Raw genomic sequence first — 55,732 nt, 5'->3', positions numbered from 1 at the left:
CGATCGCGTTCTCGTCCACGCCGAACGGCGGCAAGCCCTCGAGGGCGGCGTAGAGCGTGGCGCCGAGGGAGAACACGTCCGAGCGGGTGTCCGCGTCCTGGCCGAGAGCGACCTCCGGAGCGAGGTAGGCGGGCGTGCCGGCCATGAAGCCGGTCGCGGTCACCGTCGCGTCGCCGGCCGCGCGGGACACGCCGAAGTCGGTGATCTTCGCGGTCCCGGTCGCGGTGATGAGCACGTTGTCCGGCTTGACGTCCCGGTGCACGATGCCCGCCGCGTGTGCCTCGGCCAGCGCGCCGGCCACCTGCACGCCGATCGCCGCCACCTCGTCCGGCGGCAGGTGCCCGCGAGCGGTGATGAGCGCGCCGAGACTCTCCGACTTCAGGTACTCCATGACGAGGCACGGGCGCCCGTCGTGCTCGACGACGTCGTGCACCGCGATCGCGTTCGGGTGCTTGACCCGCCCGGCGATGCGCCCCTCGCGCATGGCGCGCGCGGTCGCCTCCTCGGCCTTCGCGTCGTCGGCGGAGGCCTCGAGGAGCAGCTCCTTGACCGCCACCACGCGGTCGAGCCGCTCGTCGCGGGCCCGCCACACGATCCCCATCGCGCCACGGCCGACGAGCGAGAGGAGGCGGTAGCGTCCGGCGAGCAGGTCACCCGGTTCCATCGGTGCCAACGCTAGCGCGCGGGCGGCGCGCTCAGGCGACGATCTTCGCCACGCGCGCCGTCAAACGGACGGGCTTCGATCGCGCCCGTCCGCCAAAGCCCCGGTCAGCGCGTGGACTGGAACAGCTCGACCGGGTTGCCGGACGGGTCCTCCAGCAGGATCTGCTTGCCGCCGACGCCCGTCACTATCTCGTTGCGGAACGGGACGCCCGCGGCGCGCAGGCGGTCGACCTCGGACTCGATGTCCGACACGTCCAGCGAGATCCGGTTCCACCCGCCCGGCTCGGGCACCCGGCCGTCCGGCATCGACTGGCCGCCGCCGCCCTGCTGGCTCGGCGCGGAGAGCGCGAGGCGCAGGGCGCCGCGGGCCAGCATGGCGAACGTCGGTGCCGGGTGCATGACCTCGGAGAAGCCCAGGTTGCCCGTGTAGAACTCCAGCGCCGCATCGACGTCGTGGACGATGTAGCGCACGAGCACCGTGTCCGTCACGGCTTGCGCCCCACCGCACCCACGATGCACTGCGCCGCCTTGCTCAGCGGCGTCAGCCGGGGACCGTCCGGCCACCAGTCGTCGCACGGGGCCAGGTCCGGCTCGGCCGTGGCGTTGGGCTTGATCAGCTCCAGCCCGTCGAGCATCTCCATGATCTCCGGGCGTGTGCGGAACCGGCCGGCGCCCATCGGGCCGTTCACGAGGATGCTCTCGATCCGCCGGGCGATCTCGCTCAGCTCCGGCACCTGCGGGTCGAAGAAGTGCGAGAACACGACGTAGCTGCCGGGCGCGAGCGCGTCGATGTACTGCTTCATCACCGCCGGGCCGCCCTCGCCCTCAAGGTGGTGCAGGGTGCCGACCTGCAGCAGTACGACCGGGCGGGAGAAGTCGATGCTGCGCCGCACCATCTCGTTCTCCAGCACCTCGGTCGGCCGGAAGATGTCCGCCGACACCATGTGCACGTTGTCGTTGCTCTCGAGCAGCGCGCGGCCGTGCGCGAGGACCACCGGGTCGTTGTCGATGTAGACCACGCGCGCCTCTTCGTTGTTGCGCTGCACGATCTCGTGTGTGTTCTCGGCGGCCGGCAGCCCCGAGCCGCAGTCGAGGTACTGGTCGATCCCGGCCTGGACGGTGAGGAAACGGCACGCGCGGTTGAGGAACCCGCGGTTGCCGCGTGCGATGTCCACCGCCTCCGGTACCGCGGCGTTGATCTTCTTCATCACCTGCCGGTCGACCTCGTACACGGTCTTCCCGCCGAGAAACCCGCCGTAAACGCGGGCGATGCTCGGCCGGTTCGGGTCGACTCCGACCGGGACCTGGCTCGGCGAAACCGTCGGGGAGTTCATGCCCTCACCGTATCCCTCCGGGCGCGCTGCGGAGCTACTCCCATACCGAACGCACCCGATCGATGACGGACGCCGACTGCGCGAGCCCGGCCCGTGCGGCGTCCGCGCGCCGGGCCGGGTCGAGAACGTTGTGGCCGATCGCTTTGAGCGCCGCCGTGTCCGGGCTCACGAGCTCGACGGTCGACCGCTCGCTCAGCAGTTTGACCTGGCTCACCGCGCCGGCGCCCATGCCGCGGGGGAGCGGGGCGAGCACGACGATCCGCTCGTACCCGGCGGCGAGGTCGGCGTTCGCGCCGGAGCGGACGCCGCCGTCCATGTACCGCCGTCCCTCGATCGTGACCGGCGGCCACACGCCCGGAACCGCGCAGCTCGCCGCGACGGCCAGGACCAGCGACACGCCGGCCGCGCGGTCGAACACGCGGAACTCGCCGGTCTCGACGTCGACCGCGGTGAGCCGCAGCGGCGTGTCCGGCCACTCCCGCACCGGCAGCCGCGACTCGATCACCCCGACCCGCTCGGCCTCGGGGACCGTGTGCGCGTTCATGGCGATCTTGCCGATCCGTTCGCGGATCTTGCGTGGCACGCGCGGTGGGGTGACCATCGCCAGCCCGTAGCGCAGCAGCAGCCCCGCGCCGAGGCTGGCGGTGACCTCGTCGGCCGGCGGCTTCAGCTGGACCTGGTAGCACGCCTCGATGTCCATCCCGGCCGCGACCTGCGTGCCGACGACCGAGCCGGCGGACGTGCCGACGACGAGATCCGTCCCGCCGAGGTCGACGCCGGCCGCCTTGAGCCCGGCGAGGATGCCCCACTCCCAGGCGATCCCCGTGATCCCGCCGCCGCCGAGGACGAGTGCGCGTTGCGTCATGCGCACATCATGGCGTCTTCAGTCCCGGGTGAGCAGATCGAGCGCGGCCCGGCCCGGCTGGCCGGTCAGGTCCCAGTCGACGGCACCGAGCAGGAACGCGATGATCGCGTCGGCGAGGACGCTCGCGCCCTGCCAGCGGTACGCGCCGCCCTCGTCCGGGTGGGTGCGGTGGCGCAGGACGAAGCCGTCCAGCATGGCCTGCAGCACCGACGACATCCGCTGATGAGTCCACTCCGGACGCATCACCAGGTCGAGCCCGTGCGCGAGGCGGCGGTAGATGCCGAGCCACACGCCGGTCGCCGCGCGCGAGGCCGGCACCAGCGCGCCGGCCAGCTGCGGGTGCCGGGGCAGCAGCGGCGCGAGGTGGAGAACGAGAAAACTCCGCGGATGCCGGACCAGGCCGGCGAGCAGCTCGTCGGCGGCATTGATGACCGCGCGGGAAAGCGGCGCGGCGGGTTCCAGTGCCGGAGTTTCGGAATCCCGCAGCAACGCGTAGACGACCGCGTCGGGCAGGAATTCCGCGCGCGTCGGCCAGCGGCTGAAGAATGCGCGCCGGCTCGAACCGGGGCCGCGCGAGGGCGCCAGCCGGATCACGTCCTCGACCTGCAGCCAGTCGAGCGCGGCGGGAAACCTGATGTGCGCCAGGCGATCCGGCGCGACCGGTTCCTCCTGCAGGTAGGCGTCGATGAGGTCGGCGGCGACGGACAGGAACCGCGTCGCGGTGCCGTCGTGACGCGACTGAGATGTGCGCCGTGTTGTTCGCGGAGCCACCGGCGGATTCCTCCAAGCGGACTCGGACCCCGGACAAGTGTGGCGGTAGTAGAGATCAATCACAGCCCCGCATCCGAGTGACGCCGTAATTTCCGTCTCACTCTGTGTAAGCGCCTTCAAATGGACCGGAATCTCACGAAATGCGGTGCCCGCGCGTCTACCAGGTATGTCGACGAACAGGCACACGTACAGGCACACGGTCACCGGGTCGCTGATCGGCGAGCTCACGCTCGTCGCCGACGGCGAGGAGCTCGTCGGGCTCTACTTCGCACACCACTGGTACCGGCCGGACCCGGCCACGTTCGGGCCGCGGGACGACCGGGGCTTCGCAGCGGCGACCAGCCGGCTCGGCGAGTACTTCGCCGGGGAGCGCACCGCGTTCGACCTCCCGGTGCGCGCCGACGGGGACGAGTTCCAGAGCGCGGTGTGGCAGCGGATCGCCGCGATCCCGTACGGGGAGACGACCACCTACGGCGACATCGCCCGCGACCTGGGCGACCCGGCGCTCGCGCGCGACGTCGGCGCCGCGGTCGGGCGCAACCCGCTGTGCGTCGTGGTGCCGTGCCACCGCGTGCTCGGCAAGGGCGGCGCGCTCACCGGGTACGCGGGCGGGTTGCGGCGCAAGCGGTTCCTGCTCGACCTCGAGGCCGGCCGGCCCTGGTTGTCCTCAGTAGACACAGCAGTAGACACAGCAGTAGCCACGGCGGCCGGCGCGACCGGGTGATCAACGGGACGGCGAACGCGAACGGGTCGAGGCGCGGGCCGGTGTTGTGCGAACAAGTGGACGTTTCTCCACCACTTGTGGCAACGTGGCTGCGGTACGCCGACCGAGGAGACCTTCGTGGCCGTGACCCGGGTTGCCGACGGCGTCCACCTGTTCCGCGACACCTGCAACGTCTACGCGCTGGTCCGCGACCGGGAGGCCGTCCTCATCGACTTCGGTGACGGCGCGGTGCTCGACCACCTCGACGACCTCGGCGCCGACCGGGTCACCGACGTCCTGCTCACCCACCACCACCGCGACCAGGCGCAGGGCCTGTCGCGGGCGGTGGCGCACGGCGCGCGGATCTGGGTGCCGCCCTCGGAGCGCGACCTGTTCGACCGGGTCGACGTGCACTGGCAGCACCGGGCCCTCACCAACTACTACGACCTGCGCCAGGACCGGTTCTCCCTGCTCGAGCCCGTGCCGGTCACCGGGACCGTGCCGGAGTACCGGACCCGGCGGTTCGGCGGGTTCGACGTGCTGACCCTGCCGACGCCGGGGCACACGCTCGGCTCGGAGACCTACCTGGTCGACGTCGGCGGCCGGCGGCTCGCGTTCACCGGCGACCTGATCTTCGGGCCGGGCAAGGTCTGGTCGGCGGCCGCGCTGCAGTGGTCCTACAACGCGATCGAGGGCCTGTACGCGACCGTGCTGTCCCTCTACGAGCTGCAGGCCCGCGGGCCGGACCTCGTACTCCCCGCGCACGGCGAACCCATCGCCGAGCCGCGGCCGGCGTTCGACCTGCTGGAGCTGCGGCTGCGCGCCTTCGCCGACTCGCGGCGCGACGAGCCGTGGGACCCGCGCGACCAGTACGACCGCCCGTTCGAGGTGCTGAGCTCGCACCTGCTGCGCAACCGGACGAGCTTCGCCACGAGCTACGTGCTGCTGTCCGACACCGGCAATGCGCTGCTGATCGACTACGGGCTCGACATGATCGCCGGGCTGCCCGTGGGCGACGACCGCTCCTCGCGCCGGCCCTGGCTGCCGTCGCTGGGCCGGCTGCGCCGCGACTTCGGCGTCGACCGCGTCGAGGTCGCGATGCCCACCCACTACCACGACGACCACGTGGCCGGGTTCAACCTGCTCCGCGAGGTCGAGGGCACGCAGATCTGGAGTGAGCGCGCGGTCGCCGACGTGCTGGTCGCGCCGAACCGCTACGACCTGCCCTGCCTGTGGTACGACCCGATCCCGGTGGACCGGGTGCTCGACGCCGGCCTCGCGGTGCGCTGGCACGAGTACGAGCTGACCGCCTACCCGTTGCCCGGCCACACGCTCTACGCCGTGGCCATCGCCTTCGAGGTGGACGGCCGGCGCGTGGTGGCGACCGGCGACCAGCAGTCCACGACCTGGCAGGCCGGCGAGCCGGAGATCCTGAACCTGCAGTACAAGAACCGCTTCCGCATCGACGACTTCGTGGCGAGCGCCGAGCTGTACCGCAAGCTCGCGCCGCAGCTGATGATCAGCGGGCACTGGCTGCCCCGCGAGGTCGACGACGCCTACCTCGACCACCTCGCGGTCAAGGGCGCCGAGCTCGCCCGGCTGCACCGCGACCTGCTCCCGCTGTCCGATGTGGACTTCGACGCGGAGGGGACGGGCGTGTGGATCCGGCCCTACCAGGCCACGGTCGCCGCCGGCGAGCCGCTCACGCTCGAGGTCGAGGCGCGCAACCCGTTCACCGAGGCGGACACGGTCGCCGTGCGGCTGGTCGTGCCGAAGGGCTGGCGGTGCGCGCCGGCCGAGGCGAGCGCCACGGTGGCCGGCCGCGCGCACACGACGTTCGAGTTCGCCGTCCGCCCGCCGGCGGGCGAGCACGTCCGCCGGGCCCGCGTCGGCGCGGACTACACCGTGGGCTCGTGCCGGTTCGGCCAGCAGGCGGAAGCCCTCGTGGACGTGACGTGATCGAGCTCGGGCTCGACCCGGGCCGGCTCGTCGCCGAGGTCCGCGGCGCGGACGGCCGGCTGTGGTTCCGGCTGCGCCTGCTGTCCTCCGTGGACACCCTGACCGGGCCGGACGAGACGCTCGGCACGCCCTCGGTCACCCGCGACGGCGACCGGATCGAGGTCCGCTGCGCGAGCTCGCGCTGGCTCGAGCGGGTCACCGTGCTCGAGCGCGCGGGCGACCGGCTGGAGCTGCGAACCACCGTGCGCGGCACCGGCGACGTGCTGACCGCGCACCTGCTCGGCGGCCACCGCCCCCCGGCGGGGTTCCTGCCCAGCGGCTCCGCCCTGCGCACGGTGTACTCGCCCAACCCCGACCACCCGCGCCGGATCGGGCGGCCCGCGGTCGAGCCGGCCGTCATCGGCGTGGTCGGCGACGGCGCCGAGCCCGGCGTGGGGCGGTGGCTCTTCGCGCCCGCGCCGTGGTGCCTCGCGGTGACCACCGACGAGCGCGAGTGGGCCGCGCTGGGCCTCGCCGCCCCGGTCGAGGCCCAGACGTTCACGTCGCTGCACTACGCCGCGGGCACCGACGGGTTCTCGCTGCGGCTGGACTACGAGGGCCACACCCATGTGCACGGTGAGCTCACGCTGCCGGCCGTGGTCGTCCAGTTCGGCCACGACAGCCCGCCCGCGGCCCTGCGCGCGCACCGCGACCTGCTCGTCGACCGCGGCCTCGCGCCCCGCCCGCGCACGGCAGTCCCGGACCACTGGCGGCAGCCGATGTTCTGCGGCTGGGGCGCCCAGCACCACCTGGCCCTGCGCTCCGGACGGTCCACGAAGGACTTCGCCACCCAGGAGCACTACGACGCGTTCCTCGGCCACCTCGAGCGGCACGGCGTCGTGCCCGGCACGGTGGTGATCGACGACAAGTGGGCGCGCCGCTACGCGACCTGCCGGCCGGACGAGACGAAGTGGCCCGACCTGGCCGGCTGGATCCGCGACCGGCACGCGCGCGAGCAGCGGGTGCTGCTGTGGTGGAAGGCATGGGACCCCGACGGCGCGCCGCCGCAGGGCTGCGTGCGGCTGCCCGACGGCACGCCGGTCGCGGTCGACCCCGAGCATCCGCTCGGCGCGGCGACGGTCGTGGACGCCGTCGAGCACATGCTCGGCGACCTCGACGCGGACGGGCTGAAGGTCGACTTCCTGGCCAAGACCCCGAGTGGCACCGCGCTGCGCCACGCCGGCCCGTCGTGGGGTGCCGCGCTGCTGCACCGGCTGCTCGGCCTCGTCCACCAGACCGCCAAGCGGGTCAAGCCGGACTCGCTGCTCGTCACCCACACGCCGAACCCGGCGTTCGCCGACGTCACGGACATGATCCGGCTCAACGACATCCGCATGCTGGACGCGGTCGACCCGGACGGCCCGGTCGTGCCGCACATGCGCTACCGCGCCGAGGTGGTCGCCGCGTCGTGCCCGGGGGTGCCGGTCGACACCGACGGCTGGTGCCTGCCCGACCGCGCCGAGTGGGCGGCCTACCTGCGCGAGCAGCCCGCGCTCGGGGTGCCGGCGCTGTACTACGCCACGCACGTCGACCTGAGCGGCGAGCCGCTGCGGGACTCCGACCTCGCCGAGGTGGCCCGCATGTGGGAGTCGTACCGGCGTGCTCAGGGGTTCGTTGGACCTTGACGACGCCGAATCGGCGTCCTACGTTGTGGCAACGATTCCATGTGGAATCGATCCCACAACATCGCCCTGCCGTTCCCCTCGACGACGCGGAGGAAGCCGGATGTCCAGTCGATTCACGCGGGTCCGTGCCGGGGCCCTACTCGCGGCCGGCGCCCTGGTCCTGTCCGGATGCGGCGGCGTCGGGGGTGGCGACGACGACGAGGGCGCGTCGGGCGGCAAGGTCACGCTCACCACGATGGGCTTCGGCGTCGGCGACGAGATCGCCTCGACCAGGGTCGACCTGGCCGACAAGGCGATCGCGCCGTCCAAGGCAAAGATCGGCGGCAACGCGTTCGACCCGCAGCAGTTCCTCTCCGCGGTCGCCTCGAACAGCGCACCCGACCTGGTCTACATGGACCGCCAGCTGCTCGGCACGTACGCCGCGCGCGGCACCGTCGACCCGATGGACGACTGCGTGACGAAGGAGAACATCGACCTCGACCAGTACCGCGACCCGGCGCTGGAGGAGGTCACGCTCGACGGCAAGCTCTACGGGCTGCCCGAGTTCTACGACAACCGCGTGCTGATGGTCAACGACGCGTCCGTGCAGAGCGCCGGGCTGACCCCGGACGCGATCAAGACGAGCGACCCCGACGCGCTGTCGGCGTCGGCCACCAAGCTGGCCAAGCGCAACGGCAAGAAGCTCGCCCGCATCGGGTTCGACCCGAAGATCCCGGAGTTCCTGCCGCTGTGGGCCAAGGCCAACGGCGTGGAGATGCTCAGCGACGACGGGAAGAAGGCCAACCTCGACGACCCGAAGCTCGTCGACGCGCTCGAGTACACCGTCGGCCTGATCGACGCGCAGGGCGGCTGGGGCACGTTCAAGTCCTTCCGCGACTCGTTCGACTTCTTCGGCGAGAAGAACCCGTTCGCCTCCGACCAGCTCGCGGCGTTCCCCATGGAGGACTGGTACCTCAACGTCCTCGCCGACACCTCGCCGGACGTGAAGTTCACGGTCGCGCCGGTCACCGACCAGCAGGACGAGCCGATCGACTGGGCCACCGGCAGCGCGTGGGCGATCCCGTCCGGCGCCAAGCACAAGGACCAGGCGTGCAAGTGGATCAAGACGATGACCGACTCGCAGACCTGGATCGCCGCGGCCAAGGCGCGCAAGGAGAAGCGGGACGGGGAGAAGAAGCCGTTCTCCGGCGTCTACACCGGCAACGAGAAGGCCGACAAGACGATCTTCGGCGATGTCGTGTCGCTGGACGACTACCCGGTCTACAAGAACGCCGTGGACGGCGTGCTGAAGGCGCAGGACTCCGCGTTCTCGATGCCGGCCTCGCCGGCCGGCTCGGAGTTCCAGACCGCGTGGCAGGACGCGGTGAACCGGGTCCTGTCGGGCAAGCAGTCCCCCGCCGACGCGATGGCGCAGGCCCAGAAGGAGGCCCAGCAAGCCCTCGACAACGCGGCCAAGTAGGTAGGCAATGAGCACGAGGACGGACCGGCGACCCCAGGCGCGGCGGGGTCGCCGGTACGACAAGCACGAGACGCGGGCAGCCTTCGCGTTCCTCTCGCCGTGGATCTTCGGGTTCCTGGTCCTCACGGCCGGCCCGATGGTCGTCAGCCTGTTCCTGTCGTTCACCGACTACGACGGGCTGCGCGAGACGAGCAACGTCGGCTGGCGCAACTACGAGCAGGTGCTGACCGACCCGAAGCTGCGCACGGCGCTGACCAACACGCTGATCTTCTCGGTCCTGGCGGTGCCCGCGACGATGATCGTGTCGCTGTGGCTCGCCACCATGCTCTCCAAGGTCGGGCGCCGCTCCACGGGGGTCTTCCGCACGCTGTACTACCTGCCGGAGGTCACCCCCAAGGTGGCCATCGGCGTGCTGTTCCTGATGCTGTTCAACGGCCAGGTCGGGCTCGTCAACGCCGCGCTCGGGCTGATCGGGATCGACGGGCCGGACTGGAGCACCGACGGTCCGTGGGTGAAGCCGGGGCTGGTGCTGATGCACCTGTGGTCGATCGGCGGCACCGTGATCATCTATCTGGCCGCCCTGCACAACGTGCCGCGCGACCTGTACGAGGCGGCCGACCTCGACGGCGCCTCGGCGTGGCAGCGGTTCCGGCACGTCACGCTGCCGATGATCAGCGGCGCGCTGTTCTTCACGCTGATCGTGCAGACCATCAACGCCCTGCAGACCTTCGACGAGGCGTACACCGCGTTCTACGGCAGCGCGGCCTCGGCGAGCTACTCGAGTGACGCGGCGTTGTTCTACGTGGTCTACCTGTTCCAGCAGGCTTTCCAGTTCCTCCACATGGGATACGCCTCGGCGATGGCCTGGCTGCTGTTCCTGGTGATCATGCTGATCACGTTCTTCCAGGTGCGGCTGTCGCGGCGGTTCGTCTACTACGAGGGCGGTGACCGCTGATGGCCGCACCGGTCGTCACCGCGCCCGAGGCTGTCCAGGCGCCCGAGTCCACCGCACCGCCCGGCAGGCGGCGGCGCGGCTGGCGGCGGCTCCCGTTCTGGCTCGGGCTCATCGCGGCTTCGGTGCTGTTCCTCTACCCGTTCCTGTGGGTGGTCAGCGCGTCGCTCAAGCCACGCTCCCAGGTGTTCGACAACGCGCTGATCCCGAAGCAGTTCGCGTGGGAGAACTTCGTCAACGTCTGGACGGTCGCGCCGGTCCTGACCTGGTTCTTCAACAGCGTCCTGGTGACGCTCGCGGCCGCGGTCGCGGTGACGGTCTCCAGCGCGCTGGTGGCGTTCGGCTTCGCGTACTTCCGGTTCCCGGGCCGGAACGTCCTGTTCGGACTCGTGCTGGCCACGATGATGCTGCCGACCGCGGTCACGATGATCCCGGTGTACATGATCTGGAACAGCGTCGGCCTCGCGACCACCCAGGTGCCGCTGTGGGCGGCGAATCTGTTCGGCAGCGCGTTCTACATCTTCCTGCTACGCCAGTTCTTCCTCGGCCTGCCACGCGACATCTTCGAGGCGGCGCGCATCGACGGCGCGAGCTACTGGGGCCTGTTCTGGCGCATCGCGGTGCCGCTGTGCAAGCCGGCGATGATCGTGACGTTCGTGTTCGAGCTCAAGGCGAGCTGGTCGGACCTGCTCAAGCCGCTGATCTACCTGCGCGACACGGAGCTGTACACGATGCCGCGCGGGCTCAAGGCGATCTCCGACCAGTTCGGCCAGAGCGGCGAGCAGCAGTGGGAGGTCGTGCTGGCCGGCAGCGTGATCACCACGCTGCCCATGGTGATCGTGTTCTTCCTGGCGCAGCGCCACTTCGTGTACGGCATCGCGACCCAGGGGCGCAAGGGATGACCCGGTGACCGCGGTGCTCGCGCTCGACATCGGGGGGACGAAGCTCGCGGCGGGCCTGGTGGACCGGGCCGGCCGGGCGCGCTCGTTCCTCGTCGAGCCGACCCCGGCCGCGGCCGGCCCGGGCCCGGTGCTGGAGCGGCTGTTCGCCTTGGGGCGCAAGGCGGTCGCGGACTCCGGGGCGGACTGGGCGGACGTCGCCGCGGTCGGCATCGGCTGCGGCGGCCCCCTCGACGTCGAGCGCGGCGTGGTGCTGGCACCGCCACACCTGCCGGGCTGGCTGGACGTACCGGTGACCGAGCTCGCCGAGCGCGCGTTCGACCGGCCGGCGGCGCTGGACAACGACGGCACCGCGGCCGCCGACGCCGAGTTCCGGTTCGGCGCGGGCGTCGGCACCCGGCACATGGTGTACCTGACCCTGTCCACCGGGGTCGGTGGCGGCGCGGTGCTGGACGGGCGAATCTACCGCGGCGCCACCGGCAACGGCGCCGAGCTGGGGCACGTGGTGGTGGACCGGCGCGGGCGGGCCTGCCGGGGGTGCGGCGGGCGCGGGTGCCTGGAGGCCTACGTCTCCGGCACGTCGATCGCCGCCCGGGCACGCGAGTCGCTCGACGCGGGCAGCTCGCTCGCCGGCCTCGACACGCTCACCGCGGCCGACGTCGCCGAGCACGCGGCGGCCGGTGACCCGCTGGCCGCGCGGGTGTGGCGGCAGACCACCGACGCGCTCGGCTCGGGGCTGACGTCGATCGTCAACATGCTGGAGCCGGAGCTGATCGTCCTCGGTGGCGGCGTGACACGCGCGGGCGAGGCGCTGCTCGGCCCCGCCCGCGAGGCCGTGCGCGCGGCGGCGATGACCCCGGGCGGGCGCACCGTGCGGGTGGAACGCGCGGCGCTCGGCGACCGGGTCGGCGTGGTCGGCGCCGCGGCGGTCGCGCAGCGCTCGCTCATCGGGATCGGAGTGGCGTGACGGAACTGGCAGACGAGCTCGCCGACCACCTCGACCTCGCCGGCCGGGTGGGTGAGCTGCTGCCCGAGCTGGGCAAGGTGGCGGACCGGCTGATCGAGACCTACGAGACCGGCGGCCGGCTGTTCACCTTCGGCAACGGCGGCAGCGCGGCCGACGCGCAGCACCTGGCGGCCGAGCTCATCGGCCGCTACCGGCGCGATCGCCGGCCGCTGCCCGCGCTGGCGCTGACCGTCGACCCGTCGGTGCTCACCTGCATCGCCAACGACTTCGGCTACGACGACGTGTTCGCCCGCCAGGTCGATGGCTTCGTCCGCGCCGGGGACATGGTCGCCGCCTTCTCCACCAGCGGTCGTTCCCCTAACGTGGTGCGCGGGCTCGACGCGGCCCGGCGGCACGGTGCCACGACGGTGTTCTTCGGGGGCATGAGTGCCGGCGCGGACGGCGGCCCGGCGGCGGCGCACGCCGACCACGCGCTGATCGTCGACTCGACACGAACCGCACGGATACAGGAAATGCACCTGCTGCTCCTGCACCTGCTCAGCGAGCGGGTGGACGCGTGGGCGGCGGGCGAGGCCGGGGACACGCCGGGCGGTGTCGGACACGGGGCAGGACACAGGTAGGGAGCGACATGCCGGAGCAGCGCACGCTGCACATGATCGGGAACGCGCACATCGACCCGGTGTGGCTGTGGCAGTGGCCCGAGGGCTACCAGGAGGTGCGGGCCACCTTCGCCTCGGCGATCGACCGGATGCGCGAGTACCCCGAGTTCGTGTTCACCTGCGACTCGGTGCTCTACCTCGCGTGGGTCGAGGAGCACGACCCGGACCTGTTCGACGCGATCGCCAAGCGGGTCGCCGAGGGCCGCTGGCAGATCGTCGGCGGCTGGTGGATCGAGCCGGACTGCAACCTGCCCGGCGGCGAGTCGTTCGTGCGGCAGGCCCTGTACTCGCAGCGCTGGCTGAAGGAGAGGTTCGGCGTCACGGTCACCGTCGGCTGCAACGTCGACCCGTTCGGGCACAACGCGTCCCTGCCGCAGCTGCTGCGCAAGGCCGGCATCGACGCCTATGTCTTCATGCGCCCCGGCCCGCACGAGATGACGCTGCCCGGACCGTACTTCTGGTGGGAGTCCCCGGACGGCTCGCGCGTGCTGACCTACCGCATCCCGCACGAGTACTGCAGCTCCGGCACCGACCTCGGCTACCAGATCGACAAGTCGCTCGCCCAGCTGCCGCCGGACGCGCCGGACCTGATGGTGTTCTACGGGGTCGGCAACCACGGCGGCGGGCCGACGAAGGCCAACCTGGACAGCATCCGCCGGCTGGACGCAACGGGCGGGCTACCGCGGCTGCGCTGCGGCGGCCCGCGCGAGTACTTCGACACGCTCGCGTCGAGCGGGCAGGAGATCCCGGTACATGCCGGCGAGCTGCAGCACCACGCGGTCGGCTGCTACTCCGCGCACTCCGGGGTCAAGCGGTGGAACCGGCGCGCGGAGAACCTCCTGGCCCGGGCGGAGAAGTGGGCCGCGGTCGGCGCGGCGGTCGCCGACGTGCCCTACCCGTACGCGAAGTTCGGTCAGGCGTGGCGGCAGGTGCTGTTCAACCAGTTCCACGACACGCTCGGCGGCGCCGCGATCGAACCGGCGTACGAGGACAGCCGGGACCAGTTCGGGCACGCCGTGTCGCTCGCGGGGGAGGCGTTCAACCGCGCGGTCCAGTCGCTGACCCGGCGCGTGCACATCGAGCCCGAGCCGGACATGACGCCGCTGCTCGTGGTGAACCCGCACCCGTGGCCGCTGCGCGCGGACGTCGAGTTCGAGTTCGGCGGGTTCGCCGCGCCGGGTGCGCGGGCGGTCGACGACCTCGGCGAACCCGTGGCCGTGCAGCGGACCCGGTCGCGGGCGACGGTGAACGGCTGGCGGCGCCGCCTCGTGCTCGCCGCCGACGTGCCGCCGCTGGGCTACCGGACCTACCGGATCCAGCCGGCCGGCGAGGAGCCGGCCGGCTCGCCGGTGGCGGCCACGGACACCCGGTTGGAGAACGACTTCGTGGCGCTCGAGCTCGACCCGGACACCGGCTGGGTGCGCAGCCTCCGGGAAAAGGCCGGCGACGTGGACCTGGCGGGCGGGCGGCCCGCCCGGCACGCTGTCGTGATCGACGACGCGTCGGACACCTGGGGCCACCGGGTGCGCGCGTACGACAAGGTGGCCGGGGCGTTCGAGGTGCGCGCGACGCGGCTGGTCGAGCACGGCCCGGTCCGCGCGGTGCTGCGGGTGACGAGCGGGTACGGATCGTCCACATTGGTCGAGGAGTACGTGCTGGGTGCCCGCGATCGGCACGTCGAGATCCGCGTGACGCTTCACTGGCACGAGAAGCAGAAGCTGCTGAAGCTCCGCTTCCCGACCGCGGTCACCGAGCCGGAGGCGACCTTCGAGATCCCGTACGGCCACCTCGTGCGCCCGGCGAACGGCAGCGAGGAGGCCGCGCAGGCGTGGGTCGACGTCACCGGCGAGCTGCCGGGTGGCCGGCGCGGTGGGCTCGCCGTGCTCAACGACGGCAAGTACGGCCACGACGTGCGGGTCGGCGAGAATGGTGGTGGCGACATCGGCGTCACCGCGGCACGTAGCCCGGTGTACGCGTGGCACGAGCCGAAGGAGCTCGACCCCGGCGAGCTGTACAGCTACCAGGACCAGGGTCGCCAGGAGTTCACGGTCCGGCTCGTGCCGCACGCGGGCGACTGGCGCGACGCCGGGGTGGTACGTCTCGCGGCGGAGCTGAACCAGCCCGCCTTCCCGCTGCTGGAGTCCTATCACGACGGTGACCTGCCGCAGGCGCGATCGTTCATGTCGGTCACCGGGTCGGCGGTCGTCCCGTCGGTGCTCAAGATGGCCGAGGACGGCGACGACGCGATGATCGTGCGGGCCTACGAGTCCACGGGTCGTGCCGCGGAGGCGACTATCGAGGTGCTCGGCCGGACGGTGACCGCGAGCTTCGGGCCGGCCGAGGTGAAGACGTTCCGGGTACCGCGCGACCCCGCGGCACCGGTGACCGAGGTGGACCTTGTCGAGTGGCCGGCATGAGACACCCGCCGACCGTCACCGTCCTGTCCGGACAGGACGGTTGCCTGTCCGTCGAGTGGCACCTGTCCGAGCCGGACGGTGGCCGGTACGCGGTGCGGCTCGACGTCACCTGTGTGGCGGACGAGCCGGTCGAGGCGGGGCTTCGGGTGGAGCTGCGGATGGGTCCGTCCGACGACCCCCGCTGGCTCGTGCCGGGCGTGTTCTACGGGGAGAACCGGGTGGCCGGCTGCCGGGTGCGCTATCCGCGGTTCAGCGTCGACGACCCGGACCCGGAGCGGCTGGAGTCGGCGTACTGGTCGTTCCGCGCGGACCGGTGCGCCACGCCCGCGGTGTTCGCCTGGGACGAGGCGGGTGGCGCCGCGCTGGTCACCACGGAGTGGTCGCCGCTCGGGCAGGCCGGCGTCGGGTTCGCGGTGTCGGACGAGCCGGACGGCTCGCATCCGGTGCTGCGGCTGCACTTCCCGTACCGCGAGGAGCCGGTGACCTATGACGGCACGCAGGTCCCGCGGCCCGCGGACGTGCCGACCTACGAGTGGCAGCCGGGGGAGCGGCGGTCGCTCTGGTTCACCGTCTACGAGCTGGGGCCGGACCGGCACGCCTACACCGAGGTGCTGCGCGACGTCCACGAGCGCACCGCGCCGATCGACGCCGACACCGTGCCGTGGGTGCCGGTCGAGCAGGCGGCGGAGCTGGCCGCCTGGGGCCTGTACCGGTGGCACTACCGCGCGGCGGACGCGGTGCTGCTGGAGACCGCTGCGTTCGACCGGGACGCGCTCGGCGAGCGTGGCGACCGGCAGGCCATGCACGTCTCGTGGATCAGCGGCGTGCCCTACGCGTACGCGCTGCTGCGCCACGGCCGCCGCGTCGGCTCGGCGTCCTATGTGGACGCCGCGACCGCGGTGCTGGACAACATCGCCGGCCACCTCACCCCGGGCGGCACGTTCTGGGGCCAGTGGACCGCCGAGTCCGGGTGGAACGCGGGCTGGACCCCGAACCGCCGCCGGGTGCACGCCCGGACCCTCGGCGAGGCGACGCTGTTCCTCGTGCGCGCGCTCGCCCGAGAGAACCGGCCGGGTTGGCTCGCCGCCGTCCGGTCCAACCTGGACGTCGCGTGCGCCGGGCAGGCCGCGGACGGCTCGCTGGGCTCGGGCTACGACACCGGGACCGGCGAGGTCGTCGACCGGAACGGCACCAGCGGCCTCGCGTGGGTGCCGGCTCTCGTGGAGGCGGCCGCGCTGCTCGGCGAGCCGCGCTACCTGCGGGCGGCGCGGCGGGCCGGCGAGTACTACGCGGCCGCGGTCGAGGACGAGTTCCTCTACGGCGCGCCGGAGGACGTCGACCTCGCGCCGACCTCGGAGGACGGCTACCTCGCGATCATGGCGTACGTGGCGCTGTTCGAGGCCGGCGGCGACGGGCGGTGGCTCGCGCTGGCCCGGCGGGCGGCGGACTGGACCTTGACGTTCCGCTACACCTACGACGTCGACTTCCCCGAGCACACCCTGTTGCGGGACTACGGGTTCCGCACCCGCGGCGCGGACCAGGCGTCGCCGGCCAACCAGCACCTGCACTCCTACGGCCTGATCTGCGCGGCCGAGCTGGCCCGCCTCGGCAAACACCTGGGCGACGACTACTACCTGGCGTCCGCGGAGGAGAACCTCGCCTGCTTCCGCCAGCTCGTGGCCCGCGCGGACGGCGACTTCAACGCCTACCGCGGCATGGTGAGCGAGCGGTACTTCCAGACCGCGTGCTACCAGCCGAAGGGCATGCTGCTCACGCTGTCGCACGCCTGGTGCGTCGGCGTGCTGCTGCTGGCGTGCGAGGAACAGCTTGGCTAGCCCCGCGCCCCGCCGGTTCCCCGACGGCTTCCTGTGGGGCGCGGCGACCTCGGCCTACCAGGTGGAGGGCGCGGTGGCCACGGGCGGCCGCGGGGAGTCCATCTGGGACCGGTTCGCGCACACCGAGGGCGCGGTCGACGGCGGCGGGACCGGGGATGTGGCGTGTGACCACTACCGGCGCTGGAGGTCCGATGTGGACCTCATGGCGTCGCTCGGGCTCAACGCCTACCGGTTCTCGATCGCCTGGCCGCGGCTGTTCCCGTCCGGCGCCGGGCCGGTCAACCCCGCCGGCCTCGCGCACTACGACCGCCTGATCGACGCCCTGCTGGCGCGCGGCATCGAACCGGTGGTCACGCTCTACCACTGGGACCTGCCGCAGGCGCTGCAGGAGACCGGGGGCTGGCGCGACCGGGACACGGCGGCCCGGTTCGCCGGCTACGCGCGGGAGTGCTTCGCGGCCTACGGCGACCGGGTGCGGACGTGGGTGACGATCAACGAGCCGTGGATCATCGGCGTACTCGGTCATCAGCTGGGCATCCACGCGCCCGGCGAGCGAGACCTCGGCGGGTCCGTGCGTGCCATGCACCACCTGCTGCTCGCCCACGGCCTGGCCGTCCAGGCGCTGCGCGCGGGAGGGGGCGACGGGCGCGCGGGCGTGGCGTACAGCCTCTTCCCGCACGAGCCGGCGTCGGACTCGGCGGCGGACCTCGCGGCGACCGAGGGGTCGGACGGCTACGTGAACCGCTGGTTCCTCGATCCGGTGCTGCGCGGCGAGTACCCGGCGGACATGTGGCGGCGCTACGAGTCCGCGCTCGGCCACCCGCTGGACTGGGTCCGCGACGGTGACCTCGAGACGATCGCGGCGGGCGCGGACTTCATCGGCGTCAACTACTACACGACGCGGGTGATGCGCGCCGCGCCGGACAGACCGCCATTCGGCTGGGAGGTCGTCCCCGTCCCGGACGGCACGCCGGTCACCGACGCGGGCTGGGCGATCGTCCCGTCCGCGCTGACCGGGCTGCTGCTGCGGCTGCACCGCGACTACCCGCGCGTGCCGCTGCTGATCACGGAGAACGGCGGCGTGTTCGACGACGCGCCCGCCGACCCGAGGCGGGTGGGGTTCCTCCGTGACCACCTGGTCGCGGTGCACGAGGCGATCGCGGCCGGCGCGCCCGTGGCGGGCTACTTCCACTGGTCGCTGATGGACAACTTCGAGTGGGCGATGGGCTACGCGCCGCGGTTCGGCCTGGTGCACGTGGACTACGAGACGCAGGCGCGCACCGTGAAGGACAGCGGCCGGTACTACGCCGACCTCATCCGGACCGGAGCCGTGCGCTAGCCGGCGTCACCGGGCTGTGTTGGCGCGAGGGCTGTCCGTACGTCTCGGCCGGCTCGCTCCGCACCGTCGACTTCGGACAGATCGAGATCCGGTGGCGGAGTGCTCGCCGCGCTCGCTCGGCACCTCCTCATTCCGCCGGCTTCGCCAGGTAGACCAGCGACAGCGTCTCGCCGACGACTTCGCGATGGGTCTCGGTGTAGCCGACCTTGCGATACAGGCTGATGTTCGCCCGGCTGCGGTCGCCCGTGTGGAGCACGAACCGCCGCACGCCCTTGACGCCGTGCTCCTCGACCGCGCGCAGCAGGGCCGCGCCGATACCGCGGCCCTGCATGTCCGGCGCCACCACGAGCCTCTCGACGTGGCACTCGTCCGCCTTGCGCACACCGCGGACCGCGCCGACGATCCGACTGCCCATCTTGGCCACCAGCACCTCGCCGGCCGCGACCGACTCGAGGATCTTCTCCATCGGCTCGGACAGCGCGGACAGGCGCGTGTTGTCGTAGAGACGTGCCTCGGACACATAGGCGGCCCGCTGCACCGTCATGATCTCGCCCGCGTCCTGCTCCGCCGCGATGGTGATCACCCAGTCCATCTGCGCCTTTCGTCGTACTCGTCGTCATCCCTCTGCGGCGCACCGAGCGTTCAACCGTTGCCGCCACGCGGTACTAGGCCTCGCGGGTGGAGGCGCGCCGGATGAACTCCGGCTCCAGCCACACGGTGCGCGGCTCGCCGGTCAGCTCGCCCGACATGCGGGCCAGGACCAGCTCCGCCGCCTTCGCGCCGAGCCGGACCACCGGCTGGCGCACCGCGCTCACCGCCGGCTCGACCATCGTCATCCACGGCTGGTCGTCGAACGCCACCAGCGACAGGTCGGCCGGCACGCGCAGCCGGCGGCGCTGCAGCTCCTGCCACACGCCTTCGGCCACGACGTTGTTCGCCGCGAAGATCGCGGTCAGGTCCGGATGCCGGTCGAGCAGCTCGCCGGTCGCGGCGGCCGCGTTGCCCGCGCCGAAGCCCACCCGCGCGACGAGCGTCGAGTCGTAGCGGACCCGCGCGTCCCGCAGCGCCCGCCGGTACCCGTCGAGCCGGCCCACCCCGGTCGTCCACTCCAGCTCGTCGACCACGAAGCCGACGCGGCGGTGGCCGAGCTCGAGCAGGTGCGCGGTCGCCTCCCGCGCGCCGTGCGAGGAGTCGACCAGCACCGCGTCGCACTGGCTCTCGGCCATCTGCCGGTCCACCTCGACGACCGGCACGCCCTGCCCGGTCAGCAGCGCGCCCGCGGCCGCGGACAGGGGGGTCACGATCGTGCCCGGTACGCGCATGGCGAGCAGCGTCCGCACGCCCGCGAGCTCCCGGTCGGTGTCGCCGTCGTCGTTGACCACGACCATCTGGAACCCGGCCGCGCCGAGCACCTCCTCGATCCCGGCCGCGAGGTCGGCGTAGAACGGGTTGCGCAGGTCGGAGATCACCACGCCGACGAGCCGCGAGGTGCGGCGCTTGAGGCTGCGTGCGATGTCGTCGGGTACGTAGCCGAGGCTGGTGGCCGCGGCGAGCACCCGTTTCTTGACGCTCGCCGCCGCGTACCCGTGGCCGGTGAGCGCGCGCGAGGCCGTGGACGGCGAGACGCCGGCGGCCTTCGCGACGTCGCCGATCGTGGCGCGGCGCTTGCCCGTGGCGGTCACGCGGCGGCCTGCTGCCACGGCCGGGCGGTCGCGTCGACGATCTTGCCGAGCATGCGCAACCGGTCCACCGAGCGGGTGTGCAGCAGCCGTGCCGGGTCGGCGAGGGTGTCGCTCCAGATCGCCCGCCCGGCGAGGAAGCCCGATGCCCCGGCCCGGCACGCGACCCGCACGCACGCCGGGAAGTCGGCGACCGGCACGCCCTGCGACAGCACCACCCACGGCACCGGGACGGTCGCGGTGACGCGCTCGCACACGCGCTCCACCTGGTCCGGCGGGGCCTGCCCGTGCCGGGGCACCTGCGCCTTGTACAGCGACGGTCGCAGCCCGCCGAGCTCGCGGGCCGCCTCGAGCAGCAGGTCGTCGAAGTCGGTGCCGGTGGCGCCGGGGCCCGGCCGCACGACGCCCTCGAGGACCGACAGCAGCCCGGCCGCCGCGCACCGGCGGACGAACTCGGCGGACATGGCCAGCCGGGCCTCCCGGTCCGCGTCGCGGCGCCAGATCACCAGCAGCTTCAGCGCGGCCACGCCGCGGGCGCGCGCGGCGGCCGGGTCGACGGCGTCGTCGAGCCGGGTCTCCTCGACCGGACCGCCGGCGACGTGGTGGACCAGCGCGTCCGCGGCGAGGATCAGGCCACAGTCGTCGGGCAGCAGCCGCTCGCCGACGACCTTCTCGTAGCCGTACGTCCGGTCGATGAGGAAGCCGCTCGCGTGCGGCCCGACCGTGCGGGCGACGGCGAGCTTGAAGCGCACGAGCTCCTCGTCGGGCACCGGGTCGGGGCGGTGCCCGGCCAGCATCGTGCGCAGGCTCTCCCGCTGGTCCATCGCCACCATCGCCAGGCCGCCGGACGGCCGGGCCAGGCGGGCGAGGTCGGTCTCGGCACTCACGCTGCTGCCACCCCCCGGGCATGGGACAGGAAGTCCCGGTAGACCGCTTCGTACCGCCCTGCCAGCACGTCGTCGCGCGGCAGCTCCTCGCTGCCCGCGGCCGGCGCGGGCAGGCCGATCGCGCGCCCGGCGAGGCCGGCCGCGCCGGCGCAGGCCGCGTCCACGGTCCGCAGCCGGCGCACCGGCCCGGGCAGCACGTGTGCCTTGACGTTCATCCACGTCCGGCCGCGTGCCGGGCCGCCCAGGACGGTGACCGGCCCCAGCTCGGTGCCGGTATGGCGCGCCTGCCGCTCGGCCATCCAGCGGGCGTGGAAGCAGGCGCCCTCGAGCACGCCGGCGGCGACGTCGGCGAACCGGTGCCGCGCGGTGAGCCCGCGGATGGACAGCCCGCGGCCCGGGTCCGGCGCGGGTGCCGCCCGGCCGGCGAGGTAGGGCAGCACGACCAGGCCGGTCGGCTTGCCGACCGCGCCCGTGAGCGCGTCGAGGGTGTCGTAGTCACCGGCGCAGCGGGCCCGCAGCCACTCCACGAGCCGGCCGCTCGCGGGAAAGCCCGACACGAGCGCCCAGTGCCGGCCGTCCGCGGTCCGGTTCCACGACACGCCCGTGCCGGCGGCGTCCTCGGATGGGGGCGAGCTCGCGAGCATGACCACGGCCTCCGCGGTGCCGAGCGAGTCGGCGACCTCGCCCGGTTCGCGGGCGCCCGCGGCGTAGGCGGCGACGAGGTGGTCGTGCCCGGCGACGACGACCGGCGTGCCGGTGGGCAGCACGTGCCGGGCGGAGCCGATGCCACGCGGGTCGGGCAGCTGGTCGGCACGGATCCCGGCCAGCGCCAGGAGGTCGTCGGCCCAGCTACCCGCGCGCTGGTCGAACGCCCCCGAGCGGCCGGCGAGCGTCCGGTCGGTGAGCGGCTCCCCGCACAGCGCGGTCGCCACGAGCTCCGGCACGCCCACCCAGGCGCGCATGCGGGTCAGGTCCGCGTGCCAGCACCACAGCGCGAGCGGGGTCTTCGCGGCGACGTCCACCCCGGTGCGGCGGAACAGCTCGGCCCGGCCCACCTCGTCGGCGAGCCGGCGTGCCGCGTCCTCCGCGCGGCGGTCGTGCCACCAGATCAGCGGGCCGGCCGGGCGCAGGCCGGCGTCGAGCGGCACGCCGCCCTCGGCGACCCCGGTGACGCCGACCGCCAGCGGCCGCCGCCCGTCGAGGCACGTGCGCAGGTCGTCGAGCACGCCGGCGACGAGCTCCGCCGCGCCGGGTGGCGTGGGCCGGCGGCGGGTCGCGATCGCGGGGCCGCCGGGTGGGTAGACGCTGACCTTGCAGTTGGTCGTGCCGACGTCGATGCCGGCGAGCACCCCCGGACCGCCTGCCACCCGTCCCGTCCCTTCGACGCGGTGTGGAATCGTTGCCACACTTCGCCGGTCATCCTCGCCAGTCGAATGGGACCAGGTCAAGCGCAATGTCGAGAATGGGTCGCGGGCTCCGACTGAGGGCCGAGAGGTGCCGGCCACCGGCGCCGCGAACAAGGGAACGACATGAGCGATCTTTCCGAGCAGGTCCGGGGGCTCCTCGAGGACCTGGTGGCGTCGGGATCCGAGAACGGCCTGCAGGCGGCTGTGTACCACCGCGGCGAGCTGGTCGCGGAGGCCGTCGCGGGCGTGGCCGACCCGGCGACCGGCCGTCCGGTCACGCCGGACACGATCTTCTACGCGGCCTCGACGGCCAAGGGCGTGGCCGCGACCGTCGTGCACGTGCTCGCCGAGCGGGGCGCGCTGGACTACGACACGCGCATCGCCGAGCTGTGGCCGGAGTTCGGCGCGCACGGCAAGGACCGCGCGACCGTGCGGGACGCGCTGACGCACTCGGCCGGTGTGCCGGCCCTGCCCACGGACCTGACGGTGGGGACGTTCACCGACTGGGACGCGATGTGTGAGGTCATCGCCGGTCTCGAACCGCGCTGGGTGCCGGGGGAGCGGTCCGGCTACCACCCGATCACGTTCGGCTTCCTGCTCGGCGAGATCGTCCGCCGGGTAACGGGCAAGCCGATCTCGCAGGTGCTCGCCGAGGAGGTGGCCGGCCCGCTGGGCGTGGCCGGCGAGCTGTACTTCGGCGTGCCGGAGTCGGCGCACGCGCGCCTCGCCCGGTTCGCGGACGACCCGGCCGGCGTCGCGATGTTCGCGTCGGTGGCGGGGGACCTGCCGCTGTTCAACGCCGGCCCACCCGCGCTCACCCCGAGGGCCGAACTGGCCAACGACGTGCGGCTGCTGTCCGCCGACGCGCCGTCGTGGGGTGTGCTGTCGGCCCGTGCGGTGGCCCGGATGTACGCGGCCCTGCTCGACCCGGTCGACGGCGTCCGCCTGGTCTCGCCGGAGCGCCTGACCGCGGTGACGACCGTGGCGACGAGCGGCGTGGACGAGATGACGGGCGCGCCGGCGTCGTACGGGCTGGGCTACACGGTCGGCACGATCGGGCAGGCGCCCGCGACCCCGACGACGTTCGGCATGGTGGGCGTGGGCGGCAGTGCGGCGTATGCGAACACCGCCACGGGCATCACGGTGGCGTTGACGAAGAACCGGTTCAACCCGGTCGAGATCAACGCATACGAACGTGTCCACGCCCTGGCCGTGGCCGAGCTCACCTGATCAACCGGCTACCCGGGATGCCCGGGTGCTAGCTTCGAGGTGACGCCGTGTTCGCGGTGTCCCGGACGAGTGCGTCGTACCCGGCACGACAAGACGACGCGGTACTGGTTCGCCACTACTGCGGAGGTTGTCATGGCGTGGGCCGTGCTCGTCGTGTCCGGAGTTCTCGAGACCGTGTGGGCTGCCGCGCTGTCGGCGTCGCGCGGGTTCACCCGCGTGGGGCCCACGATCGTGTTCGCCGGCACGCTCGTGCTCAGCATGGGCGGGCTGGCCTACGCGCTGCGCGCGATTCCCGTCGGCACGGGGTACGCGGTGTGGGTCGGCATCGGCGCGCTCGGCACCGCGGTCGTCGGCATGGTCGCGCTCGGTGAGCCCGCGAACGCCGGCCGGCTGTTCTGCCTCGTGCTGATAGTCGCCGGGGTCGTGGGGCTGAAGGTCGTGCACTGACCTGGCCGGGCCGGCCGGAAATCCCGGCCGGCCCCGCTGCCGTCGGCGTGTCAGCCCTTCTTGGCGCGGGCGCGGCGCTTGGCCGGGGCCGGCTTCTTGTCGCCCTTCTGGGCCTCTCGGTAGGACTCGGCGACGTGCGCGGGAATCCGGCCACGGGCGGCGAGCTCGATGCCGTTGGCCTGCGCCCATTCCCGTATCTGGCTCGCGTCGTTGTTCGCCGCGCCGTTGCGGCCGGAGCCGCGCTTGACCCGCCCGCCCGTCCGGCGAGCGGAATTGACGTAATCAGCGAACACGCCACGCAGGCGGTCCGCGTTCGAATCTGTGAGATCGATCTCGTAGGTCACGCCGTCCAAGCCGAAGTGAACGGTGCTGACACTCTCCGAGGCCGTGCCGTCCAGGTCGTCGACCAGCTGAACAAGAACCTTCTGAGCCATTTGCTGAGCACCTTCTGAGACGTCGATGTTGGACACATCTATCAGTTCCGGCCCGAACAATAGCAAAGGAATTCGCTTTGCTCCAAGTGGACGGTCGGGAAAATGCAAAATAACCGGGGCTTGCGGCAGGCAAGTTGCAGCCGGCCACCCTATCAGGTGGACGACCTGCGGATTCGTTCATCCACAAGGAGGTCGCCCTGTCACATCGTGCACAATCCACTTCGGTGCGTGGCCGGGCGGGAAGCCACCTGAGGGGTGGGCCGATGGTCGCGAGCCGGAAAATCCGGGCGGCGGGAATCAGTCGGACGGCGTTCGGATAAGGGCGTCGATCAGATCGGCGCGGTGTGGCCAGCCCGCGCGGAGCTCCGCCGGATTCGGCCGCTCGAAGTCGTCCGGCACGAAACCCGGCGCCATCGTGTTGCCGTACACGCCGTATTCGCCACCCGGCCGCAGCCGCGCGCCCATCCAGGTACCGGCGCGAACCACGGTCTGCACCCGCTCGCCGGCCAACACATCGGTACCCAGAATGACCAGCTCGTCACTCCCGTCCGGGTGCAGAAGCAGTAGCTCGATCGGGTCGCCGAGGTAGAAATGCCAGACCTCGTCGGTGGGCAGCCGGTGCATGTCGGAAAAGGAACCGGCATGCGGCAGGAACATCGCGATCATCGCCGTACCGAGAGGTTTTCCGTCCGGTCCCTTTCCCGGCGACTCGTAGGTCGGGGTGAACAGCACGTCCTCCTGCGGCAGCAGCGACCGCAGTTGCCAGAGTTCCGCGAGCTGCGCGGCAGTGGGCCTTTCCGTCATGTCGCGCACCTTCTCACATCACTTCCCGAAAGGGCAGTTCTCATGACGAATGGGTCACGGCGGGAAACCGGCCGGTCGGCAACCCTCGTCCGGCGGGCATGCGAAACCCGCTAGCCAAGCTGACGGTTCTGCCGCTCGTGGCGGTGGCAGCTCACCGGCGACACCGAGGCGGTGACGCTGAACGTATCCGCTTACATCGCGCCCTACCTCGCCGGCGGCCGGCTCGTGGTCGCGGTGCGGCGCACGCCCGAGCAGGCGGGGCAGACCTTCGACGGCGTGCTGCCGGCGATGCGGCTGACGTTCCGCACCGCACCCCGCGTACGTGCCGAACTACGTCAGCGGCGGCATGCGGTGGGCCGGCGAGATGACGTCGTGGACGTCGGTGGGCGCGGGGTTCGCGTGGTGGCGCGTGCACGCCGCGCGACGGGCGAGAACGTCGCATTTTGCGACAGCCGGCGGGCGCGGGCGGTCGTAACGTCATTCGTTGGACCAAACCGACCAACGGAGGCAGAGATGAAGGCACTCGTCTACCACGGTCCGGGCAGCAAGGCGTGGGAGGACGTGCCGGACGCGGCCGTCCAGGAGGCGACCGACGTGGTCGTCCGGGTCGACACCACCACGATCTGCGGTACCGACTTGCACATCCTCCTCGGCGACGTGGCCGCGGTGACCGACGGCCGGGTGCTCGGCCACGAGGCCGTCGGCACGGTGACCGAGGTCGGCGACGCGGTGAAGGGCTTCGCGGCCGGCGACCGCGTGCTCGTCCCGGCCATCACGAAGTGCGGGCGGTGCGAGTACTGCCAGCGCGGCATGCCGTCGCACTGCCAGACGGTCGGCGGCATCGGGTGGATCTTCGGCCACCTCATCGACGGCACGCAGGCCGAGTACGTCCGCGTGCCCTACGCGGACACCTCGCTCTACGCAGTGCCCGACAACGTCACCAACGAGCAGGCCATCTTCCTCGCCGACTCGCTGCCCACCGGGTACGAGGTCGGCGTGCTGGCCGGTGAGGTCCGGCCGGGCGACACGGTAGCCGTCGTGGGCGCCGGCGCGGTCGGCCTGTCCGCGATCCTCACCACCGGGCTGTGGGGCGCGTCGAAGGTGATCGCCGTCGACACCAACAAGTTCCGGCTCACCAAGGCGCTCGACTTCGGCGCCACGGACGCGGTCGAGGCCGGCCCCGACACGACCGACGCGGTGCTCGCGCTGACCGACGGGCTGGGCGTCGACGTGTCCATCGAGGCCGTCGGCTATCCGGACACGCTGCGTACCGCGGCGTCCCTGGTCCGCCCGGGCGGCACGATCGCGAACATCGGCGTGCACGGCGTGCCGGTCGAGCTGCCGATGCAGGAGCTGTGGATCCACAACGTGAAGCTCACGATGGGCCTGGTGGACACGGTCTCCATCCCCACGCTGCTGAAGATGGTCGGCAGCGGCCGCATCCCGGCGGAGAAGATGGGCACCCACACGTTCGGCTTCGGCGAGATCGACGAGGCGTACGAGGTGTTCAAGCACGCCGCGGACAACGAGGCGCTCAAGGTGGTGATATCTGCCTGATCCGGCCCGGTGTGGCGGAAATCATCTCCACCTAACAGGAGGTCCAGACGGGACGACGCCCGGCCGCGTGGTGGGCGGCCGGGCGCTGCCGGTTCGTCAGGCGGCCTGGCGCTGGCGGCGCGAGCGGGTCAGCTTTCGCCGCTCGAGCTCGGTCGTGCCGCCGAAGACGCCGTGGTCGAGCCCGTTGTCCAGCGCGTAGCGCAGGCACTGCTCGCGTACCGGACACCGGGCGCAGACCGCCTTCGCCTCGGCGGCCTGGCGGGCGCCGGGACCCATGTCGGAGATGGGAAAGAACAGCTCGGGATCCTCGTCCCGGCAGGCGGCACGGTGCCGCCAGTCGGTCATCGTCGTGGTCATGTCGTGCCGCCTCCAATCACGGCTCTGGGCCGCCCGCGCGCGAGCGGACCCGAGGGAGTGATTCGTTCGTGAGGTGTCGCGCCCCGGTTCCGGAGGCGCCAGAAGATGTCGGCCGATTGCCGGCACGATCCATCCTACGTGTGAACGTTCGTTCGCGCCGGTGTTATTCCGCACACGACCGGGCTCGCTGAGGGTTTCCTGAAGAAGGCCGTTGTTTCGTGGCCGGCGCGCGGGCCGGTTCGCCAAGATCGGCACATGGTCGAAGTCAACGAACGGAGTGCGGTGCGCCGGCTCTACGACCGGTTCGGCTTCGGCGCCAGGCCCGGGGACCTGGACCAGCCCTTCGCCGAGGCGCTCGACCGGCTGCTCACGGCCCCTCCGGGCGGGAACGCCCCGGCGCCGCCCGACCTGCCACCGCCGCCGCGCCCCGAGAAGAACAAGAAGGACAAGAGCGCGGAGCAGACCGAACAGGACCGGGCCGCGAAGAAGAAGGCGAACAAGGCGCGGGCCGCGCAGCAGAAGCAGCTCGCCGCGTGGTGGCTGGACCGGATGGTGGCCGTGGACGTGGCCACCACCGAGCGGCTGACCTGGTTCTGGCACGGGCACTTCGCGACCAGCGCGCAGAAGGTCAAGATCGCCAAGCTGATGCTGGACCAGAACGAGAAGTTCCGCAAGCTCGGGCTCGGCAGCTTCACCGACCTGGCGCACGCGATGATCGACGATCCGGCGATGATCGTCTGGCTGGACGGCAACGACAACAAGGCGGGCGCGGCCAACGAGAACCTCGCCCGCGAGTTCATGGAGCTGTTCACGCTCGGGGTCGGTCACTACACCGAGGACGACGTGCGCGAGGCCGCGCGGGCGCTGACCGGGTGGACCATCGACCGCAAGACCGGTGTGGCGAAGTTCGTGGCGAAACGACACGACGACAAGCCGGCCACGATCTTCGGCAAGCAGGACGACTACGACGCGTCGTCCTTCGTGGACCTCGCGCTGAGCCGCGAGGAGTCGGCGCCGTTCGTGGTCGGGCGGCTGTGGTACCGGCTGGTGTCGCCGACTCCGCCGGACGAGCAGGCGCGTGGCCGGTTGCTCGACGCGTACGGCGCACGCCGCGACATCAAGGCGACGCTGCGGGCGATCGCGTCGGAACCCGCGTTCCGCGACGAGAAGACGGCGCTGGTGAAGCAGCCGGTCGAGTGGCTCGTCGGCCTGCTGCGCGCGCTCGGCGTACGGCCCTCGGCGCTGGACGAGAAGCTGCAGGCGAAGCTCTACAAGGGACTGATGGGTCTCGGTCAGGTGCCGTTCCGGCCGCCGAGCGTCGGCGGCTGGCCGTCCGGGGCGTCGTGGCTGACGACCGCGGCGGGTCTCACCCGGCTGAAGGTGGCCCAGGCCGTCGTCGAGCAGGCGAACCTCGACTCGTTGGCGCAGAACAAGGACAAGGTGGAGGCCGTGCGTGCGCTGCTCGCCGTCGATGCCTGGTCCGACCGTACCCGCGCGGCGCTGGGCAAGGTGGCCGCGGACCCGGCCAAGGTGACCGCCCTCGCGGCGTGTGCACCGGAATACGTGGTGAGCGCATGAACGACCATATGAACCCCCTGACCCGGCGTCGCTTCCTGACCTGGTCCGGGATCGCGGCGGCCGGCGCGCTCGCCGCGGGCGCCACCCAGGTGGACTGGGACGACCTGATGTCCGCGGCCGCCGACGACCCGCTCGACCCGGACGCGGGCGTGCTCGTGGTGCTCACGCTGTACGGCGGCAACGACGGGCTGAACACCGTGGTGCCGGCGGGCGACGACGCGTACCAGGACCTTCGGCCGGAGCTCGCCTACAAGCCCGACGAGGTGCTGGACATCGGTGAGGGGCTCGGGCTCAACCCGGGCATGAAGGGTATGAAGGGGTTGTGGGACGACGGCAGCCTCGCGATCGTGCGCGGCGTCGGCTACCCGAACCCGGACCACAGCCACTTCCGGTCGATGGGCATCTGGCAGACCGGTTCGCCGAAGTCGGCGGTGCCGACCGGCTGGCTCGGCCGCTGGCTCGATGCCACCGACGGAAACCCGTTGCACGCGCTCGCGATCGACCCGGTGCTGCCGCCGCTGTTCGCGGGGGAGAAGACGGCCGCCGCGTCGTTGCCGGCCGGTGGGTTGCAGCTGCCGAAGGGCGACCTCGGCGCGGCGTTCGCCGCGCTCGGCGAGCCGGTGTCGGGGGAGGAGCGCTGGCAGGCGACCGCGGCCCGCTCGATCGCGGACCTGCACAACGCGGCGAAGACGCTCGGCGGCGCGGTCCACGGCCCGGACACGGGCGACCGCGAGGACGACGAGGAGCGGGACAAGGGCGCGTCGGCCGGCGGCAAGGGCGGGCTCGCCGCGCAGCTGGACGTGGTGGCACGGTTGATCGAAGCCGGGGTGCCGACCCGGGCGTACTCGGTGTCGCTGGGCGGTTTCGACACGCACGCGGACGAGCGCGACACCCAGGAGCGACTGCTGTCCGAACTGGACAGCGCGGTGACCCCGTTCGCGAAGCGGCTGGCGGCGACCGACCGGGGCAAGCAGGCGGTGGTGCTGGTGTACTCGGAGTTCGGCCGCCGGGTGAAGGGCAACGCGAGCGAGGGCACCGACCACGGCACGGCCGGCCCCGTGTTCCTCGTCGGCGATCGCGTGCAGGCCGGCTTCCACGGCGAGCAGCCGAGCCTGACCGATCTCGACGACGACGACCTCAAGTCGACGACGGACTTCCGGGACATCTACGCGGTCCTGCTGCAGGACGTGCTGGGCGCCGACCCGGCCCGGATCCTCGACGAGCACCCGGGCAAGCTCGACGGCCTCGTGGCCACGTAGCCCACGACGTCCACGGACGGACGGTCGCGGATCGTCCGCGGGCGGGCGTGGCGGCTGGTCCGGGGTCGCACCCAGCCGCGGCCCCGGATCGCCGCATTCCCTGGGCACTATGATCGGCGGTCACACTGGGGAACGTGACCGCTCGGCGGCTCACGGGATGCGGAGGGAACGTGGATCGCCGGCGATTTGGCGGCTCCTTCACCGCGGTTCTGCTCGCGGCCAGCGCCTGGGCGATCGTCGGCGCACTCGGGGAGCTGCTGGGCGACGCGGTGTCGTCCACGCAGTGGGGGAGCTACGTCGTCTATGCCGCCGCGGCGGCGGCCCCGGTGATCGCGGTCTTCCTGGTATGGCGCGTCGTTCGGCGTGCCAGGAGGCACCGGTCGCCGGTCTCCGACCCGCAGTTGCTCGAGTTGCTCGACGAGCTCGAGACCGAGCAGGCGAAGTTCGACGCGGCCATGCCGGAGAAGTCGCGATGAGCGAGGGGCGTGATGCCCTCCGGCGGGTCGGGGGCACGTCTGGCGCGTCGCGATCCGGCGGCGACCGGGCGACGCTGTCCGGCGCGGCCGAACGCATCAACGCGGAGCTGGCGCGGCGGCGGCGCGAGCCGATGACGTTCAGCCCCGAAGCACGGGAACGGCTGGCCGAGCTGCACGCCGAGTACCTCGCCGACCTGGGCCAGGAGGCGGTTCGCGTGGCGCGGCGCGGGCACGTGAGCACCGTCGACGAGCTGCACGTGCGGCAGGCCGGCACCAGGCTCGGCATGGGCCGTTCGCGTGGCTCCGCGCTGGAGACCGCCGCCAACACCTTCGGCGGTGTGTTCGCCGGTGCGGGCATCGCATCCGTCTACGCGCTCATGTTCACCCCCGGTCCGCACGGCACCGGCGAGACCGCCGCCGCGCTGGTGCTGTCGGTGCTCGGGTTCGTCCTGCTGGCCGTCGGGCTGACGGTGACGTTCCTGCGCCGGTCCGGTTAGGGGAGGACCAGCTCGAAGACCGCGCCCGAGCGACCGTCTACCGTGGACAGACAGCGGAGGTCGCCGCCGTGGGCGCGGGCTATGCCGCGGGCGATGGCCAGGCCCAGTCCGGCACCACCGCCGGAGTTCGACGAGCGGGACTCGTCCAGGCGCACCAGACGGTCGAAGATCCGTTCGCGATCCGCCGGCGGGATGCCCGGCCCCGTGTCGGTCACCAGGACGCGTGCCGGGCCCGCACGGGTCACCGTGATCGCGAGCCGCCCGATGCCGTCCATCGCGCGGCGGGCGTTGTCGGTCAGGTTCGTGAGGATCTGCGTGAGGCGGTCGGCGTCCCCGGACACCCAGACCCGCTCTCCGGTGAGCTCCACCGCGATGTCCGGCGCGACCAGCCGGACCCGCTCCAGCGCCGCGGACGCGAGCGCGTACAGGTCCACCGGTTCGCTGCGCAGGGTCAGGCCCGCGTCGATGCGCGCGAGGTCCAGGAGGTCGTCGACGAGGTGGCTCGCCCGCTCGGACTCGCGCACCAGCAACACCGCGAGGCGCTCGCGCCGTGCCGGGTCCGTCTCCGCCACCACCGCCTCCGCCGCGGCCCGCACGCCCGCGATCGGCGTGCGCAGCTCGTGTGCGGCGTCGGCCACGAACCGCCGCGTGCGCTCCTCCGACGTCCGCGCCGCGTGCTCGGCACCCTCGAGCGCGTCCAGCATCTCGTCGAACGCCGTCGCCGCGCGGCCCAGCTCGGTGTCCGCCTTGGACGGTCGCAGCCGGCCACCCCGCCGACCGCCGGCGATCGCGCGCGCCAGGCCGGTCATGGCGTCCAGAGGGGACAGCGCGACCCGCATGCCGAACAGGAGCCCCAGCGCGGTGAGCACGAGCGCGGCCACGCCCGCGAGGACGAGCACGCGCTGCAACGTCCGCTGGGCTCCGGCCAGCAGCTGCGTGTCCGCGCTGACCACGAGCCGCGCGCCGTCGATCCGCTCCGGCCCGGAAAGCCGGGCCCGCGCCTGGCGCAGCGACCCGCCGGGCCGCACCGGCTGCGCGCCGATCAGCTCGCCCGACGGCAGCCGCAGCGACACCCGCAGCCCGGGCGCGTCGACCCGCCGCACGAGCGCCTCGGGTGCCACGTTCTGCCTGGCGAGCTGCTTGGCGAGCTGCACCCGGCCGGCCAGCAGCGCGTTGAGGTTCTTCTCCGCCTGCGCGTCGAACACCGCGGTCACGGTCAGCCCGGCGGCCAGCAGGACCACGCCGAGCACGCCGAGCGCGGTGAGCGTGACCCGGCGGCGCAGCGACGTGGTGCGGGTGCTCATCCGGGCGAGTCCCGCAGCACGTACCCGCGGCCGCGCACGGTGTGCAGCTGGCGCGGCCCGTGCTCCTCGAGCTTGCGGCGCAGCGCGCTGATGTGCACCTCGACGAGGTTGGCCGCGTAGTCGTCGTAGCCCCACACCGCGGTGAGCAGCTGCGCCTTGCCGACCACGCGGTCGCGCCTGCGGGCGAGGTGGACCAGCAGCTTCAGCTCCGTGGTGGTCAGGTCGATCGGCACGCCGCCGCGGTGCACCAGGCCGGCGTCGCCGTCGATCACCAGGTCGCCGATCTCGATCACTGGCTGCGCGCGGCCCATCCGGCGCAGCACCGCCTCGACGCGCGCGACCAGCTCGGCCAGCACGAACGGCTTGACCACATAGTCGTCCGCACCGGCGCCGAGCCCGCGCAGCCGGTCGTCGACGGCATCCCGCGCGGTCAGCAGCACGACGCCGACGGCCGAGTACCGGCGGATGATCTCCAGCAGGGCGAACCCGTCGCGGCCGGGCAGCATCACGTCCAGCACGACGAGGTCCGGCCGGAACGTGGCGAGCTGTGGCTCGAGGTCGGACCCGTCGGGCCGGGCGAGCACTGCGTAGCCCGCCTCGGCGAGGGCCGACTCCACCGAGAGCCGGATGGCCTCGGAGTCCTCGACGATCATCACGCGCGCCGCGTTCACCCGGTCATTCTCCCTGCTGTGCCCGGAGCGTGTTTCACTCGGGTGGAGCAGCCCGGGCCGCCGGCAAGTTCTCTGTGTATTTGTCCGCGTGACCGAATTGCAACTGCGGGGTTAACCGCGCGGCATTCACAATTAATTCGTAGCAGCCGATCCGACCTGCGAGTTCGGCATCGAAGGCGGATCGGCCGCGATCAGGTTCGCGGCATGGTCAGGGAAGTGATGTCGAAATGCGCACGCTGTCTCGAATGCTTGTCGCACACCCGGTCTACCGGGTACCGAATTCCGTCGTCGTCCTGGGAATTCCGATCCTCGCGGGCGCGCTCGCGACGTGGGGCGGCGTGCGCTTGCCGGTCGTGCTGCCAGTCGCGGTGGCCGGCCTCGTCGTGGTGTCGTTCCTGGCGGCGCGGCCGGCGTTGCGGCAGGCGTCCGCGCGGATCGACGCGATCCTCCGCGAGGAGCTCGGCTCACCGCTCGAGCAGAGCGTCCAAACCGAACGGCGAGAGCGCGTGGTCGATGACCATCGTCGCCGCCCCGATTACTCCAGCCTGGTTGCCCGCGCGGGACTGGACGATGCGGAGCTCCGTCGTCGCCAGCGGCAGTGAGCGGCGGTAGACGACCTCGCGCACGCCCGCGATGAGGTGCTCGCCCGCCTGGGACAGCGAGCCGCCGATCACGATCACGGACGGGTTGAACAGGCTGACCGCGGTGGCGAGCACCTCACCGATGTCCCGGCCCGCCTGGCGGATCTGCTGCACCGCGTCGACCGAGCCGGCGCGCGCCAGGGCTACCACGTCCGAGCTCGTCTCCGCTGTGATGCCGGCCGCGGACAGCCGTGCGGCGATCGCCGACCCGCTCGCTACCGCCTCCAGGCAGCCGAGGTTGCCACAGCTGCACGGCACGTCCGCGCCGTGCGGCAGCTGCACGTGGCCCATGTCGCCCGCGGAGCCGGCCGAGCCGCGGTGCAGGCGCCCGTCGCTGATCAGCCCGCTGCCGATGCCCGTGGCGACTTTCACGAACATCATGTTCGGCTCGTCCGGCCAGTACGCCTTGTGCTCGCCGAGCGCCATGAGGTTCACGTCGTTGTCCACAAGGGTCAGCACACCGAGCCGCTCGCCCAGGTGGTTCTTGACGTCGAAGCCGTCCCAGCCCGGCATGATCGGCGGGATCACCGGCTTGCCGGTGGAGTGCTCGACCGGCCCCGGCAGGCCGACGCCGATCCCCAGCAGGTCGGCCGCGGCGCGGCCGGTCCGCTCGACGAGCGCCGTGCCTGTCTCGACGACGTAGCCGAGCACGGCCCGCGGGCCGACCGCGAGGTCGACCTTCTTCTCCTCCGCGGCGAGCACGTCGCCGGTCAGGTCGGTGAGCGCCACCGTGGCGTGCGTGGCGCCGATGTCGGCGGCGAGGACAACGCGCGCCTGCGGGTTGAACGTGAACGTCGCCGGTGGCCGGCCACCGGTCGAGCCGGCCTTGTCCGCGGAGCGGAGTAGCCCCTTGGCGAGCAGCGTGTCGATGCGCTCGGCGATCGTCGAGCGGGCGAGCCCCGTCTCGGCCGACAGCTCCGCGCGCGTGCGCGGGCGGCCGTCGCGCAGCAGCTGGAAGACCTCGCCGCGACCGGCGGCGAGGCCGTCTGGATGCGGCCGCTCACCGGGCATGCTCCGTAACCTCCGCGGTCACTCTCGGCCATGTTCGCACTTCAGTCTAGAAGATCCCCATCTTTGTCCGACTGTCTACAAGCTTTTGCTTGACCACCACGCAAAAGTCGGCTTAGTGTCGGTCGTTGTAGCGAGGGTTCGGGGGCACTCCATCGAAAGGTAGGAGTTTGATGTACGAGCAGGACAGAGAAGCCACTCCCGCGGAAACCCTGCAACGCAGACTCGGCCTGAGCCGGCGTCGATTCCTCGGCGCTGCGGCGAGCACCGGTGTCGCCGCCGCGGCGGCACTCGCGGGGGCCGCCACCGCATCGGCGGCGCCGGCCGCGTCCGCCGCGGCCAACGGCGTGCTGGTGCCGCCGGCCAAGCGCGGCATCATCATCTACACCGTCCGGGACGCGATCGGGCGCGACCCCAACTCGACCGACCTCCCGTCGGGCTTCCGGGACGTGTTCCTTGCGCTGGGGGAGATGGGCTACCGGCAGGTCGAGTTCGCCGGCTACACCCAGCACGCCAACTCGCCCGGCGGCGCGAACCTCGGCACGATCGAGGGCGCGCACCTGCTGCGCAGCTGGCTCGACGACGCAGGCCTTGTGGCACAAGGCAACCACGGCTTCATCCCGTCCTCCTGGCCACTGTCCCGGCCGGACCGGGACGAGTTCAAACGGCAGCTGGAGATCGCGAACATCATCGGCATGAGCCACATGGGCACCGGCGGCGACCCGACGGGCAGCCCCTATAAGGCCGACTGGGACGTCGCCGCCGACAAGTGGAACGCGATGGGCACGATCGCCCAGGCCGCGGGCATCAAGCTCTACACCCACAACCACCACGAGGCCTACAGCTTCCTGCTCGACTCGGGCCCGCTGGACGCCCAGGGCCGGCCGACCAGGTCGTCGGGCATCCGCCGCCTCGAGTACTTCCTGCGCATCAGCGACCCGAAATCCGTCTGGCTCGAGATGGACATCTTCTGGGCACACGTGGCGCAGTTCCGGTACAAGACCTACACCGCGCCGGACGGCTCCCAGCAGGAGGACGTCTTCAACCCGCTGCGCGTGGTCCAGAACCAGACCAAGCGCTTCCCGCTCTTCCACGCGAAGGACGGCGACTCGAACCCGGCCAGCGCCGACGGGTACGACATGGTTCCCTTCGGGGAGGGCGACATCGACTACCAGAACTTCTTCGCGAACATGGGGGCGAAGGGCTACCACAACCCCATGTACGAACAGGACAACGCACCCGGCGGCGCCGCCCACCCGGGGCAGTCGCTGGAGTTCGCCGCGGAGAGCTACGCGGCGATGGCCCGCCTGCGCGGCTGACCGCATCGACGGCGCTGACCGCGCCGACCGCACTGGACGCGCGTTCGCCCGCGCGCGGCTGACCGGGGCGACGAGACCGGCCGGCACCTCGACCGAGGTCCTGCCGGTCTCCGCATTCCGGTAACCAGGCAAAACGAGACCGGCATCCTGGTCGTCGCGCCGACGCGTGCGCGTGGCGCTACCGTTGACTGCGCCATGCGGAGGCGCTCGGGCGAGGAGTGACCATGGACCTCAAGCACCGTTCACGGTCTCTTGTGGAGGGTCCGGCGCGGGCCGGCGCGCGGGCTCAGCTCAAGGGCATGGGCTACGACGCGGAGGCGCTCGCCAAACCGTTCGTCGGCGTCGCGCACTGCTGGACCGAGACGATGCCGTGCAACTTCGCCCACCGCACGCTCGCGGCGTCCATCAAGGACGGTGTGCGGGCCGCGGGCGGCACGCCGATGGAGATCAACACGATCGCGATCTCGGACGGCATCACCATGGGCACCCCGGGGATGCGGACGTCGCTCGTGTCGCGCGAGGTCATCGCGGACTCCATCGAGCTCGTCGCGCGCGGGCACTGCTTCGACGCGCTCGTGGGGATCGCCGGCTGTGACAAGACGATCCCCGCCGCCGTGATGGCGATGGCCCGGCTCGACGTGCCCAGCGTGCTGCTCTACAGCGGCTCGATCCGGCCCGGGTGCTGGCACGACCGGGACGTCACCGTGCAGGAGGTCTTCGAGGGCATCGGCGCGCACGCGGCGGGCCGGCTCACCGACGCCGAGCTGACCGAGCTCGAGGAGGCCGCCTCGCCGGGCTTCGGCGCGTGCGGCGGGCAGTTCACGGCGAACACGATGGCGATGGTGTTCGAGGTGATGGGCATCAGCCCGCTCGGCTCCGCCATGGTGCCGGCCCAGGACGAGCGCAAGGGCGGCGTGGCCGAGAAGACGGGCCGGCTCGCGATGGACGTGCTGGCGAACGACATCCGCCCGCACGACGTGATCACCCGGACGTCCATCCGCAACGCGATGGTCGCGGTGGCCGCGTCCGGCGGCTCCACGAACGCGGTGCTACACCTGCTCGCCATCGCCGCGGAGATGGGTGTCGACGTCACGATCGACGACATGGACGAGATCAGCGCGAAGACGCCGCTGATCTGCGATCTCAAGCCAGGCGGCCGGTTCGTGGCGACCGACCTGCACGCGGCGGGCGGCGTGCCGCTGCTCGTGCGCCGCCTCGTCGAGGGCGGCCTCGTCGACCCGGACGCGCCGACCGTCACCGGCGCCACGCTCGGGCAGGCGGCGCGGGACGCGCCGGAGGCTCCCGGACAGGAGGTCGTCCGGCCACTGGACCGCCCGCTGAAGCCGACCGGCGGGCTCGCGATCCTGCGCGGGAACCTCGCGCCGGACGGATCGGTCGTCAAGCTGTCCGGCCACGAGCGGCTCTGGCACCGCGGGCCGGCGCGCGTATTCGAGGGCGAGGAGGCGGCGATGGCCGCCGTGCTCGCGGGCGACATCCAGGCGGGCGACGTGGTGGTGATCCGCAACGAGGGACCGGCGGGCGGGCCGGGCATGCGTGAGATGCTCGCCGTCACCGGCGCGCTGCAGGGCGCGGGCCTGGGCCCGGAGGTCGCGCTGATCACCGACGGCCGGTTCAGCGGCGCCACGCGGGGGTTCATGGCAGGCCACGTCGCGCCGGAGGCGGCCCGCGGCGGGCCGATCGCGGCGGTCCGCGACGGGGACACGGTCACGATCGACGTGGCCGCCCGGCGCATCGACGTCGACCTGCCCGGCGAGGAGATCGCGGCCCGCGCCGCGGCGTGGCGGGCGCCCGCGAACCCGTACCGCACCGGCGTGCTCGCGAAGTACGAGGCGCAGGTCGGCAGCGCCAGCACGGGCGCGACGACGAACCCCGACCTACCAGGCGGCCGCCGGCCGTCATGACAACAGAACAAGGAGGCAGCCCGTGTTCGCCATCATCGCCGCCGTCATCTTCGGTCTGGCCCTGATCCTCGACCTCGCCAAGGCAGACCTCGGCGGAACGATCACGACAATGACGCTGATCATCGCCGGGCTGCTGTGCGTCTCCCTGCACATGGCGGGCATCGGTACGGCCGTACGCGGCCGCAGCGTCGCCTGGCGCCGCCGGCGCTGAGAGCCGCTGACAACCGGAGGGACACACGCGTGCGGTTCAACGAGGACGCCGAGCTCGACACCTCACAGGTCAGCGACCAGCGCGGGATGGGCGGTCGCATCGCCGCCGGCGGTGGCGGGCTCGGCATCGTCGGTCTCATCATCTACTTCGTCATCAGCCAGCTCGGCGGTGGCGGCGACGCGCTGCCGTCGGGCTTCGGCGACGTGGACGACGGCCAGCAGGTCGGCTCGGAGGCCATCGCCGACCGGTGCCGCACCGGCGCCGACGCCAACCGCGAGGCCGACTGCCGTGCGGTGGCGCTCATCAACTCGATCCAGTCCTACTGGGCCGGCCAGTTCGGGACGGGCGACTACCAGGAGGTACAGACCAACTTCTTCTCCGGCGGCGTGCAGACCGGCTGCGGCAACGCCTCCTCGGCCGCGGGGCCCTTCTACTGTCCCGCGGACGCGGAGGTCTACATCGACCTCGACTTCTTCACCGAGCTCCGGCAGCGGTTCGGCGCCACCGGCGGGCCGTTCGTCGAGGGCTACGTGCTCGCGCACGAGTACGGCCACCACGTGCAGCACCTGCTCGGCACGTCGGACAAGGTCAGCGGGGCCACCGGGCCGAAGTCGGACTCGGTGCGCCTGGAGCTGCAGGCGGACTGCTATGCCGGCACGTGGGCCAACCACGCTGCCACGACGCCGACCGCGTCCGGAGAACCCCTGATCACGGGCGTCACGCAAGCCGACGTGACCGCCGCGCTCGACGCCGCGTCCCGCATCGGCGACGACTTCATCCAGCGCGAGCTGGGCGGCGGCCGGGTCGACACGACGCAGTTCACCCACGGTTCGTCGGCGCAGCGGCAGAAGTGGTACACGATGGGTTACCGAACCGGGGACCCCACGCGCTGTAACACCTTCGACACGGACAACCTCGGCTAGGTTTGGGACCCGGCAGAGGGGGAATTCGTGTGGCGGAGACGCCGTGAGCCCCACGGTTGAATGTCGACTCTCCCCAAAAAGGAGTCCCCGTTGATCATTCTTGGCGCGATCTTACTCATCATCGGATTCATCGCGAACATTTCGATCCTGTGGACGATCGGCCTGGTGCTGATCGTGGTGGGCGCGATCCTCGCCATCCTGGGCGGCACGGGCCGCCGGGTCGGTGGCCGGGCCCACTGGTACTGATCCGAAGTTTCCTGATTCGTTCAACTGAATAACAGCCGGCGCGCGGCACATCGGGTCCACTGGGGATCGATGGGCCGCGCGCCGGCTTGTGCGCCGCCGGTTGCGCTGGCAGGTCCCATTTGTCCTATCTTCCGGGGCCTGCCCCGCATGCCCCGCACAATCCCCGCCCAATGGGCGGTTCGGGCTATATCCCGATCGGGCCGAGTTGTCTAACGTTGCTGCTCGCACCGCCCGGCAGTCACGCCGGGCCCGAGTTCAGGAGACCGGCCCATGCGTCTGCGTCGTCTCACCGTGGCAGCGTTGTCCGTTGCCGCGCTCGTGCTCCCGCTGTCCGGTGCGTCCGCCACGGCGGCGCCCGGGACGAGCGGGCTGAAGCTCGTCGCCACGCGCGACTCCCTGCTCGCCACCCACTACTGGTACGCCCAGACCTACGCGGGGCACCCCGTGCTCGGCGGCTACTACGCCAAGCATGTCGACAAGACGAGCGGCCGCGTCACCATCGACGACGGGCGCATGGCGGTGAGCGGCCTGGCCGGCACGGCCGCGCCGCGGGTGGCGACCGCGTCGGCCAAGGCATCCGCCAGCAACCGCGCCAAGGGCGCGGCCGTGGCGAGCGAGGTCGCGGTGCTGCCCGGCAGCCAGGCCAAGCTGGTCTACTCCGTGCTCACCCGCTCCACCGCCGGCACCAGCCGCACGCTCGTGGACGCCACCTCCGGTGCGGTGCTGAAGACCGAGAGCCTGATCAAGCGCGACACCGGCACCGGCACGGTGTTCTCGCCGAACCCGGTGACCACGCTGCAGGACGAGTCGCTGACCGACCAGGACGACGCCAACGCCGCGGTGCCGAAGCGGGCCTACAAGCACGTCCGGCTTACCAACCTCGACGGATCCGGTTTCCTCTCCGGTGCCTACGCCACGATCATCGACCCGGTGGCGACCCAGCCGCGGTCGAGCGAGCTGGAGTTCAACTACCTGCGGGCGAACGACCACTTCGAGCAGGTGATGGCGTACTACAGCGTCACCGAGGCGCAGCGGTACATCCACCGGCTCGGCTTCAGTGACGTCAACAGCGAGCCGCAGGACCTCACCACGACCGGGTTCACCGACGACAACTCCTTCTACGATCCGTCGACGGACGGGATCACGTTCGGCACCGGCGGGGTCGACGACGCCGAGGACGCCGAGGTGATCTGGCACGAGTACGGTCACGCGATCCAGGACGCGCAGGTGCCCAACTTCGGCTCCACGCCGGACGCCGGCGCCATCGGCGAGGGCTTCGGCGACTGGTGGGCGCTCGTCATGTCCGCCGCCGTCCAGCCGGACACCGACGTCACGCCGCTCGCCTGCATCATGGACTGGGACTCGACCTCCTACACCGACGAGGAGCCGCACTGCCTGCGGCGCACCGACACCGACCTGACGTACGCGGACCGGATCGGTGAGGTGCACTTCGACGGCCAGATCTGGTCGCGGGCGCTGTTCGACGTGTACAACGCGCTCGGCCGCACCAAGGCGGCGACGCTGGTGCTCGAGGCGCAGTTCTCGTACCGGCCGAACACCAAGATGCCGGCGGCCGCGCGGGTCACGGTCGACACAGCGAAGGCGCTCTACGGCGCCGGCGCGGCCGCGAAGGTGCGGGCCGCGTTCGAGGCCCGCGGCATCCTGTAGAACCGCCGCCCGGGCGGCCCGGCCGGACAGGCCGGGCCGTTCGGTGGGGTGAACCGACGCCCCGTCCGCACCGTGTGGTCCCATGTCGGGGCGCGACCGGACGAGGAGGGGCATTTGCACGTCGACGAGATCCTCAATGCCATCCCGCCGCTGGCGGTCTACCTGATCGTCGGTCTGGTGATCGGGACGGAGAGTCTCGGCATCCCGCTGCCGGGCGAGATCGTGCTGGTCAGCGCCTCCCTGCTGGCCTCGCAGCACGACGCGCTCAACCCGCTGTGGATCGGCGTGTTCGCGAGCGTGGGCGCCATCGTCGGCGACAGCATCGGCTACGTCATCGGCCGCAAGGGTGGCCCGCGGCTGTTCGCGTGGGCCGGCCGCAGGTTCCCCAAGCACTTCGGACCGGCGCACATCGCGAAGGCCCGCGGCGTGTTCCAGCGGCGCGGCGTGTGGGCGGTGTTCTTCGGCCGCTTCATCGCGCTGCTCCGGATCCTCGCCGGCCCGCTCGCCGGCTCGCTGCACATGCACTACGGCAAGTTCCTCGCCGCGAACGCGGCGGGCGGCATCGTCTGGGCCGGCGGCACGACGGCCGCCGTCTACTACCTGGGCACGGTCGCCGAGGAGTGGCTGTCGCGCTTCTCGTGGATCGGCCTCGCCGTCGCCGTGGTCGCGGGAGTCGTCGGCACCATGATCGTCCGCAAGCGCATGGCCGCACATCACCCGCACGAGGACGAGACGCCGTTACCGGCGGAGGCGGCGGCCGCGCCGGGTGCCGAGCCGGCGGGCAGCTGAACCGCGTTCCCGCCACGCTCCCGCCGCGCTCACGAGCTCTCGATCATCGTGGTGGTACCGATGGTCCGCCCGCCCTCCTGCCGCGTGAAGCGCACCGGCATGCCGGGGTAGGCCTGCGCGAACCAGAAGACGGTCACGCCGTCGTCGTCGCGGACGGTGTAGCGGTCGCACTCGAGCACGCCGAGCGGGATGGCGATGGTCTCCGGCTCGATCGTGGTGGCCGTGATCGGGAACGCCGCGTGTGCCTGCAGCCCGGCCCACGTCGAGCGGGTGGCCTCCCCGGGCGCACCCTCCCGGCCCCGCTCGATCAGCGCGCCGGTCTCGTCGCACTCGACGAACCTGTTGAAACGTACGTACGGCTCCTCGCCGTCGTCCGCGACGAGCAGCCGGATGCTGCGCCCCGCGGGGCAGCCGGCGCGGATCTGGTCCGCGGTGAACGGGGTGGGCGCGAGGCCCGGGCCGAGGACGTGCGGGTCGTGTGGCACGCCTGCAGCTAACCGGACGCGACGAGGACATGCCAGCGTGCCTGCCGCGGTCCGCGGCGTCGGCCGCGGCCATCTACAGAGGACGGCTCGGGTCGCGCTCCGGGGGTTGCCATCGGTCGTGCCGTGGACGATGCTCCGTGGCGGTCGGGGGCTACCTGGAGGTGCGTGTGATGTCCCGGACGCTGTTACGTGGCACCGTTGTCGGTTTTGCGCTTCCCGTCCTGATTGCGAGCTCCGCGTCGGCGGCGGCACATTCGAACGGTCATGGCCATGACGGCCACAAGATCGACCACATCGTGGTGATCTACGAGGAGAACCACAGCTTCGACAACCTCTTCGGCGGCTGGGAGCACGTCGACGGGCTTGCCGGTGCGCATTCGCAGCGGCAGGTCGCGCCCGACGGCACGACCCTGGACTGCCTGCCGCAGAACGATGTCAACCTCACCTCGCCGCCGCTGCCCGTCCGCTGCACGGGCACCGCCGCGGGCCAGCCGGTCGCCTCGGCCTTCCGCAACCGGCCGTTCTCGATCGACGACTACATCGCGCCGGAAGACACCACCTGCCCGGCGCCGGGACAGTTCGCGGCGAACGGCATCCCCAAGGGGCAGGGACTTCCGGGTGGCTGCACGCGTGACCTCGTCCACCGCTTCTACAACGAGCAGTACCAGATCAACGGCGGCCGGATGAACCGCTACGTCGCGGGCAGCGACGCGGTCGGGCTCGTCATGGGTCACTACGACACCCGCGGCCTGCCGATCTACGAGTACCTGCACGGACGGCACGCGCCGCGCTACGCCGTCGCCGACCACCTGTTCCAGGCGGCGTTCGGCGGCTCGTTCCTCAACCACCAGTGGCTCATCACCCCGTACACGCCGACCTGGCCGGGCGCGGTGCGCGACGGCGGGCCGGACGACCTGCACTCGGTCGTCGGCCCGGACGGCTTCCCCGCGGCGACGCCGCTGCACCCGGCCACTCCCGGCACGAAGGACCAGGCGCTGACCCAGGCGGCGAACCCCGACGGCTCCTGCGCGGTGCCGGCCGGTGCGGCCCCGCCACCGCCGGGCACGGCGTGCGGCGACTATGCGATCAACACGATGCAGCCGCCCTACCAGCCCTACGCGCCGGGCACGCCGGCCTCGCGCCGGCTGCCCCCGCAGACCACGCCGACCATCGGCGACCGCCTGTCGCACGCGGGCATCGACTGGGCCTGGTACTCGGGCGGCTGGGACAACGCGGCGGGCAACGTCGGCGGTCCCGGATGGACCAACGGCACGACGCCGGGTACGTGCACCAACCCGCGCACGGCCGCCGGTGCGGTGTACCCGAACTGCCCGGACGCCACGTTCCAGTACCACCACCAGCCGTTCAACTACTACGCGAGCCTCGCGCCGGGCACGCCCGCCCGCGCCGCGCACCTGCGTGACGAGGTCGAGTTCGTGGCGGCGGCCAAGGCCGGCCGGCTCAAGCCGGTCAGCTTCATCAAGCCCGTGGGCGAAGAGAACGAGCACCCCGGCTACGCGAGCGAGGACACCGGCAGCCGGCACCTCGTCGACCTGATCAAGGCGGTCGAGGCGGGGCCGGACGCGAAGAACACGCTGATCGTGGTCACCTACGACGAGTTCGGCGGCCAGTGGGACCACGTAGCGCCGCCGGCGGGCCGCCGCGGCGTCAGCGACATCTGGGGACCGGGCACCCGGATCCCGGCGCTGCTGATCACCCCGCAGCTGCGCCACAAGTCCGCCGTCGACCACACCGCCTACGACACGACGTCGGTCATGGCGACCATCGAGGCTCGCTTCCACCTGCGCCCGCTGGGCACCCGGGACGCGGCCGTGCACGACCTTTTCACGCTGCTGCACTGAGGACGCTGCGGCACCAAACCCGGGGACAGCCGCGCCGGCCCGGACTCCGCCACCACGAGGTATGGCGTCCGGGCCGGTCGCACGGTAGAACATGAGAGCGCTCTCACGAGCTCGCCAAGAACTTCCGGGGTGGAGAGGAAGAACAGGCATGACGAACCAACCCCCGCACAGACGAACAGGCCGGCTGCTCGCGCTCGGCGCGGTACTCGCGCTGACCGCCGCGATGACCGTCAGCGTGATCGCCGGTACCGCCGCCGCCGCACCCGCCCGGCCCGGTGGCGGCCCGGGCGACCTGGGGCCGAACGTCACCGTCTTCGACCCGGGCATGCCGGTCGCGGACATCCAGGCGGCGCTCGACGCGGCGCACGCCACGCAGGTCGACAACGAGATGGGCACCCAGCGCTTCGCGTTCCTCTTCAAGCCGGGCACGTACGGCTCGGCGCAGCACCCGCTGCAGGTCAAGGTCGGTTACTACACCGAGATCGCCGGCCTGGGCGCGTCCCCCACCGATGTCGTGATCCACGGCAAGGTCGAGGTCTACAACCGTTGCCTCGACGACGGCGGCACGAGCAACTGCCTCGCCCTGGTCAACTTCTGGCGCACGCTGTCGAACCTGTCGATCGACATCGACGCCGCCGGCCAGGACGGCTGCCGGTCGACGGCAAACTTCTGGGCGGTCTCGCAGGCCGTCTCGATGCGCCGGCTGAACATCACCGGCGGCACCCTCTCGCTGATGGACTACTGCACCGCCGGCCCGCAGTTCGCGAGCGGCGGCTTCATCGCCGACTCCCGGCTGCCGGCCGTCATCAACGGTTCGCAGCAGCAGTGGCTGACCCGCAACAGCGAGATCGGCAGCTGGTCCAACGGCGTGTGGAACCAGGTCTTCGCCGGCGTCGCCGGCGCCCCGGACGACGCCGCGTTCCCGAACCCGCCGTACACGACGCTTGCCACCACGCCCGTGAGCCGCGAGAAGCCGTACCTGTTCCTCGACTCGCGCGGCGGCTACAACGTGCGCGTGCCGGCCGCCCGGACGAACACCAGCGGAGTCTCGTGGGGCGCCGGCATGACCGCGGGCCGCACGGTGCCGCTCGCCGACTTCTTCGTCGCCACACCGCGCGACGACGCCAAGGAGATCAACAAGCAGCTCGCGCGCGGCCGGAACCTGCTGCTGACCCCGGGCGTGTACGACATCGACCGCAGCATCGAGGTCAAGCGGCCCGACACGGTCGTGCTCGGACTCGGGCACCCCACGCTGACCGCGGTGCGCGGCGCGACCCCGATCGACATCGCCGACGTGCCGGGCGTGATCGTCGCCGGTGTCACCGTCGACGCGGGCCTGCAGGAGTCGCCGGTACTGCTGCGGGTCGGCAAGCGGGGTGGCCACGGCCACGGCTCGCCACGCAACCCGACGACCCTGTCCGACGTGTACTTCCGGGTCGGCGGGCCGCACATCGGCAAGACGGACACCGCGCTGGAGGTCGACAGCGACGACGTGCTCATCGACCACACCTGGGTGTGGCGCGCGGACCACGGCGTCGAGAACCTCACCGACACGCAGCGGTGGAACACCAACACCGGTCGCTACGGCGCGGTGATCAACGGCGACCACGTGACCGCGACCGGCCTGTTCGTCGAGCACTTCCAGCGATACAACACCGTCTGGAACGGCGAGGGCGGCACGACGATCCTGTACCAGAACGAGCTGCCCTACGACCCGCCGACGCAGGCGGACTGGATGAACGGCGACGTCGAGGGCTTCGCCGGCTACAAGGTCGGCGACCGGGTGCGGACGCACGCGCTGTACGGCGCCGGGGTCTACGTGTTCAACCGGAACAACCCGGACATCCACACGGAGAACGGTTTCGAGGTGCCCGAACGGCCGGGCGTGCGGCTGCACCACATCATGACCGTCAACCTGAACGCCGGCACGATCGACCACGTCGTGAACGGGCTCGGCGACCCGGCCGACACCACTCGGGTCGGGGTGCCCGTCTACGTCGCCGACTACCCGGTGCCGTGAACAACGCCGCCCACCCCGCGGTTCGTACCCGCGGGGTGGGCGGCGATCACATGGAAAGGCCCGCCGACCGCGAGGGCAGCGTCGACGGGCCGAGCCTGCCGGCCCGGCCCTGCATCCGGGCCGGCTGACTTCTGTGTTCGGGTAGCCCGCGTCGGCGGGCCGCAAACATGAGGCCGCTCAGGCGGCCTCGCTGATCTCCACCTTGTTCGGGTAGAACGCGACGTGACCGGCGATCTCCGCCACCGCCGGGTGGGGCTCGCGGTAGGTCCACACCACGTCGGTCAGCTCGCTGTCGGGGAGGACGACCGTGTAGTACGACGCGTCACCCTTGTACGGGCAGTACGTGCTGGTGTCGGTGGGCTTGAGCAATGCCGGGTCGACGTCGGCGAGCGGGATGTAGGGCACCGCGGGGTAGTCCGCCTCGCGCAGGTTCAGCGCGGCGGTCGTGTCGGCCACGATCTTGTCGCCGACGCGCACGGTCACCCGTGCCGGGTTCGGCTCGATCGTGATCGGGTGGTCGGGGCCGGGTGTCTTCATCGGTCGGGCCATCGCGTCGGGTTCTCCGTCCTCGTGTGTCGATCGTCCTCCTGCTCCGTGCAAGTCGGAGCGAGCCGGGATTGTTCCCGGCGCCGTGAGACGATCTGCGTCCGTGCCGCCTGATCTTTCCGCCGGCCTCTGCGCGCGGCTGCGCGAGGCCTTCCTGTCCGCCGGGTACACCGCCGACGGGGTGCTCGCCGCGCTCGGCCCGCACGCCCACGCGGCACTCGGCCGCGGTGAGCCGGAGCCGGCCCGGCGCGCGAGCCGGGACGCGGGAGCGCTCGGCACGCTGATCCGCCTCTTCCTGCTGGGCGATGCCGAGCCGGTGACCGGGGTGCGCGCCGCGCTGGGCTCGGTGAACCTCGACGACGCGGTGGCGAACGAGGTCGTCACGCCTGCCGGGCGGGCGGGCCTGGACATCCGGCCGTACGAGGACGAGTGGTGGGTGATCGCCGACCTCGACGCCGACCACCGGGGTGGCGCGGTGCCCGAGGACCACGTGCTCGGCGTCGGCCACGCGTCGGTCAACCTGGCCCGCGCGACGGCGCGCCGCCCGGTCGGCACGCTGCTCGACCTCGGCACCGGGTGCGGCGTGCAGGCGCTGCACGCGACCAGGCACGCGGACCGGGTCACCGCGACCGACGTGTCCCCGCGGGCACTGGCGCTCGCGCGGGGGACCTTCCGGCTGAACGAGGTCGACGTCGAGCTGGCCGAGGGGTCGTGGTTCGAGCCGGTGCGGGGCCGGCGGTTCGACCAGATCGTGTGCAACCCGCCGTTCGTGGTCGGCCCGCCGCGGGTGGACTACGTCTACCGCGACTCCGGGCTGGGCGGGGACGACGCCAGCGCGCTCGTCGTCCGCCGCATGCCGCGGTTCCTGACCGAGGGCGGCGTCGGCCAGCTGCTCGCCTCGTGGCTGCACCGCCGCGGTGAGGACTGGGCGGAGCGGGTCACGTCGTGGCTGCCGTCGGGCGTGGACGCGTGGGTGGTGCAGCGCGACGTCGCCGACCCCGCGCTGTACGTCGGCACCTGGCTGCGGGACGCGGGCGTGGACCCGCGCTCGCCGGCGGGCGCCGCGCGGGCGGGCGCGTGGCTGGACTGGTTCGCGGCCAACGACGTCGAGGCCGTCGGGTTCGGCTACGTGACGCTGCGGCGCACGGACGCGGCGGAGGAGGTCGTGGTGTGCGAGGACCTGCGGCACGCGTTCGACGACCCGCTCGGCCCGGAGACGTCGCGGTGGCTGTCCGCGGCGGCCTGGCTGCGCGCCCACGGCGACGGCCTTGCGAGCATTCGGTTCACGGTGCCGGCGTCGGTCGTGCTGGAGGAGGTCGCCGCCCCGGCCGACGACGGGTGGGCGCCGCTCGTGCGGCGGCTGCACCGCACCGACGGGCCGGGCTGGCAGCACGAGGTGGACGAGCCGACGGCGAGGCTGCTGGCCGGCTGCCGCGGCGCGCTGCCCCTCGAGGACCTGCTGGCGCTGCTGGAGCTCGCGTACGGCGAGCTCGACACCGCGGCCGCGCTGCCGATCGTGCGGGACCTCGTGCTGCACGGGATGCTCGTGCCGGCCGAGGGCCGCTAAGGCGTCACGACCCGGCGCAGCAGCGTACGGACGGCCTGCTTGTCTATAGTGGACGGATCGGCGGCGAGCCAGGTGCCGATCTCGCGGACGAACTGCTCGGGGACCATCGGCGGGACGTCGGCGGGTGCGTCGCCCACCGTGATCTTGCCGGTGCGGCTGGGGTAGAGCAGCAGGACGCCGCGCAGCTCGAGGCCGGGCAGCAGCGCGCGGTAGGCGTCGAGCCAGCCGGGCAGCCGCGCGGTGCCGCCGCGGAACCGGTGGCCGTTGCGGCGCAGGCGGCCCGCGGTGTCGAGGTCGTAGTGGCCGGGCAGCCAGACCTTCGACTCGATCAGCACGAGCCGGCGGCCGCACAGCACGGCGTGGTCGAGGTCGGCGAAGACCGAGCCGTCCTCGGTGGCGAGCCCGTGGAAGACCCGCACGCCGGGGATCTTCGTCAGGTACGTCCGCAGCAGGTCCGCCGTGAGCCGCTGGCCGACCTCGTCCGGCTCGTCGCCGGGCCGCCCGAACACCGTGCGGCCCCCGAGTTCCGCGACGAACGCCTGGTCGGCCCGCCGCGCGACGAGGTGCCGTTTCGTGAGCCCGCCCAGCACGACCCCCGCGCCGGCGAGCAGGACCAGCCACACTCCGAGCACCGCCGCGGGCGGCCCGACGGCGAACGCCAGCACCGCCAGCAGGACCCATGCGCCGGCCGCGCCCAGCACCACGGCCCGCTCGGGCCGTACCGCGGGGACGAGGATCGTCCGCCCGTCCCGCGGCAGCGTGGTCGACCACGGGTAGGCGGTCGGCGGGATCTCGGGCAGGTGCGGCACGAAGTCGGGGTCGTCCCGGGTCCTGGGCCGCGGCCTGTCCGGCCGCGGCTCGGGTGCTGGCTCCGGTTCGCCGCCCCCGTCGTAGTCGTCGCGCAGCTCGGGGTCGGTCAGCGTCTCGTAGGCCTCGCGCAGCAGGCGGAACGTGCCGGCCGTGCCCCCGGCGTCGGGGTGCATGACCTTGGCGAGCGAGCGGTAGGCGGACCTGATCTCGGCCGCGGAGGCGTGCCGCGACACGCCGAGCAGCTCGTAGTAGTCCACTCCGCGCACCGCACCGCCCGTCGTCGTGCCCGTCCGATTTTCCGCGCGGCACAGACTATGGCCTCCCGCCCGCCCCCACGTTCGGGGCTCAACCACCCGCCCGCTGCGAACGGCGGTCGGCGGCGCCGTTGCCGTTCCCCGACCCGGCCCGCTTGGCGGCCCCACCCGGCCGCGACAGGTCACGACCGTTGCGGACGGCCGCCAGATGGGAGAACCAGCACAGCGCGGCGGCGGTCCGGATCGTCAGGTTGGTGGACGCCTGCTCGCGGGCGCTGTGAATGACCTGGTACTGCGCGTAGGCGAGCAGAGCGATGAGCGAGCCGCCCACGACGAACTGGACGAGATGCCCGACGTGCACGGGCGGCCCGAACAGGATGTGGAAGGTCAGCCGGTATCCGATCGAGCCGATGGCGGCGGTCGCGATAGCCGTCCGAGCGGCGCCGAGCGCGTGGTAGATGTCGGAGCCGGCTGCGTATTCGAGCTTGATGGCCGCGCCATCCGGGCGGTTCCCCGCGTAGTCGAGCAACGCCATGATGACCGCCCAGTTCCATCGGAAGCGCTTGGCGTACTCGTAGCGGCACTTCTGGCAGACGGCCGGCTCTTCGGCGCTGCATCCGGCGTGCAAGGGCTCGTCAAGCGTCAGCACCTTGAACGACGACGGTCGGGTGTTGGGAAACAGGGTGCGGGCCGCGGTGACGTCACGTATTCGCGCGGCGTCCTCGCGGTCCGGGACGGGATCCTCGTGCCATGCGCGCCGGACAAGGTTGGGATGCCCGCCCAGCTGGTAGTACCGGCGGAGAATGTCCGCGCCGCGGTCTCTGCGCACGAACGACCAGTACGGACGCGCCTGGCGAAGGCCGTGCCGGATCTCCAGCGGATAGCGCAGGAACAGCAGCACGCTGCGGCCGTACGGCCGGTAGTTGCGGTAATAGAGCTGGTAAAGCAGGAACCCGAGCGGAATTCCGGCGAGGATCGTCGCGAGCGCGGTCGTCGGCCCGATGCCGTCGATGATGTCGGTGGGGTCATCGCCACTGGTCAGCCGCCAGACCGCGGCGAACGCGACCAGCTCCAGGACGAAAATCAACCCCGGAATGCTCCACCGCAATGCTTGCCGCGCGCTGTCCATGGCAACTCGATTCCCAGACCGGAAGGTAAAAAGTCATCCCGGGCGTCGCCGGTCTTCGAGGAGGCATTACGGCCCGTCATTCAACTGTCAACAAAATTCACCGGTGCGGGTGCCTGGTGTCGGGCCGAGGCCGGAGGCATTTACAGCGGGCAGGCACGGCCGTAGGCTGCAAGATGTTTCAGAAACTTTCGCAAGCACACTCTCGACGAGGAGAGACCAGCATGCGAGCCCCATCCCTGCATCGACCCCTGCACAAGACGCTCGCCGCGGCGCTGGCCGTCGCCACCGGCATCGCCGTCGCCACGGTTGCCGCGTCGGCCGAAACGCAAGCGGCACAACCCGTTCAGGTCGCCGACACCGGTACTCCCAACGGCGACGTGATCGCCAACCTCTGGTCCTGGAACTGGCGCTCGGTCGCCGCCGAGTGCCGGGACCACCTCGACCCGGCCGGCTTCGGCGCGGTCTGGGTCGCCCCGCCCGGCGAGTCGCTCCACCATCCCAGCGGCGTGTGGTGGGACGTCTACCAGCCCTACAGCTACCGCCTCAACGGCCGCTTCGGCACGCAGGCCGAGTTCGCGACGATGATCTCCACCTGCCACGCCGCCGGCGTCAAGGTCTACACCGACGCCGTCGTCAACCACACCGCCGCGCAGACCGGCACCGGCTACGACGGCACCGTGCTCGCCGACAAGTACGACCCGCCGATGTACGACCGCGGTCAGTACAACGTCGACGTCTGCAACCACGCGATCAACAACTGGGGCGATCTCTGGGAGGTCCAGCACTGCGAGCTGCTCGACCTGCCCGACCTCGACACCAGCGACGCGAGCGTGCGCAACACGATCGCCGGCTTCCTCAACGCGCAGATCGGCCTCGGCGTCGACGGGTTCCGGGTCGACGCGGCCAAGCACATCCCGGCCGGCGAGCTGGCGGCGATCGTCGGGCAGCTGCACAACACGGGCTCCGGCGCGCGGCCGTTCGTGTTCCAGGAGGTCTTCCCCGGCGAGCCGCCCGCGCCGAGTGACTACTACGGCGCCGGCGACGTCCTCGACTTCACCTACGCGGACAAGATGAAGGGTGCGTTCCAGGGCGACATAGCGAGCCTGTCCTCCTTCGGGCCGAGCTGGGGGATCCTGCCCGCCGACAACTCGGTCTCCTTCGTAACCAACCACGACACCGAGCGCAGTGGCCGCCATCTGTCCTACAAGGACGGTGCGACCGCCACGCTGGCGAACGTGTTCCAGCTCGCCTGGAAGCACGCCACACCAACGGTGTACGCGGGGTTCGACTTCGCCGGCGCCGACGCGGCACCGCCGAACTCGAACGGGTTCGTCACCGACACGGCCTGCGGCAACGGCTGGCACTGCCTCGACCGTGACCCGCTGATCACCGGCATGGTCGGCTGGCACAACGCCGTCGGCACCGCGAACGTGGCCAACTGGCAGTCGCCGGCCGCGAACGTCGTCGGCTTCGGCCGCGGCAGCACGGGTTTCGTCGCCATCAACAACACCGGCGCCGCGCACACCGCCACCTACACGACCGGCCTGCCCGACGGCTCGTACTGCGACGTGCTCGACGGCTGCGCCACGAGCGTGACCGTCTCAGGTGGACGTACCACGCTCACCGTGCCCGCCAAGGGTGCCGTCGCGTTCCACACCGGCAGCCCCGGCGAGCCCCAGCCCGACCGCGTCGCCGTCGGCTACACCGTGCAGGCGCAGACCGTCTGGGGCCAGAACGTCTATGTCGTCGGCGACATCCCGGAGCTCGGCTCCTGGAACCCGGCGGCCGCGGTGCCGCTGACCACCGGCCCGGGCACGTACCCGCACTGGAACGGGACGGCCTCGCTGCCCGCGCACACCGACATCGAGTACAAGTTCGTCATCCGGCAGGACGGGCAGCCGGTGATCTGGGAGACCGGCGCGAACCGGACCATGCGCACGCAGGCGGGTGGCTCGCAGCCGGTCGACGGCGGCACGTTCCGCCGGTGATGGCGTCCCGGCGGCAGGGCTGACCGGGGTCGTCCTGCCGCCGGGCTTTCACGACCGGGGCCGTCGTGGCCCGGCTCCGGTCGAGCCTCTCACCACCAGTTCCGGCATGAACACGAACTCGGCGTGCGGTGCGGGCGTGCCGCCGATCTCCTCGAGCAACGCGTTGACCGCCGCCTGCCCCATCGCCTCGACCGGCTGGCGCAACGTGGTCAGCGGCGGGTCGGCGAACACGATCAGCGGCGAGTCGTCGAAGCCCACGACCGACACGTCGCCCGGCACGGACAGCCCGCCCTGCCGCGCCGCGCGGATCGCGCCGAACGCCATGAGGTCGCTGCCGCACACGATCGCGGTGCAGCCCTTGCCGAGCAGCGTGGTGGCCGCGGCCTGCCCGCCCTCGACGGTGAACAGCGAGTGCTGCACCAGCTCCTCGGCCTCTTCGGCGGTGTAGGGGAGGAGCGTGCGCAGCTGCTGGACGAAGCTCTCGATCTTGCGGACCACCGGTACGAACCGGCGCGGCCCGATCGCGAGCCCGATGCGCTCGTGCCCCAGCTCGACGAGATGCGAGACGGCCAGGCGGACGGCGGCCCGGTCGTCGGTGGATACGAACGGCGCGGACACCTTCTCGGTGTAGCCGTTGATCATCACGAACGGCACGCCCCGGCCGGCGAGCTTGACGTAGCGGTCCATGTCGGCCGTCGAGTCGGCGTGCAACCCGGACACGAAGACGATGCCGGTGACGCCGCGCTCGACGAGCAGGTCGGTCAGCTGGTCCTCTGTGGACCCACCGGGCGTCTGCGTGCAGAGGACGGGCGTGTAGCCGCGGCTGGTCAGCACCTGCTCGATGACCTGGGCGAGCGCGGGGAAGATCGGGTTGGAGAGCTCCGGCGTGATGAGCCCGATGAGCCCCGCGCTGCGCGCGCGGAGCCTGGGCGGCCGCTCGTAGCCGAGCACGTCCATGGCGGTGACGACGGCCTGCCGGGTGGTCGCGGAGACACCCGCCCGCCCGTTGATCACGCGGCTGACCGTGGCCTCACTGACCCCGGCCTGCGCGGCGATGTCGCTGAGCCGGGCGGGCACCCCTGCCGGCTCCTGAGCCATGCTCCGCCTCCGTCCGTCTGCAATACCTTACAGCCGATTTCCGCAAGACGCGCACAACTTCCCGGCGTGTTTGACGCAACCGGCCACGGGCACCCGCGTCACATGCTCGATCCGATCCTTCGCGGCATGGCGGCCGGTGCGGCGGGCACCACCGCGCTGAACGCGGTGACCTACCTCGACATGCTCGTGCGCGGCCGGCCGGCCAGCAGCACTCCGGAGCAGAGCGTGGCGCGCCTTGCCGACCGGGCGCATGTGGAGATTCCCGAGCAGGGCCGCGACAACCGCGTCTCGGCGGCCGGGGCCCTGCTCGGCCTTGCGACGGGCGTGCTGACCGGCGCCGCGTACGGCGCCGCCCGCGCGGCCGGCTGGCGTCCCTCCCTGCCCGTGGCCGGCGCGGCGGCGACGCTCGGCGCGATGGTGGGAGCCAGCGCGCCGATGGCGGTCATGGGCGTGTCGGACCCGCGCGAGTGGAGCGCCACGGACTGGGTGGCGGACGCCGTCCCGCACGCGGCGTACGGCTTGGTCACGGCGGCCACGTACGCGGCAATGGCCCAGCGCAGGCGAACCTGGCGCAGCCGCCACCTCTCGATCAAGGCTTGGTGACCACCGGCGCCAATGGTCAGAGGCGGCCACCGCTCGCGGTGTCGCCGGAGAGTCGTTGTGCCAGGTAGACCGGGATCGTCGAGACGAGAATGAGGATCGCCGCCACCACGTTGACCACCGGGGTCTGGTTGGGGCGGAAGAGGTTGTTCAGGATCCAGATGGGCAGGGTCTCGAGGCCCGTGCCCAGGGTGAACGTCGTCACGATGATCTCGTCGAACGACAGGGCGAAGGCCAGCAGCCCGCCCGCCAGCAGGGCCGACCGCAGCATCGGGAACGTGACCAGGCGGAAGGTCGTGAAACCGGACGCGCCCAGATCCATCGACGCCTCCTGCATGTGCTCGCTCAACCGGCGCAGCCGCGCGATCACGTTGTTGAACACCACCACCACGCAGAACGTCGCATGCGCCACGATCGCCGTGAACAGGCCGAGGTCGATGCCCAGGATGGTCCGGAAGGCGTTGTTCAGCGCGATGCCCGTGACGATGCCGGGCAGCGCGATCGGCAGGATGATCAGCAACGAGATCGTGTCGCGGCCGAAGAACCTGTAGCGCTGCAACGCGAAGGCCGCCATCGTGCCCAGGACCAGTGCGATGGCCGTCGCCGCGAGTCCGGCTTGGACGCTCGTCCACAGGGCGTCCCGCGCGCCCTCGTTCGTCGCGATGCGGGACCACCACTCCAGCGTCAGCGCGGACGGCGGCCAGCCGAACGTGGTGTCGGCGTTGAACGAGTTCAGCAGCACCAGCAGCAGCGGGAACCAGATCACCACCATGCCGAGCACGAGCGCGGCGAGGAGCAGGTAGCGGGTGGCCCGTGAAAATCGCATCAGAGGTTCTCCAACGCGCCTGTCCGGCGCACGGCGGCCAGGTACAGGAGCATGATCACCACCGGCACGGTGGCGACCGTAGCCGCGAAGGGCAGGTTGTTCGCCGCGCCGATGTTGTCGAACACGACGTTGCCGAGCATCTGGCTCGTGCCGCCGACGATCTTCACCGTGATGTAGTCGCCCAGCGATAGCGAGAACGTGAAGATCGATCCCGCCACGATCGCCGGGAACGTCAGCGGGAGGATCACCGACCGGAACGTCCGGGACGGCCGCGCGCCGAGGTCACCGGAAGCGTCCACAAGGGAGTCCGGCAGCCGCTCCAGGCCGGCGTAGATCGGCAGGATCATGTACGGCAGCCACAGGTACGACAGCGTGATCACGGTCGCGGTCAGCCCGTAGCCGGGCGTGTGGAGCCCGACCGGGTCGAGCAACCAGTTCAGCACCCCGTTGCCGGACAGCATGGTGCGCCACGAGTACGCCTTCACCAGGTAGCTCGCCCACAGCGGCGTCAGCACCGCGATCACGAGGATGCGGCGCGCCCGCGGCGAGGCGATCTTGGCCATGTAGAACGCCATCGGGAACGCGATCAGGACGTCGATCACCGTCACTCCGGCCGCGATGCCGACCGTCCGGAACGTGATCGTCCGGTACACCGAGTCGGTCACCAGCGTGCGGAAGTTGTCCAGCGACCAGTCCGTGATCACCTTGCCGGTGAACGGGTCCGTGTGCCAGAACGCGGTGAGGAACA

52 protein-coding genes and 1 riboswitch are annotated in these 55,732 nt (G+C 72.0%); of the genes, 30 read left to right on the top strand and 22 right to left on the bottom strand.

What is annotated here, in order from left to right:
* From VH969_RS13320 to VH969_RS13300, 5 genes are all read right to left on the bottom strand, one after another.
* Nucleotides 1–664 (bottom strand): serine/threonine-protein kinase (locus VH969_RS13320; RefSeq protein ID WP_331974033.1); only part of this gene is annotated, 664 nt, incomplete at its 3' end.
* 104 nt (nt 665–768) lie between these two features.
* Entirely contained in the window at nt 769–1,152 is a 384-nt protein-coding gene (locus VH969_RS13315) for a VOC family protein (RefSeq protein WP_331974032.1), read from the bottom strand.
* Nucleotides 1,149–1,997, bottom strand: a complete 849-nt coding sequence (locus tag VH969_RS13310; protein WP_331974031.1) for an SAM-dependent methyltransferase — start codon at nt 1,995–1,997, stop codon at nt 1,149–1,151. The genes VH969_RS13315 and VH969_RS13310 overlap by 4 nt, the downstream gene beginning before the upstream one ends.
* A gap of 34 nt (nt 1,998–2,031) precedes the next feature.
* On the bottom strand, nt 2,032–2,862 hold the full coding sequence (locus tag VH969_RS13305; protein WP_331974030.1) for a patatin-like phospholipase family protein: 831 nt from the start codon (nt 2,860–2,862) through the stop codon (nt 2,032–2,034).
* An 18-nt stretch (nt 2,863–2,880) separates the two neighbouring features.
* Nucleotides 2,881–3,633: a hypothetical protein gene (locus VH969_RS13300; RefSeq protein ID WP_331974029.1), complete on the bottom strand. Its 753-nt coding sequence runs from the start codon at nt 3,631–3,633 to the stop codon at nt 2,881–2,883.
* Nucleotides 3,634–3,799: 166 nt separating this feature from the next.
* Between VH969_RS13300 and VH969_RS13295 the strand changes: the two genes are divergently transcribed.
* From VH969_RS13295 to VH969_RS13245, 11 genes are all read left to right on the top strand, one after another.
* A complete protein-coding gene (locus VH969_RS13295; protein WP_331974028.1) occupies nt 3,800–4,357 on the top strand; it encodes a methylated-DNA--[protein]-cysteine S-methyltransferase in 558 nt (185 codons plus the stop codon).
* A 117-nt stretch (nt 4,358–4,474) separates the two neighbouring features.
* Nucleotides 4,475–6,295 (top strand): MBL fold metallo-hydrolase, encoded by a 1,821-nt coding sequence (locus VH969_RS13290; protein WP_331974027.1) that lies wholly within the window; start codon nt 4,475–4,477, stop codon nt 6,293–6,295.
* Nucleotides 6,292–7,959 carry a hypothetical protein gene (locus VH969_RS13285; protein WP_331974026.1) on the top strand — a complete coding sequence of 556 codons (1,668 nt, stop codon included), beginning with the start codon at nt 6,292–6,294 and terminating at the stop codon, nt 7,957–7,959. The genes VH969_RS13290 and VH969_RS13285 overlap by 4 nt, the downstream gene beginning before the upstream one ends.
* Nucleotides 7,960–8,059: 100 nt before the next feature.
* On the top strand, nt 8,060–9,418 hold the full coding sequence (locus VH969_RS13280) for an extracellular solute-binding protein (RefSeq protein ID WP_331974025.1): 1,359 nt from the start codon (nt 8,060–8,062) through the stop codon (nt 9,416–9,418).
* A 7-nt stretch (nt 9,419–9,425) separates the two neighbouring features.
* Nucleotides 9,426–10,373, top strand: coding sequence for a carbohydrate ABC transporter permease (locus VH969_RS13275; protein ID WP_331974024.1), 948 nt, complete (start codon nt 9,426–9,428; stop codon nt 10,371–10,373).
* Nucleotides 10,373–11,272 (top strand): carbohydrate ABC transporter permease, encoded by a 900-nt coding sequence (locus tag VH969_RS13270; RefSeq protein ID WP_331974023.1) that lies wholly within the window; start codon nt 10,373–10,375, stop codon nt 11,270–11,272. Before VH969_RS13275 ends, VH969_RS13270 begins: the two co-directional genes overlap by 1 nt.
* Before the next feature lie 4 nt (nt 11,273–11,276).
* Nucleotides 11,277–12,236 carry an ROK family protein gene (locus VH969_RS13265; protein WP_331974022.1) on the top strand — a complete coding sequence of 320 codons (960 nt, stop codon included), beginning with the start codon at nt 11,277–11,279 and terminating at the stop codon, nt 12,234–12,236.
* A complete protein-coding gene (locus tag VH969_RS13260; protein WP_331974021.1) occupies nt 12,233–12,856 on the top strand; it encodes a D-sedoheptulose-7-phosphate isomerase in 624 nt (207 codons plus the stop codon). Before VH969_RS13265 ends, VH969_RS13260 begins: the two co-directional genes overlap by 4 nt.
* Before the next feature lie 8 nt (nt 12,857–12,864).
* On the top strand, nt 12,865–15,312 hold the full coding sequence (locus tag VH969_RS13255; RefSeq protein ID WP_331974020.1) for an alpha-mannosidase: 2,448 nt from the start codon (nt 12,865–12,867) through the stop codon (nt 15,310–15,312).
* Nucleotides 15,309–17,147, top strand: coding sequence for a hypothetical protein (locus VH969_RS13250; protein ID WP_331974019.1), 1,839 nt, complete (start codon nt 15,309–15,311; stop codon nt 17,145–17,147). The genes VH969_RS13255 and VH969_RS13250 overlap by 4 nt, the downstream gene beginning before the upstream one ends.
* Complete coding sequence (locus tag VH969_RS13245) at nt 17,140–18,486, top strand: GH1 family beta-glucosidase (RefSeq protein ID WP_331974018.1); 1,347 nt, start codon at nt 17,140–17,142, stop codon at nt 18,484–18,486. The genes VH969_RS13250 and VH969_RS13245 overlap by 8 nt, the downstream gene beginning before the upstream one ends.
* Before the next feature lie 127 nt (nt 18,487–18,613).
* On the opposite strand, the gene VH969_RS13240 is transcribed toward VH969_RS13245, so the two are convergent.
* From VH969_RS13240 to VH969_RS13225, 4 genes are all read right to left on the bottom strand, one after another.
* Nucleotides 18,614–19,078 carry a GNAT family N-acetyltransferase gene (locus tag VH969_RS13240; RefSeq protein ID WP_331974017.1) on the bottom strand — a complete coding sequence of 155 codons (465 nt, stop codon included), beginning with the start codon at nt 19,076–19,078 and terminating at the stop codon, nt 18,614–18,616.
* 73 nt (nt 19,079–19,151) lie between these two features.
* The gene (locus VH969_RS13235; RefSeq protein ID WP_331974016.1) at nt 19,152–20,186 is read right to left on the bottom strand and encodes a LacI family DNA-binding transcriptional regulator; all 1,035 of its coding nucleotides are present in this window, start codon (nt 20,184–20,186) and stop codon (nt 19,152–19,154) included.
* Nucleotides 20,165–21,052, bottom strand: a complete 888-nt coding sequence (locus tag VH969_RS13230) for a hypothetical protein (RefSeq protein WP_331974015.1) — start codon at nt 21,050–21,052, stop codon at nt 20,165–20,167. Before VH969_RS13230 ends, VH969_RS13235 begins: the two co-directional genes overlap by 22 nt.
* The gene (locus VH969_RS13225; protein ID WP_331974014.1) at nt 21,049–22,419 is read right to left on the bottom strand and encodes an FGGY-family carbohydrate kinase; all 1,371 of its coding nucleotides are present in this window, start codon (nt 22,417–22,419) and stop codon (nt 21,049–21,051) included. Before VH969_RS13225 ends, VH969_RS13230 begins: the two co-directional genes overlap by 4 nt.
* 162 nt (nt 22,420–22,581) lie before the next feature.
* Here VH969_RS13225 and VH969_RS13220 point away from each other — a divergent pair, with 162 nt between their 5' ends.
* On the top strand, nt 22,582–23,688 hold the full coding sequence (locus VH969_RS13220; RefSeq protein ID WP_331974013.1) for a serine hydrolase domain-containing protein: 1,107 nt from the start codon (nt 22,582–22,584) through the stop codon (nt 23,686–23,688).
* 38 nt (nt 23,689–23,726) lie between these two features.
* Nucleotides 23,727–23,791: riboswitch (guanidine-III (ykkC-III) riboswitch) on the top strand.
* Between the two features lie 29 nt (nt 23,792–23,820).
* Nucleotides 23,821–24,135, top strand: a complete 315-nt coding sequence (locus VH969_RS13215; RefSeq protein WP_331974012.1) for a DMT family transporter — start codon at nt 23,821–23,823, stop codon at nt 24,133–24,135.
* Between the two features lie 50 nt (nt 24,136–24,185).
* Here VH969_RS13215 and VH969_RS13210 read toward each other — a convergent pair whose 3' ends face one another.
* Nucleotides 24,186–24,569: a histone-like nucleoid-structuring protein Lsr2 gene (locus VH969_RS13210; protein ID WP_331974011.1), complete on the bottom strand. Its 384-nt coding sequence runs from the start codon at nt 24,567–24,569 to the stop codon at nt 24,186–24,188.
* Between the two features lie 297 nt (nt 24,570–24,866).
* Nucleotides 24,867–25,373: a cupin domain-containing protein gene (locus VH969_RS13205; protein ID WP_331974035.1), complete on the bottom strand. Its 507-nt coding sequence runs from the start codon at nt 25,371–25,373 to the stop codon at nt 24,867–24,869.
* A gap of 513 nt (nt 25,374–25,886) precedes the next feature.
* Here VH969_RS13205 and VH969_RS13200 point away from each other — a divergent pair.
* Nucleotides 25,887–26,930 carry an alcohol dehydrogenase catalytic domain-containing protein gene (locus VH969_RS13200; protein WP_331974010.1) on the top strand — a complete coding sequence of 348 codons (1,044 nt, stop codon included), beginning with the start codon at nt 25,887–25,889 and terminating at the stop codon, nt 26,928–26,930.
* A 96-nt stretch (nt 26,931–27,026) separates the two neighbouring features.
* Here VH969_RS13200 and VH969_RS13195 read toward each other — a convergent pair whose 3' ends face one another.
* Nucleotides 27,027–27,287: a WhiB family transcriptional regulator gene (locus tag VH969_RS13195; RefSeq protein WP_331974009.1), complete on the bottom strand. Its 261-nt coding sequence runs from the start codon at nt 27,285–27,287 to the stop codon at nt 27,027–27,029.
* Between the two features lie 255 nt (nt 27,288–27,542).
* Between VH969_RS13195 and VH969_RS13190 the strand changes: the two genes are divergently transcribed.
* The 4 genes from VH969_RS13190 (at nt 27,543) to VH969_RS13175 (ending at nt 31,097) form a co-directional block, all read left to right on the top strand.
* A complete protein-coding gene (locus VH969_RS13190) occupies nt 27,543–28,865 on the top strand; it encodes a DUF1800 domain-containing protein (protein WP_331974008.1) in 1,323 nt (440 codons plus the stop codon).
* Complete coding sequence (locus tag VH969_RS13185) at nt 28,862–30,124, top strand: DUF1501 domain-containing protein (RefSeq protein ID WP_331974007.1); 1,263 nt, start codon at nt 28,862–28,864, stop codon at nt 30,122–30,124. Before VH969_RS13190 ends, VH969_RS13185 begins: the two co-directional genes overlap by 4 nt.
* Nucleotides 30,125–30,294: 170 nt before the next feature.
* Nucleotides 30,295–30,600 (top strand): hypothetical protein, encoded by a 306-nt coding sequence (locus tag VH969_RS13180; protein WP_331974006.1) that lies wholly within the window; start codon nt 30,295–30,297, stop codon nt 30,598–30,600.
* Entirely contained in the window at nt 30,597–31,097 is a 501-nt protein-coding gene (locus VH969_RS13175) for a hypothetical protein (protein ID WP_331974005.1), read from the top strand. The genes VH969_RS13180 and VH969_RS13175 overlap by 4 nt, the downstream gene beginning before the upstream one ends.
* Here the strand turns inward: VH969_RS13175 and VH969_RS13170 are convergent.
* From VH969_RS13170 to VH969_RS13160, 3 genes are all read right to left on the bottom strand, one after another.
* The gene (locus tag VH969_RS13170; RefSeq protein ID WP_331974004.1) at nt 31,094–32,401 is read right to left on the bottom strand and encodes a sensor histidine kinase; all 1,308 of its coding nucleotides are present in this window, start codon (nt 32,399–32,401) and stop codon (nt 31,094–31,096) included. The genes VH969_RS13175 and VH969_RS13170 overlap by 4 nt on opposite strands.
* Entirely contained in the window at nt 32,398–33,054 is a 657-nt protein-coding gene (locus tag VH969_RS13165) for a response regulator transcription factor (RefSeq protein ID WP_331974034.1), read from the bottom strand. Before VH969_RS13165 ends, VH969_RS13170 begins: the two co-directional genes overlap by 4 nt.
* 482 nt (nt 33,055–33,536) lie before the next feature.
* On the bottom strand, nt 33,537–34,724 hold the full coding sequence (locus VH969_RS13160) for an ROK family transcriptional regulator (protein WP_331974003.1): 1,188 nt from the start codon (nt 34,722–34,724) through the stop codon (nt 33,537–33,539).
* Between the two features lie 170 nt (nt 34,725–34,894).
* Between VH969_RS13160 and VH969_RS13155 the strand changes: the two genes are divergently transcribed.
* From VH969_RS13155 to VH969_RS13125, 7 genes are all read left to right on the top strand, one after another.
* The gene (locus VH969_RS13155) at nt 34,895–36,040 is read left to right on the top strand and encodes a sugar phosphate isomerase/epimerase family protein (protein WP_331974002.1); all 1,146 of its coding nucleotides are present in this window, start codon (nt 34,895–34,897) and stop codon (nt 36,038–36,040) included.
* 224 nt (nt 36,041–36,264) lie between these two features.
* Complete coding sequence (gene ilvD / locus VH969_RS13150) at nt 36,265–37,962, top strand: dihydroxy-acid dehydratase (RefSeq protein WP_331974001.1); 1,698 nt, start codon at nt 36,265–36,267, stop codon at nt 37,960–37,962.
* A gap of 22 nt (nt 37,963–37,984) precedes the next feature.
* The gene (locus VH969_RS13145; protein ID WP_331974000.1) at nt 37,985–38,173 is read left to right on the top strand and encodes a hypothetical protein; all 189 of its coding nucleotides are present in this window, start codon (nt 37,985–37,987) and stop codon (nt 38,171–38,173) included.
* Nucleotides 38,174–38,202: 29 nt separating this feature from the next.
* Nucleotides 38,203–39,096, top strand: a complete 894-nt coding sequence (gene ypfJ / locus VH969_RS13140) for a KPN_02809 family neutral zinc metallopeptidase (RefSeq protein ID WP_331973999.1) — start codon at nt 38,203–38,205, stop codon at nt 39,094–39,096.
* 90 nt (nt 39,097–39,186) lie between these two features.
* Nucleotides 39,187–39,342: a hypothetical protein gene (locus VH969_RS13135; RefSeq protein WP_331973998.1), complete on the top strand. Its 156-nt coding sequence runs from the start codon at nt 39,187–39,189 to the stop codon at nt 39,340–39,342.
* A 270-nt stretch (nt 39,343–39,612) separates the two neighbouring features.
* Entirely contained in the window at nt 39,613–41,010 is a 1,398-nt protein-coding gene (locus VH969_RS13130) for a M36 family metallopeptidase (protein ID WP_331973997.1), read from the top strand.
* Nucleotides 41,011–41,124: 114 nt separating this feature from the next.
* The gene (locus VH969_RS13125; RefSeq protein ID WP_331973996.1) at nt 41,125–41,799 is read left to right on the top strand and encodes a DedA family protein; all 675 of its coding nucleotides are present in this window, start codon (nt 41,125–41,127) and stop codon (nt 41,797–41,799) included.
* A 29-nt stretch (nt 41,800–41,828) separates the two neighbouring features.
* On the opposite strand, the gene VH969_RS13120 is transcribed toward VH969_RS13125, so the two are convergent.
* Nucleotides 41,829–42,284 (bottom strand): hypothetical protein, encoded by a 456-nt coding sequence (locus tag VH969_RS13120; protein WP_331973995.1) that lies wholly within the window; start codon nt 42,282–42,284, stop codon nt 41,829–41,831.
* A gap of 296 nt (nt 42,285–42,580) precedes the next feature.
* On the opposite strand from VH969_RS13120, the gene acpA reads away from it, so the two are divergent.
* Nucleotides 42,581–44,146 carry an acid phosphatase gene (acpA, locus tag VH969_RS13115; RefSeq protein WP_331973994.1) on the top strand — a complete coding sequence of 522 codons (1,566 nt, stop codon included), beginning with the start codon at nt 42,581–42,583 and terminating at the stop codon, nt 44,144–44,146.
* A gap of 148 nt (nt 44,147–44,294) precedes the next feature.
* A complete protein-coding gene (locus VH969_RS13110) occupies nt 44,295–46,166 on the top strand; it encodes a pectate lyase-like domain-containing protein (protein WP_331973993.1) in 1,872 nt (623 codons plus the stop codon).
* A 177-nt stretch (nt 46,167–46,343) separates the two neighbouring features.
* Here VH969_RS13110 and VH969_RS13105 read toward each other — a convergent pair whose 3' ends face one another.
* Nucleotides 46,344–46,715, bottom strand: coding sequence for a DUF427 domain-containing protein (locus VH969_RS13105; protein ID WP_331973992.1), 372 nt, complete (start codon nt 46,713–46,715; stop codon nt 46,344–46,346).
* A gap of 100 nt (nt 46,716–46,815) precedes the next feature.
* Between VH969_RS13105 and VH969_RS13100 the strand changes: the two genes are divergently transcribed.
* Complete coding sequence (locus VH969_RS13100; RefSeq protein ID WP_331973991.1) at nt 46,816–48,279, top strand: DUF7782 domain-containing protein; 1,464 nt, start codon at nt 46,816–46,818, stop codon at nt 48,277–48,279.
* On the opposite strand, the gene VH969_RS13095 is transcribed toward VH969_RS13100, so the two are convergent.
* Together VH969_RS13095 and VH969_RS13090 are read right to left on the bottom strand one after the other, a co-directional pair.
* Nucleotides 48,276–49,346: a J domain-containing protein gene (locus VH969_RS13095; RefSeq protein ID WP_331973990.1), complete on the bottom strand. Its 1,071-nt coding sequence runs from the start codon at nt 49,344–49,346 to the stop codon at nt 48,276–48,278. The two genes, VH969_RS13100 and VH969_RS13095, sit on opposite strands and share 4 nt — an antisense overlap.
* 88 nt (nt 49,347–49,434) lie before the next feature.
* Nucleotides 49,435–50,472: a hypothetical protein gene (locus tag VH969_RS13090; protein ID WP_331973989.1), complete on the bottom strand. Its 1,038-nt coding sequence runs from the start codon at nt 50,470–50,472 to the stop codon at nt 49,435–49,437.
* A gap of 221 nt (nt 50,473–50,693) precedes the next feature.
* On the opposite strand from VH969_RS13090, the gene VH969_RS13085 reads away from it, so the two are divergent.
* Complete coding sequence (locus tag VH969_RS13085; protein ID WP_331973988.1) at nt 50,694–52,460, top strand: carbohydrate-binding module family 20 domain-containing protein; 1,767 nt, start codon at nt 50,694–50,696, stop codon at nt 52,458–52,460.
* Between the two features lie 48 nt (nt 52,461–52,508).
* Here the strand turns inward: VH969_RS13085 and VH969_RS13080 are convergent, their stop codons facing one another.
* Nucleotides 52,509–53,558, bottom strand: coding sequence for a LacI family DNA-binding transcriptional regulator (locus VH969_RS13080; protein WP_331973987.1), 1,050 nt, complete (start codon nt 53,556–53,558; stop codon nt 52,509–52,511).
* Nucleotides 53,559–53,660: 102 nt separating this feature from the next.
* On the opposite strand from VH969_RS13080, the gene VH969_RS13075 reads away from it, so the two are divergent.
* Entirely contained in the window at nt 53,661–54,161 is a 501-nt protein-coding gene (locus VH969_RS13075; RefSeq protein ID WP_331973986.1) for a hypothetical protein, read from the top strand.
* Nucleotides 54,162–54,177: 16 nt separating this feature from the next.
* Here VH969_RS13075 and VH969_RS13070 read toward each other — a convergent pair whose 3' ends face one another.
* On the bottom strand, nt 54,178–54,984 hold the full coding sequence (locus tag VH969_RS13070; protein WP_331973985.1) for an ABC transporter permease: 807 nt from the start codon (nt 54,982–54,984) through the stop codon (nt 54,178–54,180).
* A partial coding sequence (locus VH969_RS13065) for an ABC transporter permease (protein ID WP_331973984.1) occupies nt 54,984–55,732 on the bottom strand: 749 nt, incomplete at its 5' end. The genes VH969_RS13070 and VH969_RS13065, both read right to left, overlap by 1 nt.

This window comes from Actinophytocola sp., assembly GCF_036555685.1.
Lineage (GTDB): Bacteria > Actinomycetota > Actinomycetes > Mycobacteriales > Pseudonocardiaceae > Actinophytocola.
The sequence above is the reverse complement of the archived record's forward strand: the minus strand, read 5'-3'. Positions and strand labels throughout refer to the sequence as shown.

What these genes read in the sequence shown, in the direction of transcription:
- VH969_RS13210 (WP_331974011.1), bottom strand. Translation starts at nt 24,569, where the DNA reads ATGGCTCAGAAGGTTCTTGTTCAGCTGGTCGACGACCTGGACGGCACG.
- VH969_RS13250 (WP_331974019.1), top strand. Translation starts at nt 15,309, where the DNA reads ATGAGACACCCGCCGACCGTCACCGTCCTGTCCGGACAGGACGGTTGC.
- VH969_RS13240 (WP_331974017.1), bottom strand. Translation starts at nt 19,078, where the DNA reads ATGGACTGGGTGATCACCATCGCGGCGGAGCAGGACGCGGGCGAGATC.
- VH969_RS13075 (WP_331973986.1), top strand. Translation starts at nt 53,661, where the DNA reads ATGCTCGATCCGATCCTTCGCGGCATGGCGGCCGGTGCGGCGGGCACC.
- VH969_RS13165 (WP_331974034.1), bottom strand. Translation starts at nt 33,054, where the DNA reads ATGATCGTCGAGGACTCCGAGGCCATCCGGCTCTCGGTGGAGTCGGCC.
- VH969_RS13275 (WP_331974024.1), top strand. Translation starts at nt 9,426, where the DNA reads ATGAGCACGAGGACGGACCGGCGACCCCAGGCGCGGCGGGGTCGCCGG.
- VH969_RS13220 (WP_331974013.1), top strand. Translation starts at nt 22,582, where the DNA reads ATGAGCGATCTTTCCGAGCAGGTCCGGGGGCTCCTCGAGGACCTGGTG.
- VH969_RS13215 (WP_331974012.1), top strand. Translation starts at nt 23,821, where the DNA reads ATGGCGTGGGCCGTGCTCGTCGTGTCCGGAGTTCTCGAGACCGTGTGG.
- VH969_RS13195 (WP_331974009.1), bottom strand. Translation starts at nt 27,287, where the DNA reads ATGACCACGACGATGACCGACTGGCGGCACCGTGCCGCCTGCCGGGAC.
- VH969_RS13190 (WP_331974008.1), top strand. Translation starts at nt 27,543, where the DNA reads ATGGTCGAAGTCAACGAACGGAGTGCGGTGCGCCGGCTCTACGACCGG.
- VH969_RS13070 (WP_331973985.1), bottom strand. Translation starts at nt 54,984, where the DNA reads ATGCGATTTTCACGGGCCACCCGCTACCTGCTCCTCGCCGCGCTCGTG.
- VH969_RS13255 (WP_331974020.1), top strand. Translation starts at nt 12,865, where the DNA reads ATGCCGGAGCAGCGCACGCTGCACATGATCGGGAACGCGCACATCGAC.
- VH969_RS13200 (WP_331974010.1), top strand. Translation starts at nt 25,887, where the DNA reads ATGAAGGCACTCGTCTACCACGGTCCGGGCAGCAAGGCGTGGGAGGAC.
- VH969_RS13110 (WP_331973993.1), top strand. Translation starts at nt 44,295, where the DNA reads ATGACGAACCAACCCCCGCACAGACGAACAGGCCGGCTGCTCGCGCTC.
- VH969_RS13175 (WP_331974005.1), top strand. Translation starts at nt 30,597, where the DNA reads ATGAGCGAGGGGCGTGATGCCCTCCGGCGGGTCGGGGGCACGTCTGGC.
- VH969_RS13310 (WP_331974031.1), bottom strand. Translation starts at nt 1,997, where the DNA reads ATGAACTCCCCGACGGTTTCGCCGAGCCAGGTCCCGGTCGGAGTCGAC.
- VH969_RS13130 (WP_331973997.1), top strand. Translation starts at nt 39,613, where the DNA reads ATGCGTCTGCGTCGTCTCACCGTGGCAGCGTTGTCCGTTGCCGCGCTC.
- VH969_RS13270 (WP_331974023.1), top strand. Translation starts at nt 10,373, where the DNA reads ATGGCCGCACCGGTCGTCACCGCGCCCGAGGCTGTCCAGGCGCCCGAG.
- VH969_RS13160 (WP_331974003.1), bottom strand. Translation starts at nt 34,724, where the DNA reads ATGCCCGGTGAGCGGCCGCATCCAGACGGCCTCGCCGCCGGTCGCGGC.
- VH969_RS13170 (WP_331974004.1), bottom strand. Translation starts at nt 32,401, where the DNA reads ATGAGCACCCGCACCACGTCGCTGCGCCGCCGGGTCACGCTCACCGCG.
- VH969_RS13280 (WP_331974025.1), top strand. Translation starts at nt 8,060, where the DNA reads ATGTCCAGTCGATTCACGCGGGTCCGTGCCGGGGCCCTACTCGCGGCC.
- VH969_RS13305 (WP_331974030.1), bottom strand. Translation starts at nt 2,862, where the DNA reads ATGACGCAACGCGCACTCGTCCTCGGCGGCGGCGGGATCACGGGGATC.
- VH969_RS13090 (WP_331973989.1), bottom strand. Translation starts at nt 50,472, where the DNA reads ATGGACAGCGCGCGGCAAGCATTGCGGTGGAGCATTCCGGGGTTGATT.
- VH969_RS13155 (WP_331974002.1), top strand. Translation starts at nt 34,895, where the DNA reads ATGTACGAGCAGGACAGAGAAGCCACTCCCGCGGAAACCCTGCAACGC.
- VH969_RS13085 (WP_331973988.1), top strand. Translation starts at nt 50,694, where the DNA reads ATGCGAGCCCCATCCCTGCATCGACCCCTGCACAAGACGCTCGCCGCG.
- VH969_RS13080 (WP_331973987.1), bottom strand. Translation starts at nt 53,558, where the DNA reads ATGGCTCAGGAGCCGGCAGGGGTGCCCGCCCGGCTCAGCGACATCGCC.
- VH969_RS13105 (WP_331973992.1), bottom strand. Translation starts at nt 46,715, where the DNA reads ATGGCCCGACCGATGAAGACACCCGGCCCCGACCACCCGATCACGATC.
- VH969_RS13185 (WP_331974007.1), top strand. Translation starts at nt 28,862, where the DNA reads ATGAACGACCATATGAACCCCCTGACCCGGCGTCGCTTCCTGACCTGG.
- VH969_RS13205 (WP_331974035.1), bottom strand. Translation starts at nt 25,373, where the DNA reads ATGACGGAAAGGCCCACTGCCGCGCAGCTCGCGGAACTCTGGCAACTG.
- ilvD (WP_331974001.1), top strand. Translation starts at nt 36,265, where the DNA reads ATGGACCTCAAGCACCGTTCACGGTCTCTTGTGGAGGGTCCGGCGCGG.
- VH969_RS13295 (WP_331974028.1), top strand. Translation starts at nt 3,800, where the DNA reads ATGTCGACGAACAGGCACACGTACAGGCACACGGTCACCGGGTCGCTG.